The organism is Streptomyces sp. NPDC002602 (genome assembly GCF_042889445.1).
In the GTDB taxonomy this organism is placed as follows: domain Bacteria; phylum Actinomycetota; class Actinomycetes; order Streptomycetales; family Streptomycetaceae; genus Streptomyces.
In genome coordinates, this window is the sequence record NZ_JBIAQX010000004.1 from 1 (window position 1) to 56,591 (window position 56,591).

50 protein-coding genes (1 of these 50 running past the window's edge) are annotated in these 56,591 nt (G+C 72.5%); 31 read left to right on the plus strand and 19 right to left on the minus strand.

The window, feature by feature from the left end; translation table 11 throughout:
* The 13 genes from ACFYW3_RS13115 to ACFYW3_RS13175 form a co-directional block, all read left to right on the plus strand.
* On the plus strand, positions 1 to 1,880 hold a 1,880-nt coding region (locus ACFYW3_RS13115), incomplete at its 5' end, for a condensation domain-containing protein (RefSeq protein ID WP_389386278.1).
* Positions 1,881 to 1,900: 20 nt separating this feature from the next.
* A complete protein-coding gene (locus ACFYW3_RS13120; protein ID WP_389386581.1) occupies positions 1,901 to 9,049 on the plus strand; it encodes an amino acid adenylation domain-containing protein in 7,149 nt (2,382 codons plus the stop codon).
* A gap of 238 nt (positions 9,050 to 9,287) precedes the next feature.
* Positions 9,288 to 10,118: a 2,3-dihydro-2,3-dihydroxybenzoate dehydrogenase gene (locus tag ACFYW3_RS13125; protein ID WP_389386279.1), complete on the plus strand. Its 831-nt coding sequence runs from the start codon at positions 9,288 to 9,290 to the stop codon at positions 10,116 to 10,118.
* Positions 10,119 to 10,216: 98 nt separating this feature from the next.
* Entirely contained in the window at positions 10,217 to 11,422 is a 1,206-nt protein-coding gene (locus tag ACFYW3_RS13130; RefSeq protein ID WP_389386280.1) for an isochorismate synthase, read from the plus strand.
* Positions 11,419 to 13,065, plus strand: a complete 1,647-nt coding sequence (locus tag ACFYW3_RS13135; protein WP_389386281.1) for a (2,3-dihydroxybenzoyl)adenylate synthase — start codon at positions 11,419 to 11,421, stop codon at positions 13,063 to 13,065. The genes ACFYW3_RS13130 and ACFYW3_RS13135 overlap by 4 nt, the downstream gene beginning before the upstream one ends.
* A 48-nt stretch (positions 13,066 to 13,113) precedes the next feature.
* Positions 13,114 to 13,746 (plus strand): isochorismatase family protein, encoded by a 633-nt coding sequence (locus ACFYW3_RS13140; RefSeq protein WP_351379812.1) that lies wholly within the window; start codon positions 13,114 to 13,116, stop codon positions 13,744 to 13,746.
* Between the two features lie 158 nt (positions 13,747 to 13,904).
* Positions 13,905 to 14,507, plus strand: a complete 603-nt coding sequence (locus ACFYW3_RS13145) for a 4'-phosphopantetheinyl transferase family protein (protein ID WP_389386282.1) — start codon at positions 13,905 to 13,907, stop codon at positions 14,505 to 14,507.
* 132 nt (positions 14,508 to 14,639) lie between these two features.
* Positions 14,640 to 15,122, plus strand: coding sequence for a DoxX family protein (locus tag ACFYW3_RS13150; protein ID WP_351759776.1), 483 nt, complete (start codon positions 14,640 to 14,642; stop codon positions 15,120 to 15,122).
* A 286-nt stretch (positions 15,123 to 15,408) separates the two neighbouring features.
* Positions 15,409 to 16,458 (plus strand): FecCD family ABC transporter permease, encoded by a 1,050-nt coding sequence (locus ACFYW3_RS13155; RefSeq protein ID WP_389386283.1) that lies wholly within the window; start codon positions 15,409 to 15,411, stop codon positions 16,456 to 16,458.
* A gap of 11 nt (positions 16,459 to 16,469) precedes the next feature.
* Entirely contained in the window at positions 16,470 to 17,705 is a 1,236-nt protein-coding gene (locus ACFYW3_RS13160) for a FecCD family ABC transporter permease (RefSeq protein ID WP_389386284.1), read from the plus strand.
* Positions 17,702 to 18,508: an ABC transporter ATP-binding protein gene (locus tag ACFYW3_RS13165; protein WP_351759769.1), complete on the plus strand. Its 807-nt coding sequence runs from the start codon at positions 17,702 to 17,704 to the stop codon at positions 18,506 to 18,508. Before ACFYW3_RS13160 ends, ACFYW3_RS13165 begins: the two co-directional genes overlap by 4 nt.
* A 14-nt stretch (positions 18,509 to 18,522) precedes the next feature.
* Positions 18,523 to 19,560, plus strand: a complete 1,038-nt coding sequence (locus ACFYW3_RS13170) for an ABC transporter substrate-binding protein (protein ID WP_389386285.1) — start codon at positions 18,523 to 18,525, stop codon at positions 19,558 to 19,560.
* A gap of 88 nt (positions 19,561 to 19,648) precedes the next feature.
* Complete coding sequence (locus tag ACFYW3_RS13175; protein WP_389386286.1) at positions 19,649 to 21,484, plus strand: SIP domain-containing protein; 1,836 nt, start codon at positions 19,649 to 19,651, stop codon at positions 21,482 to 21,484.
* A gap of 79 nt (positions 21,485 to 21,563) precedes the next feature.
* Here ACFYW3_RS13175 and ACFYW3_RS13180 read toward each other — a convergent pair whose 3' ends face one another.
* From ACFYW3_RS13180 to ACFYW3_RS13190, 3 genes are all read right to left on the minus strand, one after another.
* Positions 21,564 to 21,767 (minus strand): hypothetical protein, encoded by a 204-nt coding sequence (locus ACFYW3_RS13180; protein WP_389386287.1) that lies wholly within the window; start codon positions 21,765 to 21,767, stop codon positions 21,564 to 21,566.
* Between the two features lie 26 nt (positions 21,768 to 21,793).
* Positions 21,794 to 22,816 carry a cation diffusion facilitator family transporter gene (locus tag ACFYW3_RS13185; protein WP_389386288.1) on the minus strand — a complete coding sequence of 341 codons (1,023 nt, stop codon included), beginning with the start codon at positions 22,814 to 22,816 and terminating at the stop codon, positions 21,794 to 21,796.
* Between the two features lie 160 nt (positions 22,817 to 22,976).
* On the minus strand, positions 22,977 to 23,150 hold the full coding sequence (locus ACFYW3_RS13190) for a hypothetical protein (RefSeq protein WP_267801025.1): 174 nt from the start codon (positions 23,148 to 23,150) through the stop codon (positions 22,977 to 22,979).
* Positions 23,151 to 23,436: 286 nt separating this feature from the next.
* On the opposite strand from ACFYW3_RS13190, the gene ACFYW3_RS13195 reads away from it, so the two are divergent.
* Together ACFYW3_RS13195 and ACFYW3_RS13200 are read left to right on the plus strand one after the other, a co-directional pair.
* Positions 23,437 to 25,824, plus strand: coding sequence for an excinuclease ABC subunit UvrA (locus ACFYW3_RS13195; RefSeq protein WP_351759754.1), 2,388 nt, complete (start codon positions 23,437 to 23,439; stop codon positions 25,822 to 25,824).
* A 100-nt stretch (positions 25,825 to 25,924) separates the two neighbouring features.
* The gene (locus tag ACFYW3_RS13200) at positions 25,925 to 26,617 is read left to right on the plus strand and encodes an RraA family protein (RefSeq protein ID WP_351759751.1); all 693 of its coding nucleotides are present in this window, start codon (positions 25,925 to 25,927) and stop codon (positions 26,615 to 26,617) included.
* A 108-nt stretch (positions 26,618 to 26,725) separates the two neighbouring features.
* On the opposite strand, the gene ACFYW3_RS13205 is transcribed toward ACFYW3_RS13200, so the two are convergent.
* Positions 26,726 to 27,595, minus strand: a complete 870-nt coding sequence (locus ACFYW3_RS13205) for a DUF4394 domain-containing protein (protein ID WP_351759748.1) — start codon at positions 27,593 to 27,595, stop codon at positions 26,726 to 26,728.
* A 336-nt stretch (positions 27,596 to 27,931) separates the two neighbouring features.
* Here ACFYW3_RS13205 and ACFYW3_RS13210 point away from each other — a divergent pair, with 336 nt between their 5' ends.
* A complete protein-coding gene (locus ACFYW3_RS13210) occupies positions 27,932 to 28,669 on the plus strand; it encodes a VOC family protein (protein ID WP_389386289.1) in 738 nt (245 codons plus the stop codon).
* 4 nt (positions 28,670 to 28,673) lie between these two features.
* On the opposite strand, the gene ACFYW3_RS13215 is transcribed toward ACFYW3_RS13210, so the two are convergent.
* Positions 28,674 to 30,086, minus strand: a complete 1,413-nt coding sequence (locus ACFYW3_RS13215; protein WP_389386290.1) for an NADP-dependent succinic semialdehyde dehydrogenase — start codon at positions 30,084 to 30,086, stop codon at positions 28,674 to 28,676.
* A 179-nt stretch (positions 30,087 to 30,265) separates the two neighbouring features.
* Here ACFYW3_RS13215 and ACFYW3_RS13220 point away from each other — a divergent pair, with 179 nt between their 5' ends.
* Complete coding sequence (locus tag ACFYW3_RS13220; RefSeq protein ID WP_351759739.1) at positions 30,266 to 31,507, plus strand: FUSC family protein; 1,242 nt, start codon at positions 30,266 to 30,268, stop codon at positions 31,505 to 31,507.
* Here the strand turns inward: ACFYW3_RS13220 and ACFYW3_RS13225 are convergent.
* The gene (locus ACFYW3_RS13225; RefSeq protein ID WP_351759736.1) at positions 31,492 to 31,866 is read right to left on the minus strand and encodes a hypothetical protein; all 375 of its coding nucleotides are present in this window, start codon (positions 31,864 to 31,866) and stop codon (positions 31,492 to 31,494) included. The genes ACFYW3_RS13220 and ACFYW3_RS13225 overlap by 16 nt on opposite strands.
* Before the next feature lie 765 nt (positions 31,867 to 32,631).
* Here ACFYW3_RS13225 and ACFYW3_RS13230 point away from each other — a divergent pair.
* Complete coding sequence (locus tag ACFYW3_RS13230; RefSeq protein WP_351759730.1) at positions 32,632 to 33,129, plus strand: heme-degrading domain-containing protein; 498 nt, start codon at positions 32,632 to 32,634, stop codon at positions 33,127 to 33,129.
* Positions 33,130 to 33,186: 57 nt separating this feature from the next.
* Here the strand turns inward: ACFYW3_RS13230 and ACFYW3_RS13235 are convergent, their stop codons facing one another.
* Complete coding sequence (locus ACFYW3_RS13235) at positions 33,187 to 33,357, minus strand: hypothetical protein (RefSeq protein ID WP_351759727.1); 171 nt, start codon at positions 33,355 to 33,357, stop codon at positions 33,187 to 33,189.
* 188 nt (positions 33,358 to 33,545) lie between these two features.
* Between ACFYW3_RS13235 and ACFYW3_RS13240 the strand changes: the two genes are divergently transcribed.
* Together ACFYW3_RS13240 and ACFYW3_RS13245 are read left to right on the plus strand one after the other, a co-directional pair.
* Positions 33,546 to 33,668 carry a hypothetical protein gene (locus tag ACFYW3_RS13240; RefSeq protein ID WP_266973236.1) on the plus strand — a complete coding sequence of 41 codons (123 nt, stop codon included), beginning with the start codon at positions 33,546 to 33,548 and terminating at the stop codon, positions 33,666 to 33,668.
* An 84-nt stretch (positions 33,669 to 33,752) separates the two neighbouring features.
* Positions 33,753 to 34,436, plus strand: coding sequence for a DUF4230 domain-containing protein (locus ACFYW3_RS13245; protein WP_351759724.1), 684 nt, complete (start codon positions 33,753 to 33,755; stop codon positions 34,434 to 34,436).
* Between the two features lie 142 nt (positions 34,437 to 34,578).
* Here ACFYW3_RS13245 and ACFYW3_RS13250 read toward each other — a convergent pair whose 3' ends face one another.
* Positions 34,579 to 35,559, minus strand: coding sequence for a helix-turn-helix domain-containing protein (locus ACFYW3_RS13250; protein ID WP_389386291.1), 981 nt, complete (start codon positions 35,557 to 35,559; stop codon positions 34,579 to 34,581).
* 156 nt (positions 35,560 to 35,715) lie between these two features.
* On the opposite strand from ACFYW3_RS13250, the gene ACFYW3_RS13255 reads away from it, so the two are divergent.
* A complete protein-coding gene (locus ACFYW3_RS13255; protein ID WP_389386292.1) occupies positions 35,716 to 36,906 on the plus strand; it encodes an MFS transporter in 1,191 nt (396 codons plus the stop codon).
* 17 nt (positions 36,907 to 36,923) lie between these two features.
* On the opposite strand, the gene ACFYW3_RS13260 is transcribed toward ACFYW3_RS13255, so the two are convergent.
* Both ACFYW3_RS13260 and ACFYW3_RS13265 read right to left on the minus strand, forming a co-directional pair.
* Complete coding sequence (locus ACFYW3_RS13260; RefSeq protein WP_389386293.1) at positions 36,924 to 37,901, minus strand: hypothetical protein; 978 nt, start codon at positions 37,899 to 37,901, stop codon at positions 36,924 to 36,926.
* A gap of 42 nt (positions 37,902 to 37,943) precedes the next feature.
* On the minus strand, positions 37,944 to 39,230 hold the full coding sequence (locus ACFYW3_RS13265; protein ID WP_389386582.1) for a M14 family metallocarboxypeptidase: 1,287 nt from the start codon (positions 39,228 to 39,230) through the stop codon (positions 37,944 to 37,946).
* 268 nt (positions 39,231 to 39,498) lie between these two features.
* Between ACFYW3_RS13265 and ACFYW3_RS13270 the strand changes: the two genes are divergently transcribed.
* A complete protein-coding gene (locus tag ACFYW3_RS13270) occupies positions 39,499 to 40,770 on the plus strand; it encodes a pyroglutamyl peptidase (RefSeq protein WP_389386294.1) in 1,272 nt (423 codons plus the stop codon).
* Between the two features lie 105 nt (positions 40,771 to 40,875).
* Here the strand turns inward: ACFYW3_RS13270 and ACFYW3_RS13275 are convergent, their stop codons facing one another.
* On the minus strand, positions 40,876 to 41,247 hold the full coding sequence (locus tag ACFYW3_RS13275; RefSeq protein WP_351759711.1) for an SH3 domain-containing protein: 372 nt from the start codon (positions 41,245 to 41,247) through the stop codon (positions 40,876 to 40,878).
* 135 nt (positions 41,248 to 41,382) lie between these two features.
* Positions 41,383 to 42,018 carry a TetR family transcriptional regulator gene (locus ACFYW3_RS13280; RefSeq protein ID WP_389386295.1) on the minus strand — a complete coding sequence of 212 codons (636 nt, stop codon included), beginning with the start codon at positions 42,016 to 42,018 and terminating at the stop codon, positions 41,383 to 41,385.
* 95 nt (positions 42,019 to 42,113) lie between these two features.
* Here ACFYW3_RS13280 and ACFYW3_RS13285 point away from each other — a divergent pair, with 95 nt between their 5' ends.
* Together ACFYW3_RS13285 and ACFYW3_RS13290 are read left to right on the plus strand one after the other, a co-directional pair.
* Positions 42,114 to 42,296 carry a hypothetical protein gene (locus ACFYW3_RS13285; RefSeq protein ID WP_351759705.1) on the plus strand — a complete coding sequence of 61 codons (183 nt, stop codon included), beginning with the start codon at positions 42,114 to 42,116 and terminating at the stop codon, positions 42,294 to 42,296.
* Positions 42,293 to 42,718: a hypothetical protein gene (locus tag ACFYW3_RS13290; protein WP_389386296.1), complete on the plus strand. Its 426-nt coding sequence runs from the start codon at positions 42,293 to 42,295 to the stop codon at positions 42,716 to 42,718. The genes ACFYW3_RS13285 and ACFYW3_RS13290 overlap by 4 nt, the downstream gene beginning before the upstream one ends.
* A 70-nt stretch (positions 42,719 to 42,788) precedes the next feature.
* On the opposite strand, the gene ACFYW3_RS13295 is transcribed toward ACFYW3_RS13290, so the two are convergent.
* The 3 genes from ACFYW3_RS13295 to ACFYW3_RS13305 form a co-directional block, all read right to left on the minus strand.
* The gene (locus ACFYW3_RS13295) at positions 42,789 to 43,748 is read right to left on the minus strand and encodes an aldo/keto reductase family oxidoreductase (protein ID WP_389386297.1); all 960 of its coding nucleotides are present in this window, start codon (positions 43,746 to 43,748) and stop codon (positions 42,789 to 42,791) included.
* 42 nt (positions 43,749 to 43,790) lie between these two features.
* Positions 43,791 to 44,141: a PRC-barrel domain-containing protein gene (locus tag ACFYW3_RS13300; RefSeq protein ID WP_107089316.1), complete on the minus strand. Its 351-nt coding sequence runs from the start codon at positions 44,139 to 44,141 to the stop codon at positions 43,791 to 43,793.
* Between the two features lie 235 nt (positions 44,142 to 44,376).
* On the minus strand, positions 44,377 to 44,556 hold the full coding sequence (locus ACFYW3_RS13305) for a CsbD family protein (protein ID WP_053682364.1): 180 nt from the start codon (positions 44,554 to 44,556) through the stop codon (positions 44,377 to 44,379).
* A 204-nt stretch (positions 44,557 to 44,760) separates the two neighbouring features.
* On the opposite strand from ACFYW3_RS13305, the gene ACFYW3_RS13310 reads away from it, so the two are divergent.
* Together ACFYW3_RS13310 and ACFYW3_RS13315 are read left to right on the plus strand one after the other, a co-directional pair.
* A complete protein-coding gene (locus tag ACFYW3_RS13310) occupies positions 44,761 to 44,922 on the plus strand; it encodes a hydrophobic protein (protein WP_351759697.1) in 162 nt (53 codons plus the stop codon).
* A 536-nt stretch (positions 44,923 to 45,458) separates the two neighbouring features.
* Positions 45,459 to 45,848, plus strand: coding sequence for a hypothetical protein (locus ACFYW3_RS13315; protein WP_389386298.1), 390 nt, complete (start codon positions 45,459 to 45,461; stop codon positions 45,846 to 45,848).
* A gap of 66 nt (positions 45,849 to 45,914) precedes the next feature.
* Here the strand turns inward: ACFYW3_RS13315 and ACFYW3_RS13320 are convergent, their stop codons facing one another.
* Entirely contained in the window at positions 45,915 to 46,484 is a 570-nt protein-coding gene (locus ACFYW3_RS13320) for a hypothetical protein (RefSeq protein ID WP_351763607.1), read from the minus strand.
* A 259-nt stretch (positions 46,485 to 46,743) separates the two neighbouring features.
* On the opposite strand from ACFYW3_RS13320, the gene ACFYW3_RS13325 reads away from it, so the two are divergent.
* Complete coding sequence (locus ACFYW3_RS13325) at positions 46,744 to 48,066, plus strand: cytochrome P450 (protein ID WP_389386299.1); 1,323 nt, start codon at positions 46,744 to 46,746, stop codon at positions 48,064 to 48,066.
* Between the two features lie 26 nt (positions 48,067 to 48,092).
* Positions 48,093 to 49,202, plus strand: a complete 1,110-nt coding sequence (locus ACFYW3_RS13330) for an amidohydrolase family protein (protein ID WP_351763603.1) — start codon at positions 48,093 to 48,095, stop codon at positions 49,200 to 49,202.
* Positions 49,203 to 49,319: 117 nt separating this feature from the next.
* On the opposite strand, the gene ACFYW3_RS13335 is transcribed toward ACFYW3_RS13330, so the two are convergent.
* Positions 49,320 to 50,900, minus strand: a complete 1,581-nt coding sequence (locus ACFYW3_RS13335; RefSeq protein WP_389386300.1) for an MFS transporter — start codon at positions 50,898 to 50,900, stop codon at positions 49,320 to 49,322.
* A 188-nt stretch (positions 50,901 to 51,088) separates the two neighbouring features.
* Here ACFYW3_RS13335 and ACFYW3_RS13340 point away from each other — a divergent pair, with 188 nt between their 5' ends.
* A complete protein-coding gene (locus ACFYW3_RS13340) occupies positions 51,089 to 51,673 on the plus strand; it encodes an XRE family transcriptional regulator (RefSeq protein WP_351763601.1) in 585 nt (194 codons plus the stop codon).
* Positions 51,674 to 51,736: 63 nt separating this feature from the next.
* Here ACFYW3_RS13340 and ACFYW3_RS13345 read toward each other — a convergent pair whose 3' ends face one another.
* Positions 51,737 to 54,049, minus strand: a complete 2,313-nt coding sequence (locus ACFYW3_RS13345; protein ID WP_389386301.1) for a serine hydrolase — start codon at positions 54,047 to 54,049, stop codon at positions 51,737 to 51,739.
* Between the two features lie 381 nt (positions 54,050 to 54,430).
* On the opposite strand from ACFYW3_RS13345, the gene ACFYW3_RS13350 reads away from it, so the two are divergent.
* The gene (locus ACFYW3_RS13350) at positions 54,431 to 54,955 is read left to right on the plus strand and encodes a hypothetical protein (RefSeq protein ID WP_389386302.1); all 525 of its coding nucleotides are present in this window, start codon (positions 54,431 to 54,433) and stop codon (positions 54,953 to 54,955) included.
* A 55-nt stretch (positions 54,956 to 55,010) separates the two neighbouring features.
* Here ACFYW3_RS13350 and ACFYW3_RS13355 read toward each other — a convergent pair whose 3' ends face one another.
* A complete protein-coding gene (locus tag ACFYW3_RS13355; RefSeq protein ID WP_389386303.1) occupies positions 55,011 to 55,994 on the minus strand; it encodes an aldo/keto reductase in 984 nt (327 codons plus the stop codon).
* Positions 55,995 to 56,106: 112 nt separating this feature from the next.
* On the opposite strand from ACFYW3_RS13355, the gene ACFYW3_RS13360 reads away from it, so the two are divergent.
* Positions 56,107 to 56,591, plus strand: partial view of a TetR family transcriptional regulator gene (locus ACFYW3_RS13360; RefSeq protein ID WP_389386304.1) — the 5' portion only. 97 nt of this gene lie beyond the right edge of the window; only the first 485 of its 582 coding nucleotides appear in the window; its start codon is at positions 56,107 to 56,109; its stop codon lies off the right edge, out of view.

A 56,591-nucleotide genomic window follows, 5' to 3' on the forward strand; every position in this document is an offset into this window, starting at 1 on the left:
CCGACTACATGCACCCCACCCACTACATCCCCCTCACCCACCTCCCCCTCACCCCCAACGGAAAACTCGACCGCAACGCACTCCCCACACCCGTCATCGCGGCTCGGCCGACCCCTGCGTCGGCGGCGCCGGCCGCCCCGTCGGGTACCCCGGAGCAGGTGCTGTGTGCCCTGATGGCCGAGGTCCTGGGATTGTCCGCGGTCGCCCCGGACGAGAACTTCTTCGAGCTCGGCGGCGACAGCATCATCTCCATCCGCCTGGTGAGCCTGGCACGCAAGGCGGGTCTGACGGTCTCCGCCCGGCAGATCTTCCAGAACCCGACCCCGGTCGCCCTCGCCGCGCTGACCGCGCCCCGCGACGGCGCACCGGCCGCCCCGGTCCGCCCGTCGGACGGCGGCCCGGGACCGCTGCCGCTGCCGCCGGTCGCGCAGTGGCTCGCCGAGCGCGGCGGCCCGTTCGCCTCCTTCGCCCAGGCCAGGCTGATCCGGCTGCCCGCCGGCGTACGGCACCCGCGGTTGGTGTCCGCGCTCCAGGCGGTCCTGGACCACCATGACGCGCTGCGGATGATCCTGACCGTCCCGCGCCCCGGCGTGTGGAGCGCGGAGATCCGTGAGGTCGGTGCGGTGCGGGCCGACACGGTCCTCGATCGCGCCGAGGCCTCCGGCCTGGACGACGCCGCGCTGCGGGCGTTGATCGGGGTCGAGTCGGGACGCGTCTCGGCGTCGTTCGACCCCGAGGCGGGCGCCCTCGTACGGGCGGTGCACTTCGACCGAGGTCCCGGCGAGGAGGGCCGGCTGCTGATCGCCGCGCACCACCTGGCGGTGGACGAGGTGTCCTGGCAGATCCTCCTCCCCGACCTGCGGGCGGCGTACGAGGCGCCGGCCGCGGGCCGGGCCCCGGCCCTGGACCCGGTGGGCACCTCGCTGCGGGGCTGGACCACCCACCTGCTCGCGGAGGCGCAGCACCCGCGCCGCACCGCCGAGTTGGACCGCTGGCTGACCGCGCAGCCCGGCGGGCCGCTGCTCGCCGACCGGCCGCTCGATCCGGGGACGGACACCGCCGCGACCGCGCGGAGCCTGACCGTGCGGCTGTCCGCCGAGCGCACCGCGCCGCTGCTCCAGGCGGTGCCCGCCGCCTTCCACGGCACGGTCGGCGACACCCTGTTGACCGCGCTGGCGCTCGCCGTCGGCGACCGGGCGGCCCGGTCCGGCCGCGCGGGCGCCGGCTTCACGGTGGACCTGGAGGGTCACGGGCGGGAGCAGGAGCTGATGCCCGGCGCCGACCTGACCCGTACGGTCGGCTGGCTCACCACCATCCACCCGCTGCGGCTGGCCGGCGGATCGTACGACCCGGCCGCCGTGCTGGCCGGGCGGGAGGACGCCGGGGCCGCGCTGAAGGAAGTGAAGGAGTTGCTGCGGGCCGTGCCCGACGGCGGGATCGGCGCCGGGTTGTTGCGGTACGCCAACCCGGCCGCGGCCCGGCTCTTCGATCCGTCGGCGCGCGCCGAGATCCTGTGGAACTACCTGGGTCGCCAGACCGGCCAAGCCACCGGCGACTGGGGCCGGGCCGACGAGGCCGATGCCCTGTCCGCCCGCCCCGACCCGGACATGCCGCTCTCGCACGTACTGGAGATCACGGCGGAGGTCACCGAGGGGGCGGACGGTCCGGAGCTGACGGCGACGTTCATCCGGGCCGGGGAGGCCCTTTCCGCCGGGACCGTCCAAGACCTCGCGGACGGCTGGCTGTCCGCCGTGAACGCCCTCGCCTCCTGGGCCGACGGCACCACCACCGGGGGGTACACCCCCTCGGACCTCGACCTGGTCGACCTCGACCAGGACCAGATCACCATGCTCGAAGAAATGTGGAGGGCCCAGCAGTGACGCAGGCGCGAATCGAGGACATGCTTCCGCTGTCCCCCTTGCAGCAGGGCATGCTGTTCCATTCCGTGTACGACCAGAGCGCGCCCGACGTCTACACCGTGCAGGTCACCGTCACCCTCGCCGGCCCGGTCGACGCGGACCGGCTGGAGCGGGCCGGGGCCGCGCTGTTGCGCCGCCATCCCAATCTGCGGGCCGGGTTCTGGCACGAGGGCGTCCCGCAGCCGGTGCAGTTCGTACCGGCCGAGGTGACCTTCGCCCTGGGCAGGGTGGACCTGAGCGACGACCCCTCCGCGTCGGCGGTGCGCCGGGTGGAGCGGTCCGAGCTCAACCACCGCTTCGCTCTGCACCGGCCCCCGCTGCTGCGCCTGACACTGGCCCGGCGGGGCCCGAACGACCACCTGCTCATCGTCACGGTGCACCACATCCTGGTCGACGGCTGGTCGATGCCGCTGCTCGTGGGCGATCTGCTCGCCCTGTACGACAACGGCGGCGACCTGGCCGCGCTGCCCGCGGTGCACCCGTACAAGGAGTACCTGCGGTGGCTCAAGCAGCAGGACGCGCCGGCCGCCGAGGGGGCCTGGCGCACCGCGCTCGCGGGGCTGGAGGAGGCCACGCGGGTGGCGCCGGCCGACCCGTCGCGGACGGCGGTACGGCCGGGCGTGCACCGGCTGGAGTTGTCGGAGCGTGCGACGGCCGGACTGACGGCGGCCGCGCGGCGCATGGGGACCACGCCGAGCACCGTGATCCAGGCGGCCTGGGGGCTGCTGCTGGGCTCGTTGACGGGACGCCGGGACGTGGTGTTCGGGCTGACGGTCGCGGGGCGGCCCGAGGAGATACCGGGCGTCGAGTCGATGGTGGGTCTGTTCATCACCACCGTCCCCGTCCGTCTCGATGCGCGGCCGTGGGAGAGCGGGGCCGATCTGCTGCGCCGGTTCCGGGACGAGCAGAACGGGTTGCTGGCCCACCATCACCTGGGGCTGCGCCGGATCCAGAAGCAGGCGGGCGGCGGCGAGCTGTTCGACACGCTGGTGGTCATCGAGAACTATCCGGTGGACCCGTCGGCGAAGCCGGCCCTGTCCGACGGGGTGCGGGTCGCGGACGTGTCGGCGCGGGACGCCACGCACTATCCGCTGACGCTCGCGGTGTCGCTGGAGGAGCGGACCGAACTGGCCCTGGAGTACCGGCCGGACCTGTTCGACGCACGGTCCGCGGCGGTGATCGCCGAGCGGCTCGCGGGTCTGTTGGAGCAGCTCACGACGGCGCCGCAGACTCCGGTGGGCGCCCTGGACCCGGTCACCCCGGGTGAGCGGGACCGGCTGCGGGAGGGTTGGCGCGGCCGGGTCCGTGACGTGCCGGCGGGCACGGTCGCCGATCGGTTCGCCGAGCAGGTGGCGGCGACGCCCGACGCGTGCGCGGTGGTCGCGGGCGCGGAGCGGTTGACGTTCGCGGAGTTGGACGACCGGGCGGGTCGGTTGGCGGGGCTGCTGGCGGCGCGCGGGGTGGGACCGGAGTCGGTGGTGGCGTTGGCGCTGCCCCGGTCGACTGAGTCCGTCGTGGCGATCCTGGCGGTGCTCAAGGCGGGTGCGGCGTACCTGCCGATGGACCTGGACCATCCGGCGGACCGGCTCGCGTTGATGCTCGGGGACGCCCGGCCGGCGTGCGTGGTGACCGGGGGCACGGCGACGGCGTCGCTGCCCGCGGCCGTGCCGGGCGGTCCGGAGCGGATCGTGCTGGACGCGCCGGAGGTCCGTGCGGAACTCGCTTCCCGCGAGCCCGGGTTCACCGGCCCGCCGGTGGACGCCGAACATCCCGCGTACGTCATCTACACCTCGGGCTCCACGGGTGTACCCAAGGGCGTGGTGTTGACCGGCGGCGGTCTGGCGAACCTGTACGCCAACCACCTGACGGAGGTGTTCGGGCCGGCCGTGGGCGCCGCCGGCGGGAGACGGTTGCGCGCCCTGCACACCGCGTCGTTCAGTTTCGACACGTCCTGGGAGCAGTTGTTCTGGTTGATCGCGGGCCACGAGCTGCACGTCCTCGACGAGACGGGCCGGCGGGACGCCGAGTTCACGGTCGGGTATGTGCGCGAGCAGCGGATCGACGCCATGGACGTGACGCCGACGTACGCGCAGGCACTGTTGGAGTGGGGTCTGCTCGAGGACGGCCGGCACCGGCCGGGTCTGTTGCTGCTGGGCGGTGAGGCCGTGCCCGAGGCCCTGTGGACGGAGGTTCGCGAGGCCTCCGGGGTGATGTCGGTGAACCTGTACGGTCCCACCGAGTACACGGTGGACGCGCTGGCCGCCGACCTGTCCGTGTCCGCGACCCCGATCGTGGGCCGCCCCATCGGCAACACCGCTGCGTACGTGCTGGACTCGGCGCTGCGGCCGGCTCCGGCGGGCACCCCCGGCGAGCTGTACCTCGCGGGGCACGGCGCCGCGCGCGGCTACCTCGGCCGGCCGGGCCTGACGGCGGGGCGTTTCGTCGCGGACCCGTACGGGCCCGCCGGATCCCGCATGTACCGGACGGGCGACCTGGTGCGGCTGCGGCCGGACGGCGAGTTGGAGTTCCTGGGGCGGGCCGACGACCAGGTCAAGATCCGCGGCTACCGGATCGAGCTCGGTGAGGTGGAGGCGGCGCTCAGCGCCCTGGAGGGAGTGGCGACCGCCGCGGCCGTGGTGCGGGAGGACACTCCCGGGGTCAAGCGCCTCGCGGGCTACGTGACCGGGCGGGTGGATCCGGCGCGCGCCCGTGAACTCCTCGCGGCGCGGCTGCCGGACTACCTGGTGCCGGCGGCGATCGTGGTGCTGGACGTCCTGCCGGTGAACGTCAGCGGGAAGCTGGACCGCTCCGTGCTCCCGTCGCCCGCGCTGGGCGGCGCCGAGGGCTCCAGGGCCCCGCGCGACGACCGCGAGCGTGCACTGTGCGCGGTGTTCGTCGACGTACTGGGGTTGGGGTCGGCGGGGATCGACGACGACTTCTTCGCGCTGGGCGGCGACAGCATCGTCTCCATCCAGTTGGTCACCCGGGCCCGCAAGGAGGGCCTCGTGCTGACCCCGCGCGATGTCTTCGAGCACCGCACGGTGGCCCGGATGGCTGCCGCCGCCGGCGCGGCGGGCGACGGGCAGGGCGGCTACCTGGCCGCCGACGGCCCGCTGGTGGAGCTCGGCGAGGAGCAGCGGCGGCTGGTGGCCGCCGCGTTCCCGTCGGCCGAGGAGATCCTGCCGTTGGCGCCGCTCCAGGAGGGCCTGTACTTCCACGCGGTGTACGACGATCGCGCCCTCGACGTGTATCTGATGCAGAACTTCGTGGAGCTGCTGCACGAGGTGGACGCGACCGCACTGCGGGGCGCCTTCGAGACGATGCTGCGGCGCCACCCGAACCTGCGGTCCGGGTTCTGGCACGAGGGCCTGGAGGGTCCGGTGCAGGTGGTGCCGTCCGCCTGGGAGCTGCCCTGGCGTGAGCTGGATCTCGGCGGGTTGGACGCCGACGCCCAGGAGGCGGCGCTGCGGGAGTTCTCGCTCGCCGACGCGGCGACCCGCTTCGACCTGGCCGCGCCGCCGTTGCTGCGGGTGACGCTGATCCGCTTCTCCGCGACGCGGTGGGTGCTGTGCGTGACCCAGCACCACATCCTGACCGACGGCTGGTCGGAGTCGCTGTTCTTCGAGGAACTGTTCGCCCTGTACGGCAACGGTGGCGCGGAGGAGGCACTGGCGCCGGTGACCCCGTACCGGGACTACCTGCGCTGGCTGGCCGCCGTCGACACCGAGGAGGCTGCCGGGGCCTGGCGGTCCCATCTGGCGGGGCTGGACCAGGGCACGCTGGTCCGGCCCGCGGACCCGGCCCGCCGGCCGGTGACCGCGGAGGTGGTGGACCTGTCGCTGGACGAGGAGACCAGTGACCGGCTGCGGGCGTTCGCCCGGGGCTGCGGCATCACCTTGAACACGGTGCTGAGCACGGCGTGGGCCCTGTCGTTGGCGCGGATGACGGGCCGCGACGACGTGGTGTTCGGGGCGACGGTCTCGGGCCGTCCGGCGGACATCCCCGGGGTCGATCAGATGATCGGCATGTTCATGAACACGCTGCCGTTCCGGGTGTCGTTGCGGGCGGACGAGCCGCTGCGGGACCTGCTGGTGCGCGTACAGGCCGAGCACGCGGCGCTGCTGCCGTACCACTACGTGGGGTTGGGCCCCGTTCAGCGCCTCAGCGGCATCGGGCAGCTCTTCGACACCCTGTACGTGTTCCGCAACACCCCGCTGGACGACGCGGCCCGCGAGGAGGCGGTGGCCCGTCACCGGATCGGGTGGACGCACAGCGTCGACGGCACGCACTACCCGTTGACCCTGGCGGTCACCCCGGGGCGGGCCCTGGAGCTGACGCTGGCCTACCGGCCGGACCTGTACGACGAGACGGCCGCGCGGACGCTCGCCGACCGGCTGGCCCTGCTGGTGGGTCAGCTCGCGGACGGCGCCGCGCACCCCGTCGGCCGGCTGGCCACGCTGGGGCCCGGGGAGCGGGAGTCGCTGCTCGCCAAGGGCGACGACATGGGCCACGAGGTCCCGGACACCACGGTGATCGACCTGTTCGCCGAGCAGGCCGCCCGCACGCCCGACGACACCGCCCTGGTGTTCGAGGACGAGCGGTTGACCTACGCGGAGTTGGACGCCCGCGCGAATCGGCTGGCCCGGTTGTTGGTCGCGCGGGGCGCGGGGCCGGAGACGGTGGTCGCGCTGGGTCTGCCGCGTTCTGCCGACTTCGTGGTGGCGTTGTTCGCCGTGCTCAAGACGGGCGCCGCGTACCTGCCGCTGGACCTGGACCACCCGGTGGAGCGGCTGGCCACGATGGTGTCCGACGCGGCCCCGCTGTGCCTGGTGACGACGGCCCCGGTCGCGGACCGGGTACCGGTGGTCGAGGGCGTTCCCGCGCTGACGCTGGATGCGCCGCGGACGCGGGAGGAGCTGGCCGCGCTGGCGGCGTCGCCGCTCGCGGAGTCGGAGCTGGCCGGGGTGCGCGACGGCCGGCACCCGGCGTACGTCATCTACACCTCCGGTTCCACGGGGCGCCCCAAGGGTGTCGTCGTGCCGTACGCGGGTCTGACGAACATGCTGCTCAACCACCGGGAGCGGATCTTCGCTCCGGCGGTGGCGCTGGCCGGCGGGCGCCGGATGCGGGTGGCGCACACCGTGTCCTTCGCGTTCGACATGTCGTGGGAGGAGTTCTTCTGGTTGGTCGACGGGCACGAGGTGCACGTGATCGGCGAGGAACTGCGCCTGGACCCGGCGGCGTTGACCGCGCACTACGACCGGGTGGGCATCGACGTCGTCAACGTCACCCCCTCGTACGGGCAGCAGCTCGTCGAGGCGGGGTTGTTGAGCCCCGACCGGCACCGGCCGACGCTGTTCCTGCTGGGCGGCGAGGCCGTGCCGGATTCCCTGTGGGAGCTGTTGAGGCGCACCGAGGGCACCATGGGCTACAACCTGTACGGCCCGACCGAGTACACGATCAACGCGCTGGGCGCGGACGTGGCGGACAGTGCCACGTCATGCGTGGGCCGGCCGATTCACAACACCCGGGCGTACGTGCTCGACAGCGCGCTCCGGCCGGTTCCGGCCGGGGTGCCGGGCGAGCTGTACCTGGCGGGTGCCGGTCTGGCGCGCGGCTACTTCGGGCGGCCGGCGCTGACCGGGGAACGGTTCGTGGCCGATCCGTTCGGTGAGCCGGGCACGCTGATGTACCGCACCGGTGACCTGGTGCGGTGGCGGGCCGACGACTCCGTCGACTACCTCGGTCGGGCGGACGACCAGATCAAGATCCGTGGTTTCCGGATCGAGCTCGGGGAGATCGAGTCGGCGGTCGCGGCGGCGCCGGACGTGACCGCCGCCGCCGTGACCCTGCACACGGGCGCGGGCGGGGTCCGTCGACTGGTGGCCTACACGGTGATGTCGGCCGGGGCCGCCGGTGACGCGGCGGCGCTGCGGGCGCACCTGTCGCGGAGCCTTCCGGAGTACATGGTGCCGTCGGCGTTCGTGGAGCTGGCGGCGATGCCGCTCACGGTGAACGGCAAGGTGGACCGGGCGGCGCTGCCCGCACCGGACTTCGGGCAGGCGGGCGCCGGCCGGCCGCCGAAGGACGCCCGCGAGGAACTCCTCGCGGGGATCTTCGCGGAGGTGCTCGGCCTGGAGCAGGTCGGGGTGGAGGACAACTTCTTCGAGCTGGGCGGGCATTCGCTGCTCGCGATGCGCCTGGTCGGCAGGATCCGGGACGCGCTCGGGCTGCCGGTGCAGGTGGCCTCGGTGATGGCCGCGCCCACGGTGGCGGACATCGCGGCCCGGATCGGTGCGGACGCCCGTCAGGGCGCGCTGCGGGTGTTGATGCCGCTGCGGGAGCGGGGCACGGCCGCGCCGCTGTTCTGCTTCCACCCGGCGTCCGGGTTCGGTTGGCAGTACTCGGGCCTGCTGCGGTACCTGGACGCGGACCGGCCGGTGTACGGCCTCCAGTCGCCGGGGCTGTCCGGTGCGCAGCCGGATGTCGCGGACGTCGCGGAACTGGCCGAGCTCTACCTGGCGGAGATCAGGACGGTGCAACCCGAGGGGCCGTACCACTTCCTGGGCTACTCCTTCGGTGGCACCGTCGCCCAGACGCTCGGTGCGCTGCTCCAGGAGCGCGGCGAGGAGGTGGCGTTCCTCGGCCTGTTGGACGCGTACCCGCCGGAGGTCGAGGACTGGTCGTACGTGGACGACCCGGACTGGCGGGAGCGTCTGGAGCGGGAGGAGAGCGGGTTCCTGCTGTCGGTGGCCGGTCTGGAGGGGCCCTCGGACGGGGAGCCGGTGGACCGTTCGGAGGCGGTGGCCGCGATCCGTGACAGCCAGGGCCTGCTGGCCGGCTTCGACGAGGACCTGTTGGAGTCGATCGTCTCCACCAACGTGCACTGCGTACGGCTGCTCTCGCGCAGCCGGACCCGCAGGTTCCGGGGTGACGTGCTGTTCTTCACGGCCGCCCGTACGACGCCGGCGGACGAGGCGCCCGCCCGGGTCTGGCCGCCGTACCTCGACGGCCGCCTGGTGGAGCACGTCCTGGATTGCTCGCACGACGAGCTGATGTCCCCGGCCGTGTCGGCGCAGGTCGGACCGGTGCTGGCGCGGGCGCTGGCCGCGCTGCCCGTCCGGGCGTGACGGGAGGGGCGGATGGGGGCGGGCCGAGGTCCGCTCCCGCCCGCCCCGGGTCGGGCGGTCGCGCGGTCGCGCGTCGAGGACGTGGCCAACCGTGTCGCCCCGGGGGGAAGTTCGCCTCCCCGGGGCCTGCCCAAGGGCCTCCCCGGGCCTGCCCGACCCCCGCCCGGGGCGTGCCGGGGGCGGACTAGGCGAACCGATTCAGTTAGGTTAGGCTTACCTTATTCAAAGGGGGAATGACATGTCCGACAGAGTGCCCGGCAGACCCCGACTCGCCGGACGAGTGGCCCTGGTGACCGGCGCGGGCCAGGGCATAGGCGAGGCCGTCGCCCGCTCGCTCCACGCACTGGGAGCCACCGTGGCCGCCACCGATCTGGGCGGCCCGACCCTCACCGGATGGGTCGACGAACTCAACCGGGACACCGGGGACACCACTCCCGGAACCGGTACGGAGCCCGGCGTCGCCCGCGCCTACCAGCTCGACGTGACCGATCGGCACGCCGTCGACGAGCGCGTCGCCCGGATCGAACGGGACCTGGGCCCCATCGACATCCTGGTCAACGTCGCGGGCGTGCTGCGCACCGCGCCCGCCGCCGAACTCACCGACGAGGACTGGTCGCTGACCTTCGCCGTGAACACCACCGGCGTCTTCCACACCGCGCGCGCCGTGGCCCCGGGCATGGCCGAACGCGGGACGGGCAGCATCGTCACCGTCGCCTCCAACGCGGCGGGCATCCCCCGCACCGGCATGGCCGCCTACGCCGCCTCCAAGGCGGCCGCCGTCATGTTCACCAAGTGCGTCGGACTGGAGTACGCCCGCCACGGGGTCCGCTGCAACGTGGTGGCACCGGGCTCCACCGACACCCCCATGCAGCGCTCCCTGTGGACCGACGACGAGGCACCCCGACGGGTCCTCGAAGGCGACCTCGCCACGTACCGCACCGGCATCCCGCTGGCCCGGATCGCGGACCCGCAGGACGTCGCCGACGCCGTGGTCTTCCTCTGCTCCGAACAGGCCCGCCACATCACCATGCAGGACCTGTACGTGGACGGCGGGGCCACCCTGCGCTGACGCGCGCCGGCCCCTCCCGCCCCACCCCCACCCGCAGCCCCCCGAGCCGCCCGCCCCGGGCGCGCGTCCGCCTGCCCACCCTCCTCCCAGGAGTCCCCGTGCCCACGGTCCACCCACTCGCCGCACCCCCCGCACCGGGCGCCCCCGCCCACCCCGCCGTGGGAGCCGCCACCGGCCTGCTCGACGCCTACCGCGCCGGCGACCGGTTCCTCGCGACACCGACCCGCACCCTGCTCGCCTCCGGCGTCAGGAAGGAGCTGCGCTCGGACGCCTCCCGACTGCCGGGCGACGTGCGCGCCGCGCTGCTCGACGCGGCGCGGGCCGGGGACTACGGGGCCGTGGTGATGGGAGCCGTCCCCTTCGACCCACAGGCACCGGCCGCGCTGGTCGTCCCGGAACGGGTGCGCAGCGGTCCCGCGTTGCGCACGGACCCCCTGGTCGCACTGGAGGCGACCGCCCCGGCCGCCGCCGACTGGTCGGTGACCGAGGTCCCCGCGGCCGAGGTGTACGCCGAGGGCGTGGCCCGGGCCGTGGAGCGGATGGGGCGCGGCGAGTTCGCCAAGGTCGTCCTCGCCCGTTCCCTCGAACTGGCCGCCGCCGACGACCTGGACCTCCCGGCGATGCTCGGGCGCCTCGCCCGCCGCGACCCCGGCGGCTACACCTTCGCGCTGCCGACCGGCCCCGGACGCACCCTGTTGGGCGCCAGCCCGGAACTGCTCGTCTCGCGCCGGGGGGACCGTGTCGTCGCCAATCCGCTGGCCGGGTCCGCCCCGCGCAGCGAGGACCTCGCCGAGGACGTGCTCCGGGCCGCGACCCTCCTGCGGTCGGAGAAGGACCTGCACGAGCACGGTGTCGTCGTCGACGCCGTCGCCCGGGCCATGGCCCCGCACTGCGCGGACCTCGACGTCCCGGCGCGGCCCACGCTGATCCGTACCGCCACCATGTGGCACCTGTCGACCACCGTGTCCGGTCGGCCGGCCCGCCCCGACGTGACCGCGCTGGAGATCGCCTCGGCCCTCCACCCCACACCCGCCGTCTGCGGCACCCCGACCGGGGTCGCGCGCGAGGTCATCCGCGAGACGGAGCCCTTCGACCGGGGCTTCTTCACCGGCATGGTCGGCTGGCAGGACGCGAGCGGGGACGGCGAATGGGTCGTCACCATCCGCTGCGCCGAGGCCGAGGGGCGGCGCCTTCGACTGTTCGCGGGCGCCGGGGTCGTCGAGGCCTCGGACCCCGCCTCGGAGACCGCGGAGACCGCGGCCAAGTTCCGCACCTTCCTCCAGGCCGTGGGGGCGGCGCTGTGACCGCCGCGGCACCCACCTGGCCCGCCGGGTTCGCCGAGCGCTACCGCGAGGCCGGCTGGTGGCGCGGGGAGACCTTCGGCGGCATGCTGCGCGAGCGCGCCGCCGCGCACCCCGACCGGATCGCGATCGTGGACCCGACCGGCGGCCCCGACGGCGGCCGTCGCACCTGGACGTACGGCGAACTCGACCTGCGGGCCGACCGGATGGCGGCCGGGCTGACCGCCCGGGGCGTCGGCGCCGGGGACAAGGTCGTCGTCCAGCTCCCCAACGTGGCGGAGTTCTTCGAGGTCGTGTTCGCGCTCTTCCGGATCGGCGCGCTGCCGGTGTTCGCGCTGCCGGCGCACCGGCGGACCGAGATCGGCTACTTCTGCTCCTTCACCGGAGCTGCGGCGTACGTGATCCCGGCCACGCACGGCGGCTTCGACTATCGCGAACTCGCCGCGCGGGTACGGGAGGACGCCCCGGAGCTGCGGCACGTGTTCGTGACGGGCGGCGACCCGGGCGCCTTCACCGCCCTGTCCGAGGTGCCCCTCGACCCGAACCCCGAGCCGCCGGTCCACGGCCGGCCCGCACCCCGGGACCTGGCCTTCCTCCAACTGTCGGGCGGCAGCACGGGCGTTCCGAAGCTGATCCCGCGGACCCACGACGACTACCTGTACTCGGTGCGCGGATCCAACGAGCTGTGCGGGGTGACGGCGGATTCCGTGTACCTGGTCGCGCTGCCCGCGGCCCACAACTTCCCTTTGTCCTCCCCCGGTTCGATCGGCGCGCTGTACGCGGGCGCCCGGGTGGTGCTCAGCCCGCAGCCCGTCCCGGACGTCGCCTTCCCGTTGATCGAGTCGGAAGGGGTGACGATCACCGGGCTGGTGCCGCCGCTGGCGCTGCTGTGGACCGATGCCGCGCCGCGCTCCCCGTACGACCTGAGCAGCCTGGACGTGCTGTTGGTGGGAGGCGCCAAGTTCAGCGAGGAGGCGGCCCGTCGGGTCGGGCCGGCGCTCGGCTGCACCCTTCAGCAGGTGTTCGGGATGGCGGAGGGGCTCGTCAACTACACCCGACTGGACGATCCGTTGGAGACGATCGTCACCACCCAGGGCCGTCCGATATCCCCGGACGACGAGATCCTGGTGGTCGACGACGAGGACCGCGAGGTGCCGGCCGGCGCGACCGGTCACCTGCTGACCCGGGGCCCGTACACGATCCGCGGGTATTGGAACGCGCCGACGCACAACGCCCGTTCCTTCACGGCCGACGGCTTCTACCGCACCGGTGACATCGTCCGGGTCACCCCGACCGGCCACCTGGTCGTGGAGGGGCGCGCCAAGGACCAGATCAACCGCGGCGGCGAGAAGATCGCGGCCGAGGAGGTGGAGAACCACCTCCTCGCCCACCCGGCCGTGCACGACGCGAACGTGGTCGCGGAGCCCGACCCGTACCTGGGTGAGCGAACGCTCGCCTACGTGATCCTGCGGGCGGACGCCGAGCCCGTGACGGGCCCGGCCGTGAAGAGGTTCGTCCGTACCCGCGGTCTCGCGGCCTACAAGGTGCCCGATCGGGTCGAGTTCGTGACCGCCTTCCCCACCACCGGGGTCGGCAAGGTCTCCAAGAAGGACCTGCGCGCGGCGGCGGACCCCGGCGTCTCCTGACCCCCGTGTCCCGACCCCACCCCGAAACCCGCACCGAACGGAACACCCATGGCCCTGCCCGCGATCGCCCCCTACGCGCTGCCCACCGCCGCCGACCTGCCCGCCAACCGGGTGGACTGGTCGATCGACCCGGACCGCGCGGTCCTGCTCGTCCACGACCTGCAGAACTACTTCCTGTCCTCGTTCGACACCGCGAGCGAGCCCGTCACCGGACTGCTCCGGCAGGTTTCCCGGCTGCGCGAGGAGGCGATCCGGGCCGACGTTCCGATCTTCTACACGGCCCAGCAGGGTGGCCAGAGCGCCGAGGAGCGCGGCCTCCAGCAGGACTTCTGGGGGCCCGGTCTGCCCCTCGACCCGGAGGCGGAGGCCATCGCCTCGGCCGTGTCCCCCGGGCCCGGTGACACGGTGCTGACCAAGTGGAAGTACAGCGCGTTCGTCCGCACCGACCTGCTGGAGCGGCTGCGGGCGCTCGGTCGCGACCAGTTGGTCATCACCGGTGTGTACGCCCACATCGGGGTGCTGATGACGGCGTGCGACGCGTGGATGCAGGACGTGCAGGCCTTCGTGGTCGCGGACGCGGTGGCGGACTTCTCGGCGCAGGAGCACCGGATGGCACTCGAATGGGCCGCCGGGCGCTGCGCGTACGTCACCACGACCGACCGGGTCTGCGAGGCCTGGTGAGAACGGGGCCGGTCCGCCCGCGCCCGCTGCCGCACGCCCCGGCGGCACGGCGGCACGGCGCCGCGGTCCGACCGGCCCCGATGTCGCGCGTCCCGCCGGTCCGGCCGGTCCCGCTGCCGGTGACCCTGCCGGGCCAGGCCCGAGTGTGGGTGGCCTCGGTGAGCGAGAACGTCTGCGCCGCCGAGGCCCGCCGCCACGAGCTGGACCGTACGGAACAAGCCAGGGCGGCCCGGCTCCGGCGGGACGACGACGCCGACCGGTTCCTGGTCGCGCACGTGTGTCTGCGCGCGCTCCTCGGCGAGCGGCTCGGGGCGGCCCCGGGCCGGCTGCTGATCGAGCGGGAGCCCTGCGTCGGTTGCGGCGGTCCGCACGGACGCCCGTACCTGCCCGGCCGGCCGGTGCACTTCTCGCTCTCGCACGCCGGTGACCTGGTATTCATCGCCCTGGCGCCGATGCCGGTCGGGGTGGACGTGGAACAGGTGCCCGACGCCTCCCTGATCGCGGACACCATCGCCGCGTTGCACGACGTGGAGCGGGCCGAACTCCTCGGTCTGCCCGCCCGGGCACGCGGGGCGGCCTTCGCGCGCTGTTGGGCGCGCAAGGAGGCGGCGCTGAAATCCACCGGCACGGGACTCGTGCGGGGTGCCTCCCGGCCGTATGTGGGTTCCGGTCTGGTCCCGGCTCAGCCGGACGGGCATCATGTGCTCGATCTTCCGGCGCCCCCCGGCCACGCTGCCGCCCTGGCGTTGCACCTCGGCTGAGAATCCGTCTCACGGACCGGGCAAGAACTTGCCAACTTAGGTAAGCCTTACTTACGTTGGCGCCCACCGCGCACCGCGGCACACCCCCGCACCGCCCCACTTCGGGACCCGTCCCCAACCGAAGGAGTCACCGTGAACGACCGCCTCTCCACCGCCCAGCCCTACGCGCTGGGCCTGTTCCGGATCGTCACCGGCCTGCTGTTCGCCTGCCACGGCGCCGCCTCGCTGTTCGGCGTGCTCGGCGGCGCCCACGGCGGCGGCACGGTGCCCGTCGGCGCCTGGCCGGGCTGGTACGCGGCGGTCATCCAACTGGTGGCCGGCACGCTGGTGCTGTTCGGGATCGGCACGCGCAGCGCCGCGTTCATCGCCTCGGGCTCGATGGCCTACGCCTACTTCACCTCGCACCAGCCGAACGCGCTCTGGCCGATCCAGAACAACGGCGAGTCCTCCGCGATGTTCTGCTGGGCCTTCCTGCTGCTGGTCTTCACCGGCCCGGGCGCCCTCGCCGTGGACCGACTGCTGCCCTCCCGGACCCCCGCCGGCGCACCGCCCGCCTCCCCCGTATCCGATCCCACGGGCGGCGAGGACCGGCACACCAGTCCCGCCACCGCCTGACCCCACCCGACCGCCCCGCCGACCGGTCCCACCCACCGGCGGGGCGCGCACGACGAACGGGCCCACCCCACGCAGGGGGTGGGCCCGTTCGTCGTGCGCGGTGTCGGCCCTCCCACCCAAGCGGGCATCGCACAAGGCCTTTTCTGCCCCAAGGGCACTTCACGTTCCATCAGGAGCGAATCCTGACCCCTGGTTGTGAGCGTTTTGGCCTCAGGATTGGACCAGCAGCACTTTGGTAAGCCTAACCTAAGTACCAGTTGCACGGATGAGGAGTACCGGAACACCCATGAGTCAATCGGCCCCGCCGGTGACAGTGCCGCTGCCGGCGCCCGCGAGAACCCGCTTCTCGCGCGGCACGGTGGTGACCCTCGTCGCAGGCCTGCTTCTGGCGACGGTGGTGATCGCGAGCGTCGGCTACGGCGCCCGCGACATCTCGGCGCTGGAGACCGTCAAGATCCTGCTCCACCCCGGGGGCGGCGGATACAACCACGACGTCCTGTGGACGGAACGCATCCCCCGCACCCTGCTCGGTCTGGCCGTCGGCGCCTCGCTCGGCGCCTCCGGGCTCGTGATGCAGGCCCTCACGATGAACCCGCTCTCCGATCCGGGCATCCTGGGCGTGGAACAGGGCGCCGCGATGTTCGTGGTCCTCGGCATCCTCTTCCTCGACGTCAACGACGCGAGCGGCTTCTTCTGGCTGGCGCTCGTCGGCTCGGCGGTCTCCGCGGCCCTCGTCTACCTGATCGGTACGCGAACCAACGCGGGCAGCACCACCCTCGGGTTGGTGCTGGCCGGTGTCGCCATCGCCGCCGTGCTGGCCTCCGTCGTCACCCTCCTCGTCGTCCGCGACGAGGCGGTGTACTCCTCCCTGCGCTTCTGGTCGGTCGGCCAACTCAGCGGTCGCTCCCAGGTCCTGGGCGAGAACGCGCCGTTCGCCGTCATCGGCCTGCTGCTCGCGCTGCCGCTCGGCCGCACCCTCAACGCCCTCAGCCTCGGCGAGGAGACGGCCCGGGGCCTCGGAGTGCGCGTCCAGCGTGCCCAGTTGGCCGGCGCGGCGGTGGCCGTCCTGCTCTGCGCCTCGGCCACGGCTGCCGTCGGACCCGTGGCCTTCGTGGGACTGATCGCCGCGCACGTCGCGCGGATGCTGGTCGGCGCGGACCACCGATGGTCGCTGCCACTGTCGATGCTCTGCGGGGCCGTGCTGCTGGTCGGCGCCGACACCGTGGGCCGGCTGGTCCTCGATCACGGTGAGATCCAGGTGTCGGTGATGACGGCCGTGGTCGGCACCCCGTTCTTCGTGTGGCTGGCCCGCCGACGCGACCTGGTCCGGATGTGAAGGACGTGCCCGTGCCCCGACGACAAGCCGCCCCGACCCGGGCCGCGGTGCTTGCCTCGACACCCGACACCGAAGCCGCCGACACCGAGGCCACCGCGCCCAAAGCCTCGGACACCGAAGCCGGCGACATCAAGGCCGGCGACCCCAAGGCCGCCGACGCGCGGCCCGCGGATCCGTCCGTCCGGCCGGACGAAGTCCCCGGTGCGCCGTCGGTCGCCGCCACCGCCGCGCTGTTGCGCCGAGCCCACCGCTCCGCCCGCCGGCGCACCGCCCTCCTGGTCGCCGTCCTCGTCACGGTCCTGATCGGGCTGCTGCTCGCCTCCGTCCTGCTCGGTGGCTTGCGCAACATCCCGGCGTCCGACGTACTGCCCGCCGCGTTCGGCCAACGCACCGGCCTCGCCGACTACGTGATCCACCGCATCCGGATGCCCCGCGCCCTGGCCGCCCTGCTCGCCGGCGCCCTGTTCGGGCTGTCCGGCGCGCTCTACCAGCGGCTCATCCGCAACCCGCTCGCCACCCCGGACATCGTCGGCATCTCCGCCGGCGCGGGAGCCGGAGCCGTCACGGTCCTGATCCTCGCTCCCGCGATCCCCTACGGGGTGGAGGGCGCGGCGCTCGCCGGGTCCTTCCTCCTCGTCGGCGTCGTGCTGTTGCTCAGCCGGCGCGGCGGCCGGGTGGACACCTTCCGGCTGGTGCTGATCGGCATCGGCATGGCCGCGGTGTGCACCGCGTACGTCAACTACCTGTTCTCCATGGCCGGTCAGCACAGCATCGCCCAGGTGACGCGCTGGCTCGTCGGCAGCGTCAGCGGAGTCACCTGGGACGGGGTCACCACCCTCGCGGTCTCCTTCGCCGTGTGCGCCCTGTGCGCCGCGCCGCTGGGCCGGGCCCTGGGCGCCATGTCGCTGGGCGACCAGTTGGCGGCCGGACTCGGTGCCCGGGTGTCGGCGGCCAGGACTGCGGCCCTGCTGCTCGGTGCGGCCGCGGCCGCCATGGCCACCAGCGTGACCGGGCCCATCGGTTTCGTCTCACTGGTCAGCGGTCCCATCGCCGTGCGCCTGGTCGGCGCGGACCGGGCGCTGCTGCTCGCCGCCCCCATCGGCGCGGTGATCGTCCTCGGGTCCGATGTGCTGGCCCAGCACGGTCCGCTGATCAGCCCGGTGCCCACCGGTGTCCTCACCGCCCTGATCGGCGCCCCCTACTTCGTCTGGCTGATCCTCCGCCGCAGGCAAGGAGCACGTTCATGAATTCCACGGCGCCCCCCGGGTTGGCCGCCCGGTCCATCACCACCGGGTACGACCGCACACCGGTCATCGAGAACCTCAGCCTGGACATCGAGCCCGGCAGGATCACCGTGCTGGTCGGCCCCAACGCCTGCGGCAAGTCCACCCTGCTGAAGTCCATGGCCCGCCTGCTGCCGGTCGCCGCCGGCTCGGTCCTGCTCGACGGCAACGACATCCACGCCCTGCCGACCCGCGAGGTGGCCCGCCGGCTCGGCATCCTGCCGCAGTCCCCGATCGCCCCCGAGAGCATCACCGTGGGCGACCTGGTCTGGCGGGGCCGCCACCCGCACCACCGATTCGGGCAGCGCCGCACGGCCGCCGACGACGAGGTCATCGCCCGGTCGTTGACGGCCACCGGCACGGCCGAGCTGATCTCCCGGCCGGTGGACCAGCTCTCGGGCGGTCAGCGCCAACGCGTCTGGATCGCGCTGGCGTTGGCCCAGGAGACCCCCACCCTGCTGCTGGACGAGCCCACCACCTATCTCGACATCGCGCACCAGATCGAGGTCATGGACCTGCTCGCGGACCTCAACGAGCAGAGCGACAAGACCATCGTCCTGGTGTCCCACGACCTCAACCAGGCCGCCCTGTACGCCTCGACCATCGTCGCCATGCGCGACGGCCGGATCGTGTGCCAGGGCACGCCCGAGGAGGTCCTCACCGAGCGGACGGTCGCCGAGGTCTTCGGCCTCGACTGTCTGGTCGTTCCCCATCCCCGTTCCGGCCGGCCCCAGATCTTCCCCCTGGGCCGACACACCACCTCATAGGAGAACCAGTCCCCGTGTCCTTCCTCGACAGACACCGCACCCTGGCCGCCCTCACGGCCACCGCCGCCGGCCTCGGTCTGCTCACCGCCTGTGGTGGCGGCTCCTCCGACACGGCGGACAAGCCGGCCGCCGCCTCGGCCGATGCCGCGAAGGGCGCCTTCCCCGTCTCCCTCAAGAACGCCTGGGGCGACACCGAGGTCAAGAAGAAGCCCCTCAAGGTCGCCACCGTCTCCGACGGAGACACCGACATCGCGCTGGCCCTCGGCATCGTCCCGGTGATCACCCCGGACGTGGAGGACGGCGGGAAGGTCCCCGAGTACAAGCAGCGGGCCATCGACAAGCTCGGCGCCGGCAAGCTCAAGACGTACGACGACACGGACGGCACCGCCTACGAGGCCATCGCGGCCGAGGCCCCCGACGTCATCCTCGGCGTGAACACGTGGGAGATGGACAAGGACTACGCGAAGCTGTCCCCCATCGCCCCGGTCGTCACCTACACCGACAAGGCGCAGGCCGACACCCTGACCTGGCAGGAGCGTCTGAAGACCGCCGCCAAGGCACTGGGTCTGGAGGCCAAGGCCGACGAGGTCATCGCGGCCAACGAGAAGGCCACCGCCGACGCGGCCGCCGCGCACCCGGAGTTCAAGGGCAAGACGTACACGTACACCGTCGTGCACCCCGAGCAGATCAGCTTCATGTCGTACCAGGCGCAGGACCCGGGCGTCTTCGAGAAGCTCGGCTTCGCCAAGACCGACAAGGCCAAGAACTACGCCCCCGACAAGAACGCCGTCAGCCTGGAGAACCTCGACCAGCTCGACGCCGACGTCCTCCTCGTCACCTACCCCTTCGGTGACCGCGGCGTGATCAGCCCCAAGGAGCTGGAGGGCAACAAGCTCTTCCAGTCGCTGAACTCCGTGAAGGGCAAGCACTTCGCGGTCATCCCGTCCGACAACAACCTGGCCTCGTCCATCGCCTACCCGGACGCGCTGAACGCGCCGTGGGCGGTCGAGCAGCTGACCCCGCTCCTCGCCAAGGCCGTCGCCGGCCAGTAGGCGACACCCGAACAGGTCGGCCCGCCGCCTTCCCCGGGCGGCGGGCCGACCGGCCCGACCCCGACCACACATCTGAGGAGTTCTCCCCATGTCCAGCCGCAACCCCCGCCCGGTCGTCACCTTCCCCATCGTGCTCAGGGAGCTGACCGTGCTGCGTGTCGCGGACGTGACCCCGGGCATGCGGCGGGTGACGCTGGGCGGGCCCCAGTTGGCCGCCTTCCGGAAGAACGGCCTGGAGTTGCCGGCGCTGCGCACCGAGGGCTTCGACGACCACGTGAAGTTCTTCTTCGCCGAGGAGGAGGGCGGGGACCCGGTGCTGCCGGGCCAGAACGTCTCCAGCCTGGACTGGCCCGCCGACGCGAGGCCGCTCACCAAGGACTACACCCCGGTGCGTTTCGACCCCGAGGCCGGGGAGATCGACTTCGACTTCGTGAACCACGCGGGCGGCGTGGCCTCGTCGTGGGCTCTGGCGGCGAAGCCCGGCGACGTCACCTGGATCGCCGGCCCGAAGATGTCGCACGGTCATCCGGAGGGCGCCGACTGGCTGTTGGCGATCGGTGACGAGACGGCCCTGCCCGCCATCGCCCGGTGGCTGGAGGAGATGCCGGAGGGCACCCGCGCCCGGGTGTTCGTCGAGGTCGGCGAGGACAGCCACCGCCAGGAACTGCCGACCCGCGCCGATGCCGAGATCACCTGGCTGGTGCGCGGGGGCGCGCCCGCCGGGAGCACCGACCTGCTGGAGCAGGCGGTACGGGGCATGGACTGGCTCCCGGGCACACCGTTCGTGTGGGCGGCCGGCGAGGCCGTGACCCTGAAGGGGATCCGCCGCCACCTCGCGGTGGACCGGCAGGTGCCGCGGGAGCGGACCCACATCACCGGCTATTGGAGGCGCACCGAACCGGCCGTCGTCGCCGGCCAGGAGGCGCGGGACGAGGACGACGCGCACGACCGTCTGCACGAACTGACCGACCTGGCACCTGGCCTCGCCATCCGGGCGGCGGTCACGCTCGGTCTGGTGGACCTGGTCTACCAGGGGGTCCGGACGCCGGACGCCCTGGCCGCGCGCACGTCGGCGCAGCCGCGCACGCTGGCCGCCCTGTTGACCTACCTGGTCTCGCTGGACGTGTTCGCCCTCGGCTCCGAGGGGTACCGGCTGACGCCGATCGGCGAGGAACTCGTCGAGGACGACCACTCGTTGGCCGAGTACGACCTGCGCGGCGCGCAGGCCGCCCTCGACCTGTCGCTGTCGGGTCTCGCCGAGACCCTGTGGAGCGGCAAGGCCGGCTACCGCACCCTGTCCGGTCTGCCGCTGGCCGAGGCGATGGTCAACGACGAGCGCCTCGGCGGTTCGGCCCGCGAGGCGGTCGAGGACGAGGCGCTGTGGATCGCGCCCGGCGTCGCCGGCGGGTACGACTGGTCCTCGGTGGCATCGGTGACCGCCGCCGGGCACGGCGCGGGCGCCGTGGTCAACACGCTGCTGAAGGTGTTCCCCGAGCTGCGGGCCCGGATCGCCGCGCAGCCGTCGGCGCTGCGGGTGGTGCGGGAGCAGGTGCTGGACGCCGACGTGCTCCCCCGGGTGGACCTGCTCGCCCGCTCCGGACCGGTGCCCCCCGGCGACGGCACGGTACTGCTGTGCCGGCTGCTGGAGCTGCTGCCCGACGAGGACGCCGTGCTCACCCTGGCGGAGACCGCGGCCGCGCTTCCCGACGGGGGCGCGCTGCTGCTGGTGGAGCAGGTCGAGGGGCCGGACGCCGATGACGTCGAGGCGGCGCTGAACCAGTTGCGGCTGGCGTCGGCGTTCGGCTCGGGGGTGCGCTCGGAAGCCGTGTTCGCGGACCTCGTCGCGCGCGCCGGGCTGTCGGTCCGCGACCTCACGGACATCGGCTGGGACCACCGCCTGTGGGTGCTGACCCGGCAGGGCTGATGCCCCGGATCCCCCGGATCCCAGCACCAGGCCGTCTCTTTCGGATCTTGCGGGTCAGGCAGGATCCGGAAGAGACGGCCTAGTCGCGCAGGAAGAGGTCGGCGCTCTCCACCCGTGCCCAGCGCCGCGGTGGGGCGGGCGGGCGCGGGATCTCCCGGCCCTGTTCGCGCCACTGCCGAACGACGGCGTCGTAGAGGGGGGTCCCCGAGGGGCGGGCGTGCTCGCCGGTTCGGGGGCTGAGGCCCGGCCAGGGTGCCGGAACGGTTCTTCTCGTCTCGTTCACGTCGTGCCCAACGACGGGAGGCGGCTTCAGGCAACCCTCGGCCGCGCCCCGACCGGCGTGTGGTCGGTGTGAACGGTCGCGGCGATCAACCGCGGAACGGCGTGCACCAGGGCCCGCTCGGCGGCTTCTGCCAGCTCGTGGGCCTGCACCACCGTCAGGTGCGCGTCGACGACGATGTCGGCCTCGGCGCGCAGGGCGTGGCCGATCCAGCGCATCCGCACCTGTCCCACGCCCCGTACACCGGTCACCGCGCGCAGAGCGTTCTCCGCGCTCTCCACCAGGCCGGGGTCGACGCTGTCCATCAGCCGCCGGAACACCTCCCGGGCGGCGCCGAGCAGCACGTACAGGATCGCGACGGTGATCAGCAGCCCGATCACCGGATCGGCGGCCTTCCACCCGGCGGCGGAACCGGCCGCGCCGAGGAGGACCGCGAGGGAGGTGAAGCCGTCGGTACGGGCGTGCAGGCCGTCGGCGACCAGGGCGGCGGAGCCGATCCTGCGGCCGGTACGGATGCGTTGGCGGGCCACCCATTCGTTGCCGGCGAACCCGACGAGCGCGGCGGCGGCCACCGCCCACAGGTGGGTGACGTCGCGGGGGTGCAGCAGCCGATCGACGGCCGCCCACGCGGCCAATGCCGCGGAGGCGGCGATGGTCGCCACGATGAGCATCCCGGCCAGGTCCTCCGCCCGGCCGTAGCCGTAGGTGTAGCGCCGGTTCGCGGCGCGCCTGCCGAGCAGGAACGCGATGCCGAGCGGGACGGCGGTCAGGGCGTCGGTGGCGTTGTGGACGGTGTCGCCGAGCAGGGCCACCGATCCCGACAGGGCGACGATCACGGCCTGGACGACGGTGGTCGCCGCCAGGACGAGCAGGGAGAGCCACAGCGTGCGCATGCCGTCGCGCGAGGTCTCCATGGCCGGATCGATCCTGTCGGCCGCCTCATGGCTGTGCGGGCGGATCAGGTGCGTCAGGCGCCGGCGGAGCCCCGGGCCCTCGTGGGGGCGATGGTGATGGTCCTGACGGTGATCGTGTACGTGCCGATTCCCCTCCATGCCCCCCACGGTGGCACATCGCGCGCATTGCGGCTACAGCCGTCATACGCCCGGTGACCAGGTGCGATTCACTCGCATGTGCGGCCCGGGAGCAGCCGCCGGCCGGCGCGGTCCCCGGGCCCGCGCGGACCCGCCGGCGGACCGGCGACGGCGCCGGCGGTCAGGACGGTTCCTCCGCGAGGATCCGGTCCGCCGCGTAGTGCGGGCACCGCTCCGCGTGCCAGGTCACCGTCAGGAAACCCGGGCCCGCCGCGATCGTCCGTGCCACGCCGTCGACCGGTCCGGCCCCGCAGTATCCGCACACGAGTGTTCTCGGAACCGGCAGCTCCACCATGACCGTTTCCTCCCGCCGAACCAGCGCGCATCCGAAGCACCCACATCTATCAAACCCACACACGATCCGGTCGGGTACCGACGGGTAGTGGCCGACTTCCGTACACATCGGGCTGAGGAGACAACGGGCCGCGTGCCCGCGCGAGCGATCAGGGCCCGCGCGACCGATCAGGATCGGAGAAGCGAAACCCGCCCCGCCCGCCGTAGCGTGAAGTCCACGGGCATCGAGCCCCGCGGGCAGGGAACGAGGCGCCCGGCCCCGATCGAAGGATGGAGACACGACAAGCATGGCCAAGAGAACGGGGACGCGGTCGTCCGCGCCGCACGACGCCGACAGCCACGACCTGATCAGCGTGCACGGCGCGCGCGTGAACAACCTCAAGGACGTCAGCGTCCAGATCCCCAAGCGGCGGCTGACGGTGTTCACGGGCGTCTCCGGCTCGGGCAAGAGCTCGCTGGTGTTCGGCACGATCGCGGCGGAGTCGCAGCGGCTGATCAACGAGACGTACAGCGCCTTCGTCCAGGGCTTCATGCCGACGCCGGCGCGGCCCGAGGTCGACGTGCTGGACGGCCTGACGACCGCGATCATCGTGGACCAGCAACGGTTGGGGGCCGACCCCCGCTCCACGGTCGGCACCGTCACCGACGCCAACGCGATGCTGCGCATCCTCTTCAGCCGCCTCGGCAAGCCGTACGTCGGCGGGCCCGGCGCCTTCGCCTTCAACGTCCCCTCGGTCCGGGCGAGCGGGGGGATCACGGTCGAGCGCGGCGCCGCCACCAGGACGGTGAAGGCGACCTTCAGCCGCACGGGCGGCATGTGCGTGCGCTGCGAGGGCCGGGGCAGCGTCTCCGACATCGACCTCGCCCAGCTCTACGACGACTCCAAGTCGATCTCCGAGGGGGCGTTCACCATTCCCGGCTGGAAGTCGGACAGCTGGTGGACCGTGCGGCTCTACGCCGAGTCGGGTTTCCTCGACCCGGACAAGCCGATCCGCAAGTACACCAAGAAGGAGATGCACGACTTCCTCTACCGGGAGCCGACCAAGGTGAAGGTCGAGGGCGTGAACCTCACCTACGAGGGCCTCATCCCCAAGATCCAGAAGTCGTTCCTGTCGAAGGACAAGGAGGCGATGCAGCCGCACATCCGGGCGTTCGTGGAGCGCGCGGTCACCTTCACCACCTGCCCCGAATGCGACGGCACCCGGCTCAGCGCGGAGGCCCGCTCCTCGCGCATCGACAAGCTCAACATCGCCGAGGCCTGCGCCATGCAGATCAGCGACCTGGCGGGGTGGGTGAGCGGTCTCGACGAGCCGTCGGTGGCGCCGCTGCTCTCGACGCTGCGCGGGACCCTGGACTCGTTCGTGGAGATCGGGCTCGGCTACCTCTCGCTCGACCGCCCGTCGGGCACGCTGTCGGGCGGTGAGGCACAGCGCGTCAAGATGGTCCGCCACCTCGGCTCCTCGCTCACCGACGTCACGTACGTCTTCGACGAGCCCACGACGGGCCTGCACCCCCATGACATCCAGCGGATGAACGACCTGCTGCTGCGGCTGCGGAACAAGGGCAACACGGTGCTGGTCGTCGAACACAAGCCGGAGACGATCGTGATCGCCGACCATGTCGTGGACCTCGGTCCCGGCGCGGGCGCGGCGGGCGGCACGGTCTGCTTCGAGGGCAGCGTCGAGGAGTTGCGGACCGCGGGCACCGTCACAGGACGCCACTTCGACGACCGGGCCGTCGTCAAGGACGAGGTACGGACGCCCACCGGCACGCTGGAGATCCGCGGCGCGACGACGCACAACCTGCGCGACGTCGACGTGGACATCCCGCTCGGGGTGCTGACCGTCGTCACCGGTGTCGCCGGCTCCGGGAAGAGCTCCCTCGTGCACGGGTCGATCCCCGCCGGCGAGGGTGTGGTCTCCATCGACCAGGGCGCGATCCGCGGTTCGCGGCGGAGCAACCCGGCCACGTACACCGGCCTGCTCGACCCGATCCGCAAGGCGTTCGCCAAGGCCAACGGCGTGAAGCCGGCGCTTTTCAGCGCCAACTCGGAGGGTGCCTGCCCGAACTGCAACGGCGCCGGCGTCGTCTACACCGACCTGGCGATGATGGCGGGCGTCGCCATCGTCTGTGACGAGTGCGAGGGGAAGCGGTTCCAGGCCGCGGTCCTGGAGCATCACCTCGGCGGCCGCGACATCAGCGAGGTGCTGGCGATGTCGGTGACCGAGGCCGAGGAGTTCTTCGGGGCCGGTGAGGCACACACGCCGGCCGCGCACCGGATCCTCGGCCGTCTCGCCGACGTGGGGCTGGGTTACCTCAGTCTCGGTCAGCCGCTGACCACGCTGTCCGGCGGCGAGCGGCAGCGGCTCAAGCTGGCGACGCACATGGCCGACAAGGGCGGGATCTACGTGCTGGACGAGCCGACCGCCGGTCTGCACCTGGCGGACGTCGAGCAGTTGCTCGGTCTCCTCGACCGGCTCGTCGACTCCGGCAAGTCGGTGATCGTGGTCGAGCACCACCAGGCGGTCATGGCGCACGCCGACTGGATCGTGGACCTGGGCCCCGGCGCCGGCCACGACGGCGGCCGGATCGTGTTCGAGGGCACGCCCGCCGATCTGATCGCCGGCCGCTCGACGCTCACCGGCGAGCACCTGGCGGCGTACGTCGGCGCCTGACGGGGACGCGCGGACACGGCGAGACGGGCCGGAGGGGGCGGCAGGGCACGATGAGGGCGGTACGCGATCGAACCCGTTCTTTTCGAGAAGGAGAGAGGGCATGCTGCAAGCCTTCGCCGACCTGTCCACCCCGCTCCTGGCCGATGCCTGTGTCCGTACGAACACGCCGCTGCGCGTCGCACCGCCCGGCATCGGCGCGGTCGTACGGGGGCACCGGGTGGCGGGGCCGGTGCTGCCGGTGCGTCACTACGGAAGCGTGGACGTGTTCCTGGAGGCCTTCGGCCGGGCCGAGGAGGGCGACGTCCTGGTGATCGACAACGGCGGCCGTTCGGACGAGGCGTGTGTGGGGGACCTGGCGGTGCTGGAGGCCGCGGCGGCCGGGGTGACGGCTCTGGTGGTGTGGGGACTGCACCGCGACACCGCGGAGCTGGCCGAGATCGGTCTGCCCGTGTTCAGCTACGGCGCCTACCCGCCCGGACCCGTACGGCTGGACGAACGGGAGGCCGACGCCCTGGTCACCGCCCGGTTCGGGACGCACCTCGTGGACGGCCGGGACTTCGTCTTCGGTGACGCCGACGGCGTGCTGTTCGTCGCCGCGGAGCACGTCGAGAGGGTGCTGACGACGGCCGGGCGGATCGCCGGGACGGAGCGGGAGCAGGCGCACCGGATCCGATCGGGCGAGACGTTGCGCCGGCAGACGGGCTTCGAGGACTACCTGGTGCTGCGGGACGCGGATCCCTCGTACACCTTCCGACGGCACCTGCGGCGCATCGGCGGTGCCATCGAGGAGTAGGACGCGCATCCGTCGGGGCCCTCCCCCCCCTTGCCCGCGGGGGCCGCCGCCCGCGCGGCGGCCGTTCGGTGGGCCGGTCCCCGCCCGAACGGCCCACCGCGCGGTGGATCAGTTCTGACCCAGCGGCAGGGCCAGGTCGGTGACCTGCTGCTTGGCGGGGAAGGCGCCGAGGTCGCGGGCCGCTCCGGTCAGTACGTCGATCTGGTAGAGGCGGGAGCCGCGACCGGTGTCGAGGGTCGCGAATCCCTGGTTGGTGCCGTGCTTGGGCGAGAAGTGGATGTCGAATCCGGCGTCGGGTCCGGCGTTCACACCGAGGTTCCCGGTGGGTGCCAGGGTGCCGGCGTTGGCGGGTGACTGGAGGGAGACCCGGTCGGCCGTGGTGTCGAGGTCGAAGAGGGTGGTCGCCGTGGCGGCGTTCAGGTCGTTGTTGGTGTAGGCGGCGCCGGTGACGCCCATGGCGGTGGACGGCGGGGTGGTGGGGTTGGTGAGGGTCCCGTCGACCGTGGTGCCCAGCGGGGCCGCGGCGTCGTCGAGGTTGTGGCGCAGGTTCTGACCGGTGTTGCCGATCACCCGCAAACGGTTCGCGGCGGGGTTGAAGTCCACCCCGAACCGCGTCCCCGACAGGCCCACGGTGAGCTGGGAGACCTTCGTCGCCCTGGCGTTGCCGGTGTTCAGGGTGTAGATGCCGCCCTTGTCGCCGACTCCGTAGAGCTTCTCGTTCTGGACCCGGAAGTCGATGCCCACGAGCCTGGTGTCGCCCCGGAGCCCGGACACCCTGCCGATGCCGGTGGGCTTGGCCGGCGAGTCCACGGTGAACTCCACCAGCCGCTGGTCGGAGGTCAGACCGATCGCGGTCAGTGCCCGGTGTCCCACTCGGTCCATGGCGTGGTCGCCGCCGTCGGCGGACGCCAGAACGGGCGCCGACACGGCCGCCGCCAGGACGACGGACGCGGCGATGACGATCTTGCGAGTACGCATCTTGCTCTCCAGGATCAGGGTTCGGGGAATCGGGGATCCCGCCCGGGGTGTCGAGCGGGTCGAGTCTGTTTCGACGGCCGGGCTCGCGCGGACGGGTCGGTGTCCGCGATCCCACCCCAATGGCGGCACCGCGGGCCCGGCCCCCTCCTTCCCGCCGGCGGAGCTCCCCGGTCGCGGGGTTGCGACCGGGCGTCGTCCACCGTCCTGCGCGGCCGTGTCTCGCGGCCTGGCGTCGACGCCGGGGCTACGGTGGGCGCCGGGTGAGCGTCAGAGAGGTCGGTGCCGGTGTCGACGTCAAGCCATGAGGTGTTCGGTGCGCCGTGTTGGGTGAGTCTGATGACCCGCGATCTGGAGAACGCGCAGGCGTTCTACGGGGCCGTGCTCGGGTGGAGCTTCCGGCCGACCCGGCTCGGCGAGGGCTTCTCCGTGGCGATGCGTGACGGAGTGCCGATCGCGGGGATCGGGGCGCTGGCCGGTCGGCTGGGCGTCCCGGTGGCCTGGACGCCGTACTTCGCCGTCGACGACGCCGACATCACCTCGGCGCGGGTCCGCGAACGGGGCGCCACCATGGCCGTGGGCCCGCTGACCTTCGGCACCGGGCGCGCCGCGCTCGCCGCCGACCCGGACGGAGCGGTCTTCGGTTTCTGGCAGGGCGAGGTCATCCCGGACTGGACGGCACACCGCCACCACGCCGCCGCGTCGCTCGAACTGCGCACGCGCGACGCGTTCGCCGCCGCCGTGTTCTACGGGGACGTCCTGGACTGGGCCTGCGAGCGCCCGGGGTGCTGCGACGTCTCGTACGAGCACGACCACGTGGTGATCCGACGCGGTCACGACACCGTCGCCCGGATCAGCGGCGGGGCCGTTGAGGAGGCGCCCGATCCGCAGATCCGCCCGCGCTGGCACATCCACTTCGACGTGCCCGACCTGGAGGCGGCCGTGGACACCGCCGTCCGGCTCGGCGGCCGGACCGCCTCCCCCGTCCAGACGACGGGCGACAGCCGCCGGGTCGCGCTCGGGGACCCGGACGGCGCCCTGTTCACGATCGTCACGCCGCAGGGCGCGTCCGGTTGAGCCGCTACGCGGGCTTGGCGCCCGGTTCGGCCGCGTGCCACACCGTCGTGGTGTTGCAGAACTCGCGGATCCCGTGGCCCGAGAGTTCCCGGCCGTAGCCCGAGCGCTTCACTCCGCCGAACGGCAGTGCGGGGTGGGAAGCGGTCATGCCGTTGAAGAAGACACCGCCGGCCTCGACGTCACGTACGAAGCGTCGCTGTTCGGCCTCGTCGCGGGTCCACACGTTCGAGCTCAGGCCGAAGGGCGTGTCGTTGGCCAGGTCCACCGCCTCGTCCAGGTCGCGAACCCGGTAGACGGTGGCCACCGGCCCGAAGGCCTCCTCGTGGTGGATGCGCATCTCGGGGGTGATCCCGGTGAGGACCGTCGGCTCGTAGAACCAGCCCTTCGGGAACGCCTCGGGCCTGCTCCCGCCGCACAGGGCCCGGGCTCCTCGGCGCACCGCGTCGTCCACGAGTCCCTCGACGTCGTCGCGGCCCTGCTCGGTGGCGAGCGGGCCGACGTCGGTGGACTCCGCCATCGGGTCGCCGACGGTCAGTTCGGCCATGCGGGTGGTGAAGAGCCGGGTGAACTCGTCGTGGACGTCGGTGTGCACGATGAAGCGCTTGGCCGCGATGCAGGACTGGCCGTTGTTCTGCACCCGGGCCGTGACCGCGACACGCGCGGCGCGTTCGACGTCGGCCGACGGCATCACCACGAAGGGGTCGCTGCCGCCGAGTTCCAGGACGGTCTTCTTGACCTCGTCGCCGGCGATGGCGGCGACCGCGCGGCCCGCGGGCTCGCTCCCCGTCAGGGTCGCCGCGGCCACCCTGGGGTCGCGCAGGATCCTCTCGACCGCGCCGGAGGAGACGAGCAACGTCTGGAAGGCTCCGGCCGGGAATCCGGCGCGCCGGAAGAGGTCGCCCAGGTAGAGCGCGGTCTGGGGCACGTTCGACGCGTGCTTGAGCAGACCCGCGTTGCCGGCCATGAGCGCGGGTGCCGCGAAGCGGACGACCTGCCAGAGGGGGAAGTTCCACGGCATGACGGCCAGGACGACTCCCAGCGGCCGGTAGTGGACCCGGGCGCGGGCGGCCCCGGAGTCCGCGACCTCTTCCTCGGCCGGGAACTCGTCGGCCAACAGGCCTTCGGCGTTGCGGGCGTACCACCGCATGGCCTTGGCGCACTTCGCCGCTTCGGCGCGGGCCGCCGCGATGGGCTTGCCCATCTCGGTCGTCATCGTGCGGGCGATGTCGTCCTGGTCCTCGTCCAGGAGGTCCGCCGCGCGGTCGAGGAACCGGGCGCGCTCGGCGAACTCCGTGATCCGGAACGTCCGGAACGTCTCGGCGGCCAGCGTCAGTCGTTGTTCGACCTCGTCTTCCGTCAGTTCGTCGAACGTGCGGAGCGTCTCGCCGTTCACGGGGTTGATCGTCGCGATGGCCACGTGGGGCTCTCCTCTTCCTCGGTGCACCGGTCTCCGATGATGCAAGCGCGCGCGGGCGGTGGGCCGGAAGCGCGCCGGACCCCGACGCGCGGCCTTGCGCCCCGTTCCCGTGTGCCCCGCGCGGGCCGAGTGATCGGTGCGCTTGTTGATCACGCCGAGGACTGGGCAGGGGCGGGCTTATGACACTGGCAATCACACCTCTCCGTCGGCTCGCCCACCGCTACCGGGAACCCGCGGTCGTCCAGGCGATCCGTTCGACAGCGGCTGCCGTCGTCTCGTACGTCGTCGCCCTGGCCGTGAGCGACGAGCCGGCGCCCCTGACCGCGCCGCTCACCGCACTGCTCGTCGTCCAGGTCACCCTCTACACCACGCTCACCACCGGAATCCGGAGGGTGAACTCCGTCGTCGCCGGCGTGCTGATCGCGATCGGCTTCAGCGCCCTGGTCGGACTGACCTGGTGGAGTCTGGGTCTGATCATCCTGGCCTCGCTCGTCATCGGCCGCGTGGTGCGGGCCGGCGAGTTCGTCCCGGAGGTCGCGATCAGCGCGATGCTGGTGCTCGGCGTCACGAGGGTCGCCGACACGGCCTGGGACCGTGTCCTGGAGACGCTGATCGGCGCCGCGGTCGGCCTCCTCTTCAACGTGCTGTTCGTGCCGCCCGTGTGGATCCGTCCCGCCTCCGAGGCGATCACCGGTCTCGCGGCGGGCATGAGCACCCTGCTGACGCACATCTGCGCGGAACTCGGCGGTCCCACCACGGTGGAGAAGGCCGCCGCCCGGCTGCACGAGGCACGACGTCTCGACAACGACATCGCGCTGGTCGACGCCGCGCTCCGACAGGCCGAGGACAGCCTGCGACTGAATCCGAGGGTCCGCGAGGGGCTCCTCTTCCGGCTGGTGCTGCGCACGGGGCTCGACACCCTGGAGATCTGCGCGGTGGTACTGCGCGTGTCCTGCCGGACCCTGACCGATCTCGCCAAGACCCGGCCGGCGGACACCCTCTTCCCCCCGCTCGTCACCCAGGCCCTACAGGAGTTGTACGGCCATCTGGCGATCGCGATGGAGAGCTTCGCCGAGCTGATCACCGCTCAGGTCAGCGCGAACGCCGAGGAGGCCGAGGGCCGTCTGACCCGGGAGCTGGAGATCGCCCGGATGAGCCGCGACCGGCTCGCCGTGCTGTTGCTGGAGCGGGTCCGCACCGAGCCCGGGATGTGGCAGTTGTACGGGGCCCTGCTGGCCGAAGCGGACCGCGTACTCGACGAACTCGGCGTGGACAAGCGCTCCCAGCGACTGATGGAGGAACTCGACCGGCACTCCCGGCTGCGGCTCGAACGGCACCCGCGATGGCACCGTCTGACGCGCCGGCTGCGCTCCCTCGGGTCGGGCCGGCGCGCCCGGGACCGCGATCAGGTCTCGGAGTAGCTGAAGTCCCCCATCGTCCACGCGCTGACGTCCTTGATCGCGATCCGGTACATCCCTCCGGTCTCGGGGATGCCCATGGTGCCCTGGAGGATCCTGGCCACGTGGAAGTGCAGGTAGGAGGGAGGCTCCTGGCGTGGGGAGCCGTCGGCCGTCTCGGCGTCCGCGAACAGCGGCGCGAACGGACTGAGCCGGTCGGAATCGATCAGGACCTCGGCCACGCGCCGGCGCCACACGCTCTCGGGAGCGAGGCGGCCCGTGACCACGGCGCCGTGTACCAGGACGGTCAGTGACATCTGGTTGGTCTGCTCCGATTCCACCGCGGCGGCGATGGCGACGAGCAAGACGTCAGGCTTCGACATGAGCACCGATGCTACAAGGCGCCGGTCCCCCTGGCGGGCGTGTTCAAGCCGCAATGGTCCCCGCGCCGCCCATCGCACGGCGGGTCGGCTCGCGTCCGCGGCGATCGGCCCTTCCCCCGACCGTTCCCCGCGGCGCGTCCCCACGGGGAACGGTCGGGCGTTCCCGTGCGCGGGGCGGGGCGCGCGGCGGGCGCGGGGCCGGTACGTTGACGCCACCGGTGCGGCCACGACCCGACCCGTCCGCACCCCGGAGGGACCCCTGATGAACGAGAGCGACCTGCGGCCGGCCGACGGGCGCGTCCTGCGCGTCCACGACACCGGACCGGGCCGGTCCGCCGACGGTCCCGTCGTGTTCCGGCATCACGGCACGCCGAACATCGGGGCGCCCCCGCGCCGCTCTTCCCCGCCGCCGCGCGACTGGGCATCCGGTGGGTGTCCCGTGACACGGTGAACCATTCCGGTCACAGCACTGGCGCGCACGGTCGGTGGCTCGCCGACCACATCCCCGGGGCGGAACTGCGCATGAGCCCGGGCGACGTCACATCTCGGTGTCGAACGCGGGCGAGGACGCTCCGGAATGGCCGGCGGCGCACTGGTCCACGTGATTCCGGCGGCCGGACGACCCGTACCGACACCCGCACCGACCTGCCCGCTTGCACTTCGGCAACAGTGTTGCCAAAGTGGCGGCATGATTGCCTCGCCCGCTGACCTCACCACCCCGCGCAAGGCCGCCGGCCCTGCCACCGCACGGACGGGGGCGACGCCGTGAGCGCCCCCGCCCCCGACGTGGCCGAGCTGGAGGCCCAGGAGGAGCGACTCACGCTGACCCGCTTCACCCACGAGGACGCCTGGGAACTGGGTTCGCTGCTCGTCGCCCTCGCCCGCGAGCGGTCGGCTCCCGTCGCCATCGACATTCGACGCGGCGCCCAGCAGCTCTTCCACTGCGCGCTCCCCGGGTCGAGCGCCGACAACGACGCCTGGATCGAGCGCAAGCGTCGTGTCGTCGAACGGTACGGCGCCTCTTCGCTGTTGATCGGGACCCGCTTCCGGGCTCGCGGCAAGGACTTCGACGCGGACGGACGCCTGGACCCGGACCTGTACGCCGCACACGGGGGTTCGTTCCCGATCGCCGTCGAGGGCGCGGGAGTCATCGGCGCGGTGACGGTGTCGGGGCTGCCGCAACTCGACGACCACGCACTCGTGGTCGAGGCGCTGGAACGCTTCCGCGACCGGCCCCGGGGCGAGCACCACGTGGCCCGCTGATCATCGACCCGGCCGAGCCGGGCGGAGTGCCCTCGCCCGAGGGCACTCCGCCCGGCGTCAGTGGGCGCTGCGGCGGTGGCCGCCACGCTGCTGGGGAATCGTCCGGAGCCGGCGCGCCTGGACGCCGCGTCGGGGCGCGTTCGACCGGACGGGAGCCGCGGGGGCTGCCACGAGGAGAGCGATCAGGGCTCCGACCGCGACGAGAATCACCACGATGGACATCGACATGCTCGTTCCTTTCGTCGGGCGCTGACAACCTGTCACTACCTAGTGTTACCTGAAGCGCGACCATCAAACACGGCGAGTGACATTCGCCGGTGCGGGCACGCCGCACGGATCGGCTCGCACGACACCGCGCGGGCGACGTGTCGCGCACACGGGCGCGTCGATCCCTCCGGGGCGGGCAGACGCGGGAGATGACATCCAATCAGCTGCTCGCCTTCGCCCCCTCCCCCACTCCCGGGCCCGCCTGGCTGCACCTCCTCGTGATGGCCTTCGCCCTGTTCGTCCTCCTGCGGACCCTGACCAAGCACCGCTGAACACCCCTGTGTGGAGGCCTGGTTGAACCAATCCGGTGTGTACGGCACCCGGTGAGGCGGCCGCTTTCGGGGCATCCGCAGGGCATGGACAACTCATCGCTCGATTCGGAGCGGCAGGACCGCCCAAGACGCCCGCGCCGTTCGGCCACGTGGGGGCGGATCGTCGGCGTACTGGCCGTGTCGGCCCTGCTGTTCGTACTGGTCGGCCGGTTCGACCTGATACCCGGCCTCGGTGACCTCTTCGGCGAGAAGACGCGGGACCGCACCGGCCCCGTGCTCCTCAAGTCGATTCGGGACATGCACCGTTACGAGGGCGCGGCGGGCAACTTCCAGGTCGTCGTGGACCTGGAGAAGGACGCGAAGTTCCTCCCCGACTCGATCCGCGGCACCCGCACCCTGTACGTCGGAGCGGGCACCGTCAGCGGCTACGTGGACCTCGGCCGGCTCGACGAGCGGAGCGTCACGGTGAACGAGGACCGCACGAAGGCCACGCTCCGCCTGCCCCACGCCTCGCTGGGCCCGGCAGCCCTCGACCTGGACCGCTCGTACGCCGTGTCCCAGCAACGCGGACTCCTGGACCGACTCGGGGACCTGTTCTCCGACAACCCGGCCGGAGCGCAGGGCGTACAGCGCCTCGCCGCCCAACACATCACGGAGGCGGCGCGCGACAGCGGACTCGTCGAGCGCACCGAGAAGAACACCAGCGCCATGCTGGAGGGACTTCTGCGCTCCCTGGGATTCAAGGAAGTGACAGTCAGCTACGCGTGACGCGCGCCGCCCCGCGAGGGGGGCGGGGCGGTGGCCTCTCACACCGGGTCACGGCACACCAGGTCACGGCACACCCGGTGACGGCACGCCAGGTGACGGCACGCCGGATCACGGCACACCGGGTCGCCCTTCGCCGCGCCGGTCAGCGCCCGCCGGCCAACCGGTCGCCGAGAGGACTGCGGCGGTACAAGACCTGCCGCCCGTCGCGCGCCCGGGTCAGCAGGCCCGTGGCGTGCAGTACGCGCAGGTGTTGGGACACGGCGCTCGGGGTGACCCTGAAGCGACGGGCGATCTCGATCGTGGGCAAGGGTTCGTCCAGGAGGTCGAGCAGTCGGGCCCTGGTCGCGCCGAGCAGCGACACCAGGGCCGCCGAGTCGGCCGTCTCCGGTTCGGTCCAGAGCGTCGCCACTCCCCGACTGGGATAGACCAACAGCGGCGCCTCCCCCGGGTCGACCGGGGGCGCGGGTTTGTGGGCGAAGACGGACGGCACCAGCAGGAGCCCTCGACCGGAAGCCTCGGCACGATGGCTGTCGATCATCCGGTCGATGTGCAACACGCCGTTCTCCCACCGCAGGTTCGGGTGCATGCCCGCGAACAGCCTGCGGGCGCCACCCATGGCCAACTGCCGTGCGCGGTAGGTCATGTCGGCCTCCAGGAGGAGCCTCATCCGTGGCCACGCCGGCTCGACGGCGAGCTCCCAGTAGCGCCGCAGGAGGTCGCAGATCGCGTCGCGGAGCACCTCCACCGCCGCGTCGTCGGCGCCCGCGGCGGCGCGCAGGGCCTCGGGGAGCGGATCCGGTGCGTGGGCGGCGGACAGATCGCGGCGCACCCGGTCGGGGGGCGTCGCCCGGACGAGGGCCAACTCCTCCTCGAAGGTCGGGGCGAAGCCCGGCGGTCGCGGCGTCAGGAAGTCGGGAAGGGTGAGTCTGCGCGCGACCAGTGACATCAGCAGGCCGGTGTCGAGCGCCCCGAGCCGGCCGATCACGGACCTGCGCCACGGCAGGTGCAACGCGGACAACCCCGGATCGCGCAGCACCCGCAGGCTGAAGACGGTCTCATCCAGCGGCGAGAGCGCGAAACGCGTGTCCGCGAGGTCCTCGACACCCAACACGAAGCTGATCATCAAGCCATACGCTACATCCATTGGAGGCCGCCCGAAGGTGCCGTGAACTCGGCGCATGACACCCACCTCTGCCGAGCAGCACACGAAAGAGGACCCCTGCACGACGGGCGGTCCAGGGCGCACCCCGCGCGCCGTGAACGGGGCGGTGGACTTCACGTGAGCCGCCGACTGCTCCTGCTCCTGGCCGTGACCTGCGGCGTCGCCGTGGGCAACATCTATTTCCCGCAGGCCGTCGGCCCGCTGATCGCCGCCGGGCTCCACGTGCCCCCCGACGAGGCCTCGCTCGTGGTGACGGTCACTCAGATCGGCTACACACTGGGCCTCTTCCTGCTGGTCCCGCTCGGCGACCGGCTCCCGCACCGTCGGTTCCTCGTCACGCTGCTCACCCTCACCGGCCTGGGCCTGCTCGCCGCGGGCTGCGCGCCCACCCTGCCGTTCCTCGTCGCCGCCTCCCTCGCCGTCGGGGTCTCGACCGTGGCCGCCGCGGTCATCGCGCCCCTGGCCGCGGGGCTGGCGGCCGATGACGGACGCGGCGCGGTGATGGGCACCCTCTTGAGCGGATCGATCGGCGGCATGCTGCTGGCCCGTACGTTCAGCGGAACGCTGGGCGATTGGCTGGGATGGCGGGCCCCCTATCTGGTGGCCTCGGCCGTCGTCCTGCTGTCGGCGTGGGTCCTGGCCCGCGCGCTGCCCCTCACCACCCCCTCCTCGCACGGCTCGTACCCGGCGCTGCTCACCGCTTCGCTCCGTCTGCTGCGCACCGAGCCCGAACTGCGGCGCTCCTGCTTCTACCAGGCGACCGTCTTCGCCGGGTTCTCGGCCGTCTGGACCTGTGTGGCACTGCTCCTGACCGGCCCCCGCTACGGCCTCGGCGCCTCGGCCGTGGGCATGTTGGCGCTGGTCGGAGGGGTGACGATGCTCTGTACCCCGCTCGCCGGCCGGCTGGTGGACCGCGAGGGCCCGGATCGGGTGAACCTGGTCTCCCTGATCGGGGTCCTCTTGTCCGCCGCGATCCTCGCCGCGGGTAGCGCGGGCGGGGTGGTGGGGCTCGCGGCCCTGACGCTGGGGACGGTACTGCTCGACGTCGCGATGCAGTCCGGCATGGTCGCCAACCAGTCCCGGGTCTTCGCCGTGCGCCCCGACGCGCGCAGCAGGCTCAACACCGCGTACATGACCTGCGCCTACCTGGGGGGCAGCGCGGGGTCCTGGCTCGGGGTGCGGATCCACGACCGGGCCGGTTGGGGAGGCGTGTGCGTGCTCGTGGCCTCCCTCGCCGCCCTGGCCCTGGCCCGCCACCTGGCCGTTCCGTCCCCTGCGCGCCTCCGGGAACGGCGGTCGCCGCGCTGACCCTCGACGGGGAGGTGTCAGCGGCGCAGGGCCGTACGGAGCGTCAGTCCGTGGTGGCGCCGCAGCCGGTGCAGTTCCCACCAGGACAGGGCGGTCACCGTGACCGGGGCGCCGAGGATGAAGGCCACCCGGGCACCCGCGGGAACCTGGTCGTAGGACCCGGTGATCACGTCCACGAGCGCCATCTCCCACACCAGGACACCGGCGAGGATCGGCGGCAGCACCTCGTGGATGTCGGCGGTGCGGAAGACGTGCACCAGCGACAGTCCGATGCCGTAGAGGGCGAAGCCGATCGACCACAGGCACAGCACCAGCATGGCGATCTTCCCCGGCAGCCCCACGGCGTCCCGCACCCCCGACAGCTCCGGGGCCATGGCGAGGGCTGCGGTGCCCATGGACGCCATGATGGCCAGGACCGAACCGAGCGGGCGCAGGGCCCGGCGCAGGTACACGCGGCGCAGCCCGTCCCGCGCGGCGGCCACGAAGGCGCCGACCACCACGGGGAAGGTGCACACCAGTACCAGCACGCTGGACCAGCTCTGGTCGAGGCGTTCGCTCGCGACGCCGTGGACGTCGGCGGCGCTCGTGACGGCGTTGTAGGTGACCATCAGGCCCACCCAGGCGATGAGTCCCAGCCCGGTCCGCCACAACTGGAGCTTGCGGACCTCCCGGTCGTCGACGATCCCTGGGCGCGAGGGACGGAAGGCCCGCTGTGCGGCGTACACCGGGTTGTAGAGCCCGCGCAGGATCTTCCGGGCCCGTGACTGCTCGACGCGCGGGGGCGGACCCGGCGGAAAGGGCGGACCGTACGGGTATCCGGGCGGCGGTCCGGGCTGTGCGTACGGATACCCCGGCGGGGGGCCGGACCGGCCATACGGGTACCCCTGCGGGGGAACCGGTGGCGCGTAGGGGGGTCCTGGCGGCGGATGCGCGGCGCCGCCGCCCGCCGGATCTCCGTACCCGCCGCCGTACCCGCCACTGCCGTAACCGGTCATGCCGCGTTCCCCCGATGTGCCGCCCTACCGAACCCAGGCATCTTAGGGGGTGCCCGCGGCGGAGCCGGTCCGATCCTCGGTGGGGGCGCGCGGGAGGCGACCTCGGCAGCCGAACACCGGCTCCCCCGCCGTGAGGTGGTACGCGGCCCTGCCGTCGAGCAACAGGGGGACGAGGGCGCGCAGGGATTGGCGCAGGGGAACGAACGCGCCCGTACCGGAGGTGGTCACCCGCACGCCGTGGAGGGCCAGCCGCTCACGCACCCGCGCGTACCGGGCGGCGGTCAGGCGGTATCCGCACGGCGGTTCGGTCAGGATCTCGGCCGGGGACGCGGGCATGTTGTCCGCGCCGGCCCAGCGGATCGCCCTCTCGTCCCGGTATCCGGCCGCGCGCGCCCTCCCCGTGGCGGCCGCGAGCGGGCGGGCCTCGCGGATCGTGTAGCCGAACAGGCCTCGCAATGCGGTCAGTTGGGAGTTGACGCGACGCCGACGGTTGACGGTGGGGTCGACCATCTCCGTGTCGCCGGCCGGCTCCACCCGACTTTCGACGAGCAGGGTGACGGCGTGTTTGAGGCCGGCCGCGTTGCGCAGGATGCGTTCCTGTCCGTCGCCGGCCGACTGCCCGATCGGGGCGCCTGTGAGGGGGTCGGTCCGGATCCCGTAGGTGCCGGTCGAGTACCCGGCGGTACGCGCCGCCTCGCGCACGTGGGCCTCGGACAGCAGGCGGGACTGGGCGTACACGGCGGGGTCGGTGTTGAGGTTGCGCGGCCAGAGGTCGAAGAGGTCCTTGTCGTACGTGCCGGGGGTCGCCCGGTACTCGTGCAGGTCGAACACGACGTCCGGGCGCCGGTCGCGCAGCACGCCCGCGATCGCCCGCGCCTCGGGTGAGGCCAGGGCGACGTGGTCGCGGTTGACGTCGACGCCGTCGGTGTTGGTCCGGGTACCGGCGGCCCGGCCGTCGGGGTTCGTGTTCGGGACGACCAGGACCGTGGCGGTCGCGAGGAAGCGCAGGGTCGCCCGGTCCCGGGCGTACGAGAGATCGCGCACGGTGGTCAGACAGGCCTCCCGTCCGGCCGGTTCGTCGCCGTGCTGGCCGCACACCAGCAGCACGGTGACCGGCGCACCGCCGTCCCCGATGCCGACCATCCGCAGCGGACGACCTTGGCGGGTGGTGCCGATCCGCAGCAGGGCGGCCCGGTCGCTGCCCCGGTCGACGGCGTCGAGGAAGTCCCGCTCCTCGGCCTCGGTGGTCCAGCGTGCGCCGGTCGTCGCCTCGAAGCCGGTGCGGGGCGGGGCTTCGGAGCCTTGGGCCGGGCCGGGGCCGGCCGTCATGAGCAGGGCCGCCAGCGACCCGACGAGGCCGAACCTCGCGGCGATCCGCCGCACGGGATGGCCGCTCACGACGTCGACTTCGGCACGGTGTGCCACAGGATCCCTCCCGGTGTGGGACGAACGGTCGGGCACAGTCTGTCGCTTCGGCAGGGCGTGAGCGCCGGAACCGTCCCGTGTCGCGCGGCCGGTCGGTTCCGTTCGGGTTCCTGTGGGTTCCGGCGCGAAGGTGCCTGTCGGGTGCCGGGGAGCCTGTGTAATGTCACATCGCATGATGTTCTTACGGCGTACCGCGTCGGCCGCGGCCCTGCTCGCCACCCTGATCCCGTTGACCGTCGCCACCGCCGCCACGGCGGACGAGCGCTCCCCCTGCCGCACCTCGACCTCCACACCACTCGACGCCGAACAGGCGCGGCTGTCCGACCCGAGGACCACCGCCCTCGTCGAGCGTGCCGGGTTGGGCGACTTCGTACGACGGTTCCCCGCCGCGCTGTGCGGGACACGCGGCCCCGCCGAGGCCGAACGGCTCCTCGACGGCTGGGGCGAGGCCCTGTGGCAGTCGGCCGTGAGCCGGGCCCAGGGGCAGCGGCCCGGCGGTGATCTCGCGACCGGCGACGACCGGCCGCTGTACTGGACCCGGCTGGCCATGACCGCCGCCCTCGCCCGCTGGGAGCCCGCGTTCGCCGTCGACCGGCGTGCGCTGCGGGCCCGCTTCGAGGATGCCTCCCGGGGTCTCACCGACAACGGGTTCCGGTCGGCTCCCGGCGTACGGCGCGTGTTCATCAGCGGCTTCGACCCCTTCGGGCTGGACGCCGAGATCCGCCGCGCCAACCCGTCCGGATCGGCGGCCCTTCGCCTCAACGGCGTCCGCGTCACCCTCGCCGACGGCAGCCGCGCCGAGATCCGGGCCGTCGTACTCCCCGTGCGGTACGCCGACTTCGACGCCGGCATGGTGGAACGGGCGTTCACCCCGCACCTGACGGCCGGCGCCCAGAGGGCGGACGTCATCACCACCGTCAGTCAGGGATACCCGGGCATCTTCACCCTGGAGGACTGGGCGGGACGGGCGCGCTCGGCCGACCCGTACCCGGACAACGCCCGCGCCCTCTCGGGGGGCACCCGCGAACACCCGGTCACGGCTCCCGGTCTGGGCCGGGGCGCGGAGTTCATCCGGACCACCCTGCCGGCCGACGCGGTCACCGCCGCCGTGCAGACGCCCTATCCGGTGCTCCTGAACCGGGCCGTCACCGAGATTCCCGCCGGTGGCACGGAGCCGGTGGACCGTACCGACGGCCCGACCCCGGGCTCGCGCGCCGTGGAGGGCGGTGGTGGCGGCTACCTCTCCAACGAAGTGGCCTACCGCTCCAACCGGTTGCGGGCCGAACTCGCACCGGGGATGCCCGGCGGGCACCTGCACACCCCGGTCCTGACCGGGCTGCCGGCCGCCCCCGAGGTGCTGACCGGGCCCGAGTTCGAGCGCAACGAGAGCGCGATCGCCTCCGAGGTCCGGGCCGTACTCGAACACGCCGCCGTCCGACCGTGAGGTCCGCGCCGGCCCCGGTTCCGCCCGGCGGCCGGCGCGAGGGCGGCCATCGGTCCGCCGGCGGGGCACCACCGCCCGACCGGCGCGACCCGTCCGGTACTCAGCTCAACAGGGCTTGACGGGTTGGAGGTTGTGGACGTAGCGGGCCGCGACCCAGCCGTTGACCCCGTGCACGCGGTACCAGACCGGGTTGCCGTCGACCCATTTGCCGCGCTTCTGGCACACCAGGCCGATGCGCTGCCGGGGGGCGAGCGTCTTCACGACCTTCGAGTGGACGGTGGGCTTGCTCCGTACGTTGAGACCCCACTGCGACACCACCACGCCGAAGGTGTGGACGGGCTTGGGCGCCGCCTCCACACCCGCCCGAGGGGCCGCACCCGCCGCGGTACCGGCGCCGGCCGCCCAACCCGAGGCCCCCAGGGGCCCGATCAGCAGACCTGCCGCGAGCACGCACGCCGTCGCCGTCTTCTTCACCATCGCTCAACACTCCCGTCGCCCTGTCCAGCCGTAGGCGGTCACGCCAGGCACCGCCGAACCGACTATCACCACGGCATCGGCCTTACGGGTGCTTGACACGCCTGCCCGTCACCCGGTCGGCCCCGCCCGGAGTGCTCACGCCCGCGTCCCGGCGACCCAGTTCTGTCGCCCCCGGTGGATGAGCCGCAACTGACGTCGGGCGGTGTCCGTCACCTCGGCCCACTCGTTGTCCTCCAACGCCGCCGCCAGGTAGGCCGATGCCGTCATCACCATGTGGTCGACGTACAGGCGGGCCAGCATCAGGAGGTCCGCCGCGCTCCAGTCCGCGCCGAGCGGATCGGAGGCGAGTCTTTCGGCCACTTCCCGGGCGAAGGCGTCGAGCCGACCGGCGATGGCCTCCCGCACCCCGCGCACCCCGCCGTGCCGTTCCCGGACGATGAAACGCAGGTGTCTGGGGTACGTGCGCACCAGCTCCGCCATGAGATCGACGGCCTCGTCGAGGCGCCGGTCGGCGTCCCCCGAGGTTTCCAGGAGGGAGCGGACACCGCCGTGGAGGTTCTCCAAGGCCTCGTCCACCAGGGCGATCCCCAGTGCCTCGATGTCCGCGAAGTGCCGGTAGAAGGCGGTCGGCGCCACCCCTGCGGTACGGGCCACCTCCCGCAGGCCCAGGCTCCCCAGGCTCTGTTCCTCCAGGAGCGACAGGGCCGCGTCCAGCAAGGCCCGGCGGGTGCGATGGCGTTGGGCCTGACGGGCCCCGACGGTCTGACTCATGTCGGAAAGTAAACCCCGATCCCCCGGCAACCGCATGCCACCATTTAGACTGGGTAGTCAGTGAACAACTGTCACCTATTTTGGGAGGAAGCACGATGCTCTTCCTCGTCGCGGCCCTCATGTTGTTGGGGGTCCTGCTGGGAACCGCGGCCCACGTGCCGGCGCCGGTCACCCTGGTCGGAACGGCCGTGATCGCCGCCTGGCTGCTGATCTTCGCCGTACGTGAAAGGACCGCGCGCCACCACCGATCCGCGAGCCGTCAGGAGGGTTCCTCATGACATCCCACCGCACCACCCTGGACCGCACCGCCCACGATCACACCGACCTCGACGACACCCGACCCCACGACGCCGCCACGGCCACCGGTGACACCGCCACCCGTGACACGGCACCCGGTTCCACCCGCGGCGCGGCCGGCCGGCCCGACCCCGCCGACCGCGAAGCCGGAACGGGCCGCACCGGGAGCACCCGCGAGGCCGACGGCATGGCCGTCGTCTCGTTCCTCTCGGGCCTGGTGGGTCTGCTCGCGATGAACCTGGTGCTCGGACCGATCGCGATCACCCTCGCCGCCCTCGCCCTGCACCGCGGCACGAGCCGGCCGGGCCGCGCCCGCCTCGGCCTCGTGCTCGGCCTCGCCGACCTCGCGATCCTGGCGTACCTGATCAGCGCGGACGGCACCTGGTCGTGGAGCGTCGGCTGAGGCCGGCGCCGAGCGGACGGCCGGAAGCGCCCCCGCGGAACGACAGCCGTCCGCGAGCACCCTCGCCCGGTCAGGGCAGGGGAACGCCGCGCGCCGTGAGCCACAGCTCGTACCACTCCTCGTGGCTGAGCTCCGGATCCCGTCGCGCGGCGTCCCCACAGGCCCGGATGCGCTCCGGGCGGCCACTGCCCACCACCGGCACGATCCCGGCCGGGTGCCGGCGCAGCCACCACAGCAGGATCGTTTCCGGGGTGGTGCCCTTCTCACCGGCGAGCTTGGCGATCAGACGCGCCGTCGCATGCTCCCGTTCGCTCTCCTGACGGCCGGTGAACCGGCCCTGCGCCAGGGCTCCCCAGGCCTGTAGGCGAACGCCCCGCGTCAGGCAGTACTCGATCGCCCCCGTGGGGAAACCGCTCTCCGCCGCACCGGGCGTGTTCACGAGCACGCCGTCCTCCAGCCAGTCCCGACGGTCCAGGCTCATCTCCAACTGATTGGCGACGAGCGGGAATGCGAGGTGCGACTGGAGCAGGGCGATCTGGGCGCCGCTCATGTTGGACACGCCGAACTCGCGGACCAGCCCCTGCCGGCGCAGCGAGGTGAGCGCCTCGGCGATCTCCGCCGGGTCCGCCAGCGGGTCGGGCCGGTGCAGGAGGAGACAGTCGATGACGTCCGTACGCAGCCGGGAGAGGCTCTCCTCCACCCGCCGGACGATGGTGGGGCCGCGCAGATCGTAGATGCCGGGGCGATCACCCTCCGCGAGGCGGATCCCGCACTTGGTCTGGAGCGTGACGCGTTCGCGCAGACCGGGGCTGCGGGAGAGGACCTCGCCGAACACCGCTTCGGCCTTGCCGTGCCGGTAGATGTCGGCGTGGTCGAATCCCGTGATGCCACTGTCGAGGGCCGCCTCGATCGCGGCCTCGGCGGCGTCGATGTCGCCGGGCCCGTACGGCTCCGTGTCCCATCCGCCGCCGAGCGCCATGCATCCGTACAGCAGCCGGTCCCGGTCCGCCTCTTGCGCCTTGATCACCATGGCGCACAGCCTACGGGCGCGACCGGGGTGTCGGTCCGGGTGTCAGCCGATGAAACCGCCGTAGTAGCCGCCGATCCGGCTGTAGTAGTCGGTGTCGCCGATGTGCTTCTCGCTCACGAACTCCGGAGCCGCCTTGATCTGCTCCTTCGTGCGGTCGACGTAGATCTTCTCCTGCGCCACGTCGACGTGGATGACCGTGCCGGCGGGCAGCAGGACCTCCCGGCCGAAGATCCACGGGCCGGTGTCCACCACGATGTAGGAGGACCCCGCGTCGTCGGAGTGCTTGCTGACCTTGCCGATGTCCCCGTCGGCCGCCTCGACCTTGAATCCGGTCAGGTCGATGGCCTCCAGACGGCCCGAAGTCTCGCGGTATCCCCACACGTTCACGTTCACGAGCTGCTCCCTCATCTCCGGATCGACGCGTCCGCCCTGCCCGACCACGGCGCGGCGGGGGCGACGGACGCCTTCGATCACCGCCTGCCCAGGGCCCCGGTTCTCACACGTGCGCCCATCGCGGCGCCATCTCCCGCCGCGGAGCCGGCTGGGGGCTCCGCACGAGGGCAGGGGCCGGACCCGTCGTACGGGGGTCCGGCCCCTGCCCTCGTGCGCGGGGCGGTCAGTGCGTCGGTCAGTGCTTGAAGGTGTCCTTCAGCTTTTCCTTCGCCTCACGGGCATCGCCCTTGACCTGCTCGGTCCTGCCCTCGGCGGTAAGTCGCTCGTTCCCCACCGCACGGCCGGCGATTTCCTTCATCTTGCCCTTGGCCTGCTCGGTCTTGGCCTTTGCCTTCTGCTCACCGGACACGGTCATCACTCCCATGCGGTTGAAAACGCTTACCCCGCGGCGCCTGACCAGAAATCCTGACTTCAAACGCCCCGGGACCGCTTTCACCGGTTCCATTCCCGTCTCGACCAGGCGGGTGCACCCGCCACTCCTCGCGCACAGGAAACAGGTAAAGAAGAAGGAACGCCGAACACAAGGTCGGGCAGACGGACATTCGGAGGTCGATAAACCATGCTTCCCCTTCTTCTCGTGCTTCTGCTCGTGTTGATTCTTTTCGGTGCGGGTTTCGCGCTCAAGATCCTCTGGTGGGTGGCGATCATCGTCCTGATCCTCTGGCTGATCGGCTTCGTCGCCCGGCCGAAGGGGAGCAACGGACGCTGGTACCGCTGGTAGCGCCGCACGACACGCCGTACGTCAGGTGGGCCCACCCCGCGTTCCGCGGGGTGGGCCCACGGTCGCGCCGGCAGGGTCCGGCGCGCCGGCGCCGGCCGAGATCGCATGCCGGCAGGGGGCACGGTTTCGCCCGCGATGATGCTTCCCGGTCGGACCGGCCGACCCGGAGGGTGGGGGGGACCGCATGGCTTCGAGGCGCGCATCGACGCGCATACGGACACGCGCGGGCGGGGGCGGGGCGGCGGTGCTCGGAGCCGTCGCTTCGGCGCTCCTGAGGGCTCTGCTCCCGGTGCCGCCCGGTCGGCCGGTCATCCCCTGGACTTCACGGCGGCGCGCGAAACGCGTCGACACGGGGCGGAATCGAGTCGCCCCACCGCCGGGATTCGCCCGCTCAGCGGTCCGACCGGCAGGCGGTCGAGAGGGTCACAGGGGTGAAGGTGACTCCATCATGACAGGTCGGACGGCTTTTCTGTAGGACTGACGACACAGCCGATCTCCCTTGTTCGGGGGCCTGTTCGGATTTGAGAATCTCTCTCATGAATCCCTCGGCGCACATCAATCACGACGCGGTCCTTCGAGCACGGGTGGCCCTCCTCGGTTCCGGGAAGCCGCCCCTCGATCAACGGGTCGCCGCCTACCGTGTGCTCGCCCAGGTGAGCCCCCTGGCGTATCTCCCCCTGCTGGCCGTCGCCTTGGGCAAGTACGCCCGGCGGGAATTCGCCGATCGGCCCGACATCGCGCTGGCCCTCCACGCGGAATCGGCCGCCGCGGCGCGCCGCATGTGCGCACTGGAGCCCGAGCGCGTGGAACTCCTCGTCCATTCGCTGACGTTGTACAGGGAGCAGCTGATCCACATGGACCGACCGGAGGAAGTCCGCACGGTGGAGAAGGAATTGACCACCCTCTTCCCAACCGGTCAGCGGTAGCGCGGTGGTCCGCTCGGCGGTCGACCGCCGAGCGGACGGGGCCGACGGGCCCCGGGTCGTCCGGGCTCAGGTCCGGGGCTTCGGGCGGGTGGTGCCGGGGAGGCAGTCCACCGCGGGGTTGTAGGTCTGGTAGGTGCCCTCGGGGTTCTTCTTCCACAGCCACATGTGCAGGGCGTAGTGGACGGGCTGGCCGGGGAAGTGGCCGCGCAGGGGGCCCGTGAAGGACCGGCCGAAGAGCTTCGGGCGGTCGCCGTCCGTCGTGAGGTCCTGGTCCTTGTCGTAGACCAGCCACTGGACCCCGGCGAGGCGCTTGCCGCCGAGGCCGTCGTCCTCGTAGTACAGCGCGGCGGGCTTGGCGGGATCGACTGAGTTGTCGTACGCGTGGTTGAAGTGCGGGTAGCCGAGGGCGCCCGTGCCGGCCGGGTCGGCCACGCAGTACTTGTCCGGGACGTAGCCCGCCCTCACGCCGGCGGCGTGCCGGAGGAAGGGGGCGGTCGCCCGGTAGACGAGGGCGCGGTCGACGGCGGACCTGCCGGTGTCCGCGCCCGAGGCCGCGGACGCGACGGTGGGACCGGCGGCCGCCGTCAGGGCGAGTGTCGCGGTCGTGATGAGGACCAGGGTGGTGCTGCGAGCCATGCGCGGACTCCTCGGTGGCGGGCTGGTTGCTCGACGAGCAGCATGATGTCCCGGCCCGCCGGACCCGCCACGCGACCCGACCGCACGGCGACCGGACGACTGACCGCCAAACGGCCGAGCGGTGAAGCGGTGACGGCCGACCCGGTCCGCACGTCCGGCGCGGACCGCCTGACTCGAACGAACCAAGCCCCGTTTTGCGATCGGCCCCGTCGGGGAACCGCTGAGTCCACACAGGCGAGTGTCACGGAGGGTGCGGAACATGACGCAGGAGAACGCGACAACGGACGGCGGCGCCGCCGTGCACGACCTCGTGGCGGCCGTGTCCAAGGGCGCGCCGGAGTACCGCTCGTGTCCCCACCCCGTCTACGCCGGCCTGCGCGAGCGGGATCCGGTGGCCCGGTTGACCCCTCCGCACGGCGTCGCGACGTACCTCATCACCCGCTACGACGACGCCCGGGACGCCCTGTCCGACCCGCGTTTCAGCAAGAACATGCGTGGGGCGATGGACATCTACCACGCCGTGTTCGGGGACTTCTTCGACGCCCTGGACGACAACGTGCTGTTCTCGGACCCGCCCCGGCACACACGGCTGCGCCGTGTCCTGCGGAGCGCCTTCACCCCCAGGCGGGTGGAGGAGATGCGGACCGGGATCACCGAGATCGCCGAGCGTCTCCTCGCCGAGTGCCGCAAGAGCGGCACGGTCGACCTGATGTCGTCGTTCGCGTTCCCCCTCCCGATCTCGGTCCTGTGCGAACTCATGACGATCCCGGAGGCCGATCGCCCCGAGATCCTGGAGCGGTTCGCCGTGGTCACGCGCTCCCGGTTCAACCCCGCGGCCAAGGCCGAGTTGAAGGCCGCCGAGGAGTGGCTGCAGGATCGGCTGCGGCGGCTGATCGCGCACCAGCGGGCGAACCCGTCGGACTGCTTCCTCGGGGACATCATCAGGGCGGAGGAGGCCCTGGACGACGCGGAGCTGGTGTCGTCGCTGTGGGTCCTGTTCTTCGCCGGGCACAAGACCACCGCCTACCAGATCGGGAACTCCGTACTCGATCTCCTGCTCCACCCCGATCAACTGGCGAAGCTCCGCACCGACCCCGGTCTGATCCCCCGGGCGGTCGAGGAGATCGTGCGCTTCGAGGGGTCGGTGGAGACGTCGACCTTCCGCTACGCGACGCAGGACGCGGAGATCAGGGGCACGGTGATCCCCAAGGGGTCCCTCGTCCAGATCGCCATCTCGTCGGCGAACCGGGACCCGGGGAAGTTCGACCGCCCCGACGACCTCGACGTGACGCGCGAGGGACTCCAGGGCACCCACCTCGGCTTCGGGCACGGAACGCACTACTGCCTGGGCGCGCCACTGGCACGACTCGAACTAGAAATCGCGCTCTCCTGCCTGCTCCGGGAGTTCCCGGAGATGCGGATCGCACCGGACGAGGAGCCCGCGGGGGCGTGGCTCAAGGGACCGATGGCGGCGTTCCGCGGGCTGGAGCGACTGCGGCTCGTCCTGGAGCCGTCGCGGCCGGTCGAGACGCTCGCCCCCGCGCACCTGCCGCCCACGGCCTCTGTTTCCGCCCGCAAGTGACCCGCTCCGAGGAACGGTGATTTGGCATGCAGAACCCCACGAACACCACCTCCGGTCTGCGCCTGGTGCACGCGCCCGCCGAGGGGCTCCAGCTCCCCCCGGTGGTCACGGGTGACCTCGTCGGCGATCTCGCCCGTGTCGCCACGAAGGATTCCCCACCGGTACTCGACACGGGGCACGGAAGCCGGCCGAAGATCGACATGCACCATCACTACTGCGCCCCGGAATGGCGCGAGTGGGCCGAGCGACACGAGCTGATCGATCCGAGGCAGTTGCCGCGTTGGGCGGGGCTCGGCATCGAGGAAGCGGTCCGGTTCATGGACGGCGCGGGCATCACGACGGCGGTGCTCAAGCCGATGCTGCCGGCCCGCTACCGGTCGTCGGCGCAGCTCCGTGAGGCGATCACCATCACGCTGCGCTCGATGGTCGAGGTGAGCGCCTCCCATCCGGGCCGTTTCCTGCACTACGTGCCGCTGTTCCTGGACGACCTCGACTCGTCGTCCTGGGCCATCCGCCGCGGACTCGGGCAGCTCGGCGCCGTGGGTGTGAACGTGACGGCGAACCACGGTGGCGTCTACCTCGGAGACCCCTCCTACGACCGGGTGTTCGCCGAGCTGAACGAGGCCTCGGCCGTGGTGGACACCCACCCGCACCACCTCCCGGGTGGTCCTCCCGGCGCTCCCACGGTCCCCGGCATCCCGAACTTCATGTGCGACTTCCTGTTGGACACCACCCGGGCCGCCGTGAACATGATCAGCAGGCGGACGCTGGACCGTTTCCCGGACATCTCGGTGATCCTGCCGCACGCCGGTGGCTTCCTCCCGTACATCGCGCCGCGCCTGGAGGCGCTCGGACGGTTCTGCGACCCGCCCATCGATCCCGCCGCGGTCCGCGACCACCTCCGGCGCTTCTACTACGACACGGCGGGCCCCATGGCGCCGGCCGCGACCCTCCTCGCCCATGCCCCCGCCGACCACGTCCTCTTCGGCACCGACTGGCCCGCCGCGCCCGCCGACACGGTGCTGGACCTGGCACTGCCCGCGCTCGACGCCGACCCGGCCCTCACCCCCGAACAGGTCCGCGGGATCCACCACGACAACGCGCTCCGGTTGATCCCGCAGTTGGCCACGGCCTGACGGCGCCGCGGCCGCTTCCGGGTCCGGCGCTCGCGGCCCTCCCGCCCCGCCGCCCCCGTGGGCTCGCGTGGGCGGCACGCGCCGGATCGGGCCGAAGCGGCACCGGCGGACACGTGGTCAGCGCCGGGTCCTGCCGGGGTCGGTGGCCGCACCGGCCGGCGCGGTCCCCGCCGCGCCGGGGGCGGTGTCCGTACCGCCGGGACGGGCGTCCGTACCGCCGGTCGCCCGCGACGCGTACGCCCTCGCGAGGAGACCACCGCCCACCACCAGGGCGAGGGCGCAGAGGATCAGGGCGGCCCCCACCCCGAAGGTGAACCGCACTCCCGTCGCCACTGCCTGCGGGCTCGCCGTCGTGACGTCGTCCGCGGCGGAGGCGAACGTGAACACCGCGCCCATCACGGAGGCACCGGTGACGAGCCCGAGATTGCGCGAGAGGTTCACCAGGGCGGAGGTGACGCCCCGACGCTCCGGGGCGACCTCCGCCATGACGGCGGTGTTGTTGGCCGTCTGGAACAGCGCGTAGCCGGCGGTGACGACCACGAGCGGGACCAGATAGCCCACGACCCCCGACGACACCCGTGTCATCGACAGGGCGACGGCGCCGGCGGCCATCGCGAGGAGCCCCGCACAGATCGTGCGGCGCGCTCCGAAGCGGTCCACCAGCCGGCCGGCCGGTACACCGGTCAGCGCGGCCACCACCGGCCCCACGGCCAGGACCAGTCCGACGAGGGCGTCTTCGAGTCCGAGCCCGCGCGAGAGGTGGAACGGTCCGACCACGAGCGTCGCCATGATCACGGTGGAGACGAGCGTGCCGGCGGCGAGGCCCGCGCTCAGGACCGGATCGCGGAACGCGGCCAACCGGATCAGCGGGGACGCGACGCGCCCCTCGACCCGCACGAAGAGGACGGCGCCGAGCACGGCGGCCGTCAACAGGGCCGCGTTCGGCGCACCGAACCCGCCGTGCCCCAGGGTCATGGCGAGGGCGTAGGCCCCGAGCGTCAGGGCCAGCAGCGCCATGCCCGCGCGGTCGAAGCCGGGCCGTGCTTCGCCGGGCTCCCGCGTCTGCCGGTCGACCGGGAGGTGCCGGCGGGCGAGGAGCAGGGTCAGGATGCCCAGCGGTGCGTTGACGAGGAAGAGCGCCCGCCATCCGAGACCGGAGATCAGCAGGCCACCGAGCGAAGGACCCAGGGCGGTGCCGATCGCGGACATGGTTCCGAGCGTTCCCATGGCGCTGCCGATCCGCGCCTTGGGAACCGTCTCGGCCACGAACGCCATGGTGAGGGCCATCATGACGGCCGCCCCGAGGCCCTGCGCCGCCCGGGCGGCGATCAGCAGCCAGAGCTGGGGCGCGCCGGCGCACAGGACCGAGGCCGCCGTGAACACCGCGATCCCGGCGAGCAGCAGCCGACGACGGCCCAGAAGGTCGCCGAGCCGTCCGGCACCGACGATCAGGGCGGTGACGGCCAGGAGGTAGGCGAGCACCACCCATTGGACCTGCTGGAAGGAGGCCGTGAACACGTGCGCCAGCGTGGGCAGGGCGACGTTGGCACTGCCGGCGCCGAGCGAGGAGAGCACCATCGCCAGCGAGAGTGTGGCGAGCGCCCCTCGCGGCGAGGTCGTTCCCCCGGTGTTCCTCGCGCCGGTGTTCCCCGCGCCGGCGGCGCCGGCTTTCCCGCGTCCCTCGTCGATCGGTCTCAACACGAACTCCGTTCTCTCACGGCCTCCGCCGACCCGGCCGCCGCGTGGCGACGGATGGGGCGGGAGGCGGCGTGGCGGGCGGCCCGGGCCGGTGTTCGGCCTCGGTGCGCTGCCGGGGAGCGTGCACCGGCCCTCGCGAGACGACAATCTTTGTTGCCGGTTCCGGGACAACGGTATGGAATGCCCCCATGGACAGACCACAGCCCTACCGAGCGGTCCTCGACGAGGTCGGCCCCCGACTCAGGCGCGTGCGCGCCGCGCGCGGACTCACCCTGGCGGCTGTCTCCGAGGCGACCGGCATCTCCAAGAGCACCCTGTCCCGGCTGGAGTCCGGGCAGCGCCGACCCAGTCTGGAACTGCTGCTGCCGCTCGCGGGCACGTACCACGTACCCCTGGACGACCTGGTGGGAGCGCCCGAAGTGGGCGACCCCCGGGTGCGGTTGACGTCCCACGCCCTGCCGAACGGCGGGGTGTACGTACCCCTGTCCCGCACCCCGGGCCCCATCCAGGCGTACAAGATGATCATCACCGATCGGGGGGCCGACCCCTCCCCGCGGACCCACGAGGGTTACGAGTGGCTGTACGTGCTGAACGGCCGGTTGCGCCTGGTCCTCGGCGAACACGACCTGGTCCTCGGCGCGGGCGAGGTGGCGGAGTTCGACACCCGGGTGCCCCACTGGTTCAGCAGCGCGGACGGACGGCCCGTCGAGGTCCTCAGCCTCTTCGGACGGCAGGGCGAACGCATGCACGTACGCGCGAAGCCGCAGTCCTGACGCGCCGATCCGGCGCACGGGGTCACCGCCCGGGACAGCCCGGGCGGTGACCCCGCGGACCCGTCAGCCGAGGCGGGTGAGCCTGTTCCCGAACGAGGGCTCGGCCAGGTCGACGCCCACCGCCACCGGTACGGTCTTGGCGCCGGCGCCGTCACCGACCGTCAACACTCCCACTTCGGCGCCGGCCTTCGCGGTGTGGGGCAGCGCGGAGGCGCCGTCGCCGAGGGTGAGGCGCAGTCGCTGGCCCGGAACACCGATCGCGTTCAGGTCCTTCGTGGCGACGAGCGGGGTACGCCCGCCGAGTCCGTCGTCCACATGACCGACGACCTGTCCCTTGTGGATGACCGGAGTCGAGGCGAGGGCCTTGCGGACCGCGTCGATCACCTTCCTGCTGTTCTCCTTCACCAGCTTCAGGCTGTCGCCGCCGTTCAGGTCGGGGCCGTCCGCGTGCTGGTCCATCATCGTGCCGAGGATCAGGGGCGTCTCCTCGCCCACCGACTTGAACGAGGCCCACAGCAGTGTGCCGCCGGCCGCCGAACTCGACCCGGTCTTGATGCCCTTGACGCTGAGGTCCGCCGCCGTGAGCAGGCTGTCGTTGTTGTTGTAGATCGGCTTCGGCAGCCCCGGGATGGTCGCGTTGGGCAGTTTGACGATCGCGCGGAAGGAGTCGTTCTTCATCACCGCCTCGGCGAGCTTCAGTTGGTCGACGGCGGTGCTGACGGTGGCCTTGTCCAGGCCACTGGGATCGGTGTAGACGGTGTCCTTCATGCCGAGTTCCGCGGCGGCGGCGTTCATCTTCGCGACGAAGGCGTCCTGCGAGTCCGTGCCGGAGTCCCAACGCGCCAGCAGACGGGCGACGTTGTTGCCCGAGGGGATCATCAGCATCTTGAGCATGTCCTGCTGGCTGTACTTGGCTCCCGCCGTGAGTCCCTCGATCCGGGACTCGTCCTCGGAGGTCCCGTCCGCCACCGCCGCCGCGTCGACCGTGATGTCGGGACCCTTGTCGGTGGGTTTGGCCAACGGATGGTCCTTGAGGATCACGTAGGCCGTCATGACCTTGGCGACGCTCGCGGTAGGGACCGGTTTCTGCTCACCGAACACCGCGATGTCACCGGAACCGGGCACGCGGATGGCGCCCTGGCCCTTGGCCGGCCAGGGAAGGGTGAGCTGTCCGTCGACGGTGTGGAAGGCATCCGCGGCGACGAGCTTCGGTTGGGGCAGGGGGCGCATGAGCTGGGCCCCGGCGAAGCAACCGGCGAGGGCCAGCACGATCGGCGTCCAGATCTTGACGCGACGCAGCGCGGTCCGGCGGGGGGTCTCCACCGGCGGCGGTGTGTTGGTGAGCTGGGCCAACATGTCCAGCGGGGGCTGCGGGGGCCTCGGGACCTCGCGGGTGCGCTCCGGAGCGAGGGCGGCCGGGGCGGGGGCCTTCGGGGCGGAAGCGGGCACGGGGGCCGGGGTCGGGGCGGGGGCGGGGGCGGGGGTCGGGGCAGGGGTCCGGGCAGGGGTTCGGGTGGGGGCTTCCAGTGCCTTCAGGGCGACGAACTCGCTGGTCCGCTCGGCGTCGTCCGGGGTCTCTCGCGCCCACGACGGCACGCGTATGGGCGCGGGCGCCGACGATCCGCCTCTCGATCCCTTCTCGGGCCCCGCCTTCGGCCGTGCGTCCGGACCCGATGCGGCTCCCCCGGTGGTCCCCTCCTCGGCGGAGCCCTCGCCGGCCTTCGGGGCCTTCGGGGGTTCCACGGCTTCCGGAGCCGCCTCGGTCCGCGGAGCCGCCGGATCGGCCTTCGACGCCCGCTCGGGCCCGGCGAGCTCTTCCTGGTCAGGGGTCGACTCCCCGGAGTCGGCCGTCCGCCCGGGCTCCGGAGTCCCCTCGACCTCCGGGGCCGGGTCGGGCACGGCCGCGTCCTCGGAATCGTCCGCCTGCTCGGGGTCGACCGAGGCCTCCGAATCGTCCGCCTGCTCGGGGTCGGCCGGGGCCTCGGCGCCGGCCGACCGCTGGGGCTCCCCTGCCTCCTCGGGCTCCGCCGCCTCCCTGGACTCCCGCGACCCTTCAGGCCCTGCCGTCGTCTCGGGCTCCGGCGTCACCTCGGAATCCTCCCGGCCGTCGCCGGACGTCGCGGCCCGCCCCGAGGGCTCGGGCGCGCCCTCGCCGTCGGCCACCTCGGGATCGCCCTCGCCCGGGCCGGCTTCCGCGGGCCCGGCTCCTCTCGTGTCGTCCGTGTCGCCGCCGTCCACCCGCACGGGCTCCGCGGTGGTCGTCCGCCCCGCATCCGTTTCCGATGTCCCCAGGTGCGCCGCGGTGTCCGTAGTGCCCGAAGCCTTCGGGGCCTCCGCAGGGTCCGAGGAACCGTCCGCCACCGTTACCGCCTTCATCCCAGCCCCGCCTTGACATTCGCCTCCGGCGGCCGCTCCATCGCCCACGCGATGACGGTGGTCCGCCGGCTCTCGCCGATACCGTTCACCGGCGGGTCCCACGGAACCCGCCGGACCTCTAGATGCGCGACGGGCCCGGGCCGTTCCCCCTCCCCCATCCTGTGACCGTTCGGTCATACTCCGACGTCAGAGCGGGTGCGGGCGGTGCCCCCGCGAACAGGCGGGCGGGGCTGTGGCGAGGGTGGCCGTACGGTTCCCGGAGTGACCGGTCTCACGTCGCCCTCGGCCCTGCCGCTCCCTTCGGCCGTCATCGCGCCCTGACAGACTCCGTCCTTGATCACGGGGGCGAGGGGCCTCCGTACGGGCGGAATCGGGAGAGTTGTGCGCAAGGCGAAGTGGGTGGCCGCGGCCGCCGGTGTGGCGTTGCTGGTCGCGGGTTGTGGGAACGACGGCGGCGCCGACAAGGGCAAGGGCGGCGAGGCACCCGCGTCCGGGGCGGCGGCACCGGCGGAGCAGGGTGCGGGCGCCTTGGACGCCGCCGCGGTGAAGCAGGAGATCGCGGGCGCCGCCACGGCCGCCGGCTTCACGGAGAAGTCGGGGGACGACGTCCCGGCGAGCCTCCGGTCCTGCATGGTGTCCTGGAACCCGGACGGCAAGAAGGCCGCCGATTCGAAGCAGTCCTTCGACGGCACCGTCGCCGCCCTCGTGAAGGGAGGCTGGAAGGAGACGCGGACCTCCGACCAGCCGATGTCCGTCATCAAGTCGCTGGACAAGAGCGGCTGGACGGTGAAGGCGAGCCACCAGGGCAAGGCCGGCAGCCTGCTGATCATCTCCTTCATCGCCGTGGACAACGGACCCACCTGCGCGAAGGCCTTCCAGGAGGACCTGACCAAGAACAAGCAGTAGCCCCGGACCGCCGCGTCCGTGTCCCGCGGGCCGGACGCGGGCGCCCGGGGAACGGTCAGCCGTTGAGTGCGGCCATCAGCTCCGGGGCGTACCGGTCGCCCGAGACCACTCCGTGCGGGGCCACGGCGTCGATGGCGGCCAGATCGGCATCCGTGATCGTCACCGCGGTCGCGGCGACGTTCTCCTCCAGGTAGCGGCGGCGCTTGGTGCCGGGGATGGGTACCGCGCCCCGGCGCAGCGTCCAGGCCAGGGCGAGCTGGGACGGGGTGACGCCCTTCTCGGCGGCGAGGCGGCGGACCTGCTCGACGACGGCGAGGTTCCGGTCGAAGTTCGCGCCCTGGAAGCGGGGGTCCGTACGCCGGAAGTCGTCCGCCGCGAAGTCGTCCGGGCTGGTGACGGCGCCGGACAGGAAACCTCGGCCGAGCGGCGAGTAGGCGACGAGCCCGATGCCGAGTTCGCGCAGGACGTCCAGGACGCCGTCGTGCTCGATGCCCCGCTCGAAGAGGCTGTACTCCGTCTGTACGGCGGCGAGCGGGTGGACGGCGTGGGCCCGCCGGATGGTGGTGGGCGCGACCTCGCACAGGCCGATGTGGCGGACCTTGCCGGCCGTGACGAGCTCGGCCATCGCGCCGACGCTCTCCTCGACGGGCACGTTCGGGTCGACGCGGTGCAGGTAGTACAGGTCGATGCGGTCGGTGCCGAGGTGACGCAGGGACCGCTCGGCCGCCCGATGGATGTACTCCGGAGTGCCGTTGAGGCCTCGGAAGGCCCCCTCGTCCGTGAACTCGACACCCGTCTTGGTGGCGACCACGGCGGCTTCACGGCGGCCGGCGAGGGCCTTGCCGAGGAGCTGTTCGTTGACGAAGGGGCCGTAGCCCTCGGCCGTGTCGAGCAGCGTCACCCCCAGCTCCAGCGCCCGGTCGATGGTGGCCAGCGACTCGGTCTCGTCGGTGGCGCCGTAGTGGGCGCTCATTCCCATCAGCCCGAGGCCCTCGACGCCGACCTCGAGTCCCTGACCGCCCAGTGCGCGGATCTCCATGACATGCCCCTTTACAAGCAGAAACCATTAAGTAACTAACTGGATAGGTCAACCATGCATCCGACCCCGGGAGAATGTCAATAACCAGATAGTTACTTGTTAGGCTGCACGCATGGCACGGAATTCCAGCGCTACCAAGGCACGCCTGCTCGACGCGGCCTTCTCCGAGTTCGCGACGTACGGCATCGCCGGTGCGCGGGTGGACCGCATCGCCGAGACGGCGCAGGCGAACAAGCGGCTCATCTACGTGTACTTCGGCAACAAGGAGGAGCTCTTCGACGCGGTCCTGCTGAGGGCGCTGGAGTCGGGCGCGGAGTCGGTCCCGTTCGACGCCGACGACCTGGCGGGCTACGCCGGCGCCGTCTTCGACCATCTCGTCGAGCGCCCGTCCCTGATGCGGCTCGTGCTGTGGAAGCAACTGGAACGCCCCGGCAGCACGGACGTCGAGGCGGAGTCCTACCGCGACAAGATCGCGGAGGTGGAGCGGGCCCAGCGCGCCGGCCGTGTCGATCCGTCCCTGGATCCCGCCGACGTGCTGACGCTGGTGATGGGACTGTCCCAGGCCTGGTTCGGCGCGGTGGGCGGCCCCGCGGCCGG

Bases quoted from the DNA above. Each gene is read 5' to 3' on its own strand.
- ACFYW3_RS13120 (WP_389386581.1), top strand. From the start codon at position 1,901: ATGCTTCCGCTGTCCCCCTTGCAGCAGGGCATGCTGTTCCATTCCGTG.
- ACFYW3_RS13125 (WP_389386279.1), top strand. From the start codon at position 9,288: ATGTCCGACAGAGTGCCCGGCAGACCCCGACTCGCCGGACGAGTGGCC.
- ACFYW3_RS13140 (WP_351379812.1), top strand. From the start codon at position 13,114: ATGGCCCTGCCCGCGATCGCCCCCTACGCGCTGCCCACCGCCGCCGAC.
- ACFYW3_RS13155 (WP_389386283.1), top strand. From the start codon at position 15,409: ATGAGTCAATCGGCCCCGCCGGTGACAGTGCCGCTGCCGGCGCCCGCG.
- ACFYW3_RS13165 (WP_351759769.1), top strand. From the start codon at position 17,702: ATGAATTCCACGGCGCCCCCCGGGTTGGCCGCCCGGTCCATCACCACC.
- ACFYW3_RS13175 (WP_389386286.1), top strand. From the start codon at position 19,649: ATGTCCAGCCGCAACCCCCGCCCGGTCGTCACCTTCCCCATCGTGCTC.
- ACFYW3_RS13185 (WP_389386288.1), bottom strand. From the start codon at position 22,816: ATGGAGGGGAATCGGCACGTACACGATCACCGTCAGGACCATCACCAT.
- ACFYW3_RS13190 (WP_267801025.1), bottom strand. From the start codon at position 23,150: ATGGTGGAGCTGCCGGTTCCGAGAACACTCGTGTGCGGATACTGCGGG.
- ACFYW3_RS13195 (WP_351759754.1), top strand. From the start codon at position 23,437: ATGGCCAAGAGAACGGGGACGCGGTCGTCCGCGCCGCACGACGCCGAC.
- ACFYW3_RS13200 (WP_351759751.1), top strand. From the start codon at position 25,925: ATGCTGCAAGCCTTCGCCGACCTGTCCACCCCGCTCCTGGCCGATGCC.
- ACFYW3_RS13205 (WP_351759748.1), bottom strand. From the start codon at position 27,595: ATGCGTACTCGCAAGATCGTCATCGCCGCGTCCGTCGTCCTGGCGGCG.
- ACFYW3_RS13210 (WP_389386289.1), top strand. From the start codon at position 27,932: ATGACCCGCGATCTGGAGAACGCGCAGGCGTTCTACGGGGCCGTGCTC.
- ACFYW3_RS13220 (WP_351759739.1), top strand. From the start codon at position 30,266: ATGACACTGGCAATCACACCTCTCCGTCGGCTCGCCCACCGCTACCGG.
- ACFYW3_RS13225 (WP_351759736.1), bottom strand. From the start codon at position 31,866: ATGTCGAAGCCTGACGTCTTGCTCGTCGCCATCGCCGCCGCGGTGGAA.
- ACFYW3_RS13235 (WP_351759727.1), bottom strand. From the start codon at position 33,357: ATGTCGATGTCCATCGTGGTGATTCTCGTCGCGGTCGGAGCCCTGATC.
- ACFYW3_RS13240 (WP_266973236.1), top strand. From the start codon at position 33,546: ATGACATCCAATCAGCTGCTCGCCTTCGCCCCCTCCCCCACTCCCGGG.
- ACFYW3_RS13245 (WP_351759724.1), top strand. From the start codon at position 33,753: ATGGACAACTCATCGCTCGATTCGGAGCGGCAGGACCGCCCAAGACGC.
- ACFYW3_RS13250 (WP_389386291.1), bottom strand. From the start codon at position 35,559: ATGATCAGCTTCGTGTTGGGTGTCGAGGACCTCGCGGACACGCGTTTC.
- ACFYW3_RS13260 (WP_389386293.1), bottom strand. From the start codon at position 37,901: ATGACCGGTTACGGCAGTGGCGGGTACGGCGGCGGGTACGGAGATCCG.
- ACFYW3_RS13265 (WP_389386582.1), bottom strand. From the start codon at position 39,230: ATGACGGCCGGCCCCGGCCCGGCCCAAGGCTCCGAAGCCCCGCCCCGC.
- ACFYW3_RS13270 (WP_389386294.1), top strand. From the start codon at position 39,499: ATGATGTTCTTACGGCGTACCGCGTCGGCCGCGGCCCTGCTCGCCACC.
- ACFYW3_RS13275 (WP_351759711.1), bottom strand. From the start codon at position 41,247: ATGGTGAAGAAGACGGCGACGGCGTGCGTGCTCGCGGCAGGTCTGCTG.
- ACFYW3_RS13280 (WP_389386295.1), bottom strand. From the start codon at position 42,018: ATGAGTCAGACCGTCGGGGCCCGTCAGGCCCAACGCCATCGCACCCGC.
- ACFYW3_RS13285 (WP_351759705.1), top strand. From the start codon at position 42,114: ATGCTCTTCCTCGTCGCGGCCCTCATGTTGTTGGGGGTCCTGCTGGGA.
- ACFYW3_RS13290 (WP_389386296.1), top strand. From the start codon at position 42,293: ATGACATCCCACCGCACCACCCTGGACCGCACCGCCCACGATCACACC.
- ACFYW3_RS13295 (WP_389386297.1), bottom strand. From the start codon at position 43,748: ATGGTGATCAAGGCGCAAGAGGCGGACCGGGACCGGCTGCTGTACGGA.
- ACFYW3_RS13305 (WP_053682364.1), bottom strand. From the start codon at position 44,556: ATGACCGTGTCCGGTGAGCAGAAGGCAAAGGCCAAGACCGAGCAGGCC.
- ACFYW3_RS13310 (WP_351759697.1), top strand. From the start codon at position 44,761: ATGCTTCCCCTTCTTCTCGTGCTTCTGCTCGTGTTGATTCTTTTCGGT.
- ACFYW3_RS13315 (WP_389386298.1), top strand. From the start codon at position 45,459: ATGAATCCCTCGGCGCACATCAATCACGACGCGGTCCTTCGAGCACGG.
- ACFYW3_RS13320 (WP_351763607.1), bottom strand. From the start codon at position 46,484: ATGGCTCGCAGCACCACCCTGGTCCTCATCACGACCGCGACACTCGCC.
- ACFYW3_RS13325 (WP_389386299.1), top strand. From the start codon at position 46,744: ATGACGCAGGAGAACGCGACAACGGACGGCGGCGCCGCCGTGCACGAC.
- ACFYW3_RS13330 (WP_351763603.1), top strand. From the start codon at position 48,093: ATGCAGAACCCCACGAACACCACCTCCGGTCTGCGCCTGGTGCACGCG.
- ACFYW3_RS13340 (WP_351763601.1), top strand. From the start codon at position 51,089: ATGGACAGACCACAGCCCTACCGAGCGGTCCTCGACGAGGTCGGCCCC.
- ACFYW3_RS13345 (WP_389386301.1), bottom strand. From the start codon at position 54,049: ATGAAGGCGGTAACGGTGGCGGACGGTTCCTCGGACCCTGCGGAGGCC.
- ACFYW3_RS13355 (WP_389386303.1), bottom strand. From the start codon at position 55,994: ATGGAGATCCGCGCACTGGGCGGTCAGGGACTCGAGGTCGGCGTCGAG.